The sequence below is a fragment of the Atlanticothrix silvestris CENA357 genome (assembly GCF_016056295.1).
In the GTDB taxonomy this organism is placed as follows: domain Bacteria; phylum Cyanobacteriota; class Cyanobacteriia; order Cyanobacteriales; family Nostocaceae; genus Atlanticothrix; species Atlanticothrix silvestris.
This window is the reverse complement of record NZ_JAECZB010000026.1, coordinates 1-52904: the sequence shown is the minus strand read 5'-3', so window position 1 is coordinate 52904 and position 52904 is coordinate 1. Positions and strand designations below refer to the sequence as shown.

Genomic DNA, 52904 nt, shown 5'->3' with positions numbered 1-52904 from the left:
GTGGGGCCCCCTTTGGGGATAAGGGGCAGGGTTAAAGGGTTGGTTTTTCATCCTTTACCCTTTTCCCCTCTTACTGCTCCCCTGCTCCCTAGCCCCTAGCCCCTAGCCCCTAATTTCTACGCTTCATCTAGCGCTGCAATTCCAGGCAATACTTTGCCTTCGAGTAACTCCAAGCTAGCGCCGCCGCCGGTGGAGATGTGGCTCATTTGATCGGCTAAACCGACCTTTTCCACAGCCGCCACCGAGTCGCCACCACCGATGATTGTGGTTGTGCCAGTTTTGCTAATTTCAGCTAGAGTATGAGCGATCGCTTCTGTACCTACTGCAAATTTATCAAACTCAAACACACCCATTGGCCCGTTCCAAATCACGGTTTTGCAATCAGCCAAAGCTTCTTGGAAAACTTTTACAGAATCAGGGCCAATATCCAAACCCATCCAACCATCAGGGATGCTTTCAATGCTAACGGTTTGAGCATTGGCATCGGGGGCAAAGTTATCTGCTACTACCACATCTGTGGGAAGCAATAAAGCAACACCACGTTCTTTAGCCTTAGCTTCCAAAGACTTGGCTAGTTCTAGTTTGTCTTCTTCTACCAAAGACTTACCAACATTCAAACCACGGGCTTTGTAGAAGGTAAAAATCATTCCACCGCCGATAATTAGCTTGTCGCACTTCTCTAGCAACGTTTCAATCACGCCAATTTTACTGGAAACTTTGGAACCGCCAATAATTGCCGCCAAAGGACGTTGGGGATTTTCGATCGCGTTTTGCAGATACTGCAATTCTTTTTCGATCAAATATCCACCAACAGAGGGACTTAAGTAGTGAGTAACGCCTTCAGTGGAAGCATGGGCGCGGTGTGCAGTACCGAACGCATCATTTACATAAAAATCAGCATTGGCTGCTAATTTTTGGGCAAATTCTGAGTCGTTTTTCTCCTCTTCTTTATAAAAGCGGACATTTTCTAGTAATAGCACTTGGCCATTTTGCAACGCTCCCACTTTGGCAGCAGTCTCATCGCCAATGCAATCATCAGTTTTAATGACTTCTTGCCCCAACAATTCAGAAAGACGCTTAGCAACCGGGGTCAGGCGCAATTTGTCATCCACACCCTTGGGACGACCAAAATGGCTGGCTAGAATGACCTTAGCTCCCTTCTGCGTTAAATCTTGGATAGTTGGCAAAGCGGCACGAATCCGAGTGTCGTCTGTGATCTTGCCTTGGTCATCCAAAGGCACGTTAAAGTCAACCCGGACTAGGGCGCGTTTACCAGAGATATCACTTGCAGATAAATTTGCTAAAGTTTTTTTGGACACAGATAGACCCTCCTGATTGCCTTTTTGTTATTGTTTTGAAAGTAGAACCATCAAGATTTTACCGGAGTCAGGGGTGCCCAGGTGAGAGAGATGTTCAAGACAGTGTTATTTCCAATTGATCAAAGCCGAGAAGCGCGGGAAGCTGCTGACGTAGTTGCCAACATCGTGCAAAAATACAGCAGCCGCTTGGTGCTGCTGTCTGTAGTGGAAGAACCCTCCCCAGAAGCACCTAGTGGAGATCCAATGGTGTCACCAGAGGTAGTTGCCAAACTGTTGGAAAATGCCCGAACCTTATTTTCTCAGCAAGATATTCAAGCTGAGATTTTAGAAAGGCAAGGTAAACCCGCATTTACTATCTGTGATGTCGCCGACGAAATCGGGGCAGATTTAATTATTATGGGTTGTCGGGGATTAGGTTTGACTGAAGAGGGCGCTACTGATAGCGTTACGACTCGCGTGATTAACCTTTCTCCTTGCCCAGTATTGATTGTGCCGTGAAAAAATTTTGGGGTGCGTTACTTTTAGTTAACGCACTTCTTAAAACTTCACAACAACTTTGCCGCAGTTTTGACCAGTGAGGAGGTATTCGACAGCAGTAGGAATAGATTCTAATCCGTGGAAGTGGGTTGGATCAACGGCAACTTTGAGTTTGTCAGTGTAGAACAGATTTAATAAGCGATCGCGTGCCTCTGTCATATATTCTTGATAATGTGGCATGAGAAAACCTCGCACCGACGCAGCTTTCCACATTAGTTGATGATAAATCCGAGGTTGCGTCACCTGTTCTATATTTTTCGCGTATTCAGAAATATGCCCAATAGTTACTAAACGCCCGCGAATTGCTAAATTATCTAAGCAGTTGTCAAATACTTGTTTACCCACACACTCAAAAATTAAATCAATTCCCTTGGGATACTCTTGCTGTAAAACTTCCGGGAGATTTTCTGTGCGATAGTTGATGATGCGATCGCACCCCAATTCCTCTAACATTTGCATCTTTTCCTTGGTGCTACAAGTCCCAATGACATGATTATTTGCTAACTTTGCCAATTGCACCGCAATATGACCAGTTCCTCCGGCGGCGGCTGTCACTAAAACCACTTCATTACTTTTCATTTCCCCGGCTTGTTCGAGTGCCACTAAAGCTGATACACCTGTAGGCATTAATGTGAGTAATTCTGGTGTTGCTTCCCGCACCTCCAGGGCTAAGTTGGCATCGATAACTTGATATTCTCGATAACCACCACGGGCTGTAGTTATGACAGCATCACCGATTTGAAAATCTTCGACATTTTCACCGATAGCGACAACTTCGCCTACCGCTTCCACGCCCAAATCAAAGGGAGGAGTTAAGTTAATATATGGAATCTCACCACGACAAAGTAAGGTGTCAAAGCCACCGTTAATGCCAGCAAATTTGTTTTCAATTAAAAGTTGGTCAGCAGCAGGTTGAGGAATAGGAATTTCAACAATTTCAACAGCAGATTTAAAATCTTGGCTAAGTTGTTTTGCTACTAATTTTTTATAACGGTTCTCATTCATTTCCTAATCCTAGCTTCACTTCTAACATGCTAGCGTAATCATTAAATAGGACGCTCATAAGGTTCGCTATACTGTCGATACCCAACTCGCTTGAACGCAGAAATCATCCGTACGTTACTTACAGAGGTATCACAGAATATTCGCCAAACTCTTACGTTTTGTAATATACGTGTTCCTTGTGACAAAAGATCGTTTGCAAAACCAAGCCCTCGATACTCTGGCAAAACTCCGATGTCGTAGATTGTCCCTTCTTCTAAGCCCTCTTTGGTGCATTCTTCAAATATAACCGGAAGCACAAACCCTACAATGTCCCCATTTTCGTTAATCCCAAACTGCCACCAGTCATCTTGATACGAGAAGCCATCATTGGCTGAATTTAAAAGTTTTTCAGCCGCCTCATAAGGCTCATGTTCTGAAACTTGTTTCTGATGACTTGCATCCATTGATGAAGTCATTACACACGCAACGACTTTTATTAATGGATTGTCAGGCATTGTGTTGACTGACTTAAAAGTCAACCGCTGTGGAACTTCAATCAACGGTTTAGGTTCTTCCCAAACAAAAGGCACTTTTAGATAAGTTTGCTGACTCATAAGCAATATCAAAAAAAATCTGTGAGTTTTGATTATTGTGCTACACAATAATACATAAAAAATACATAGTTAAAAAACTGCCATTAAGCTAAAGTATAAAGTCCAAACTTCTTTCGTAGTTCCTCTATGGTTTGGGCCTTATTAGTCTTTGCTTTAACACGTTGTAAAGCATCTAAAATTCGTGCTGCATTCTCAGGCGACTGGAACAAGTATGCTGTCTCTAAAATGCTATTAAGTTCCGCAGTAGGAATTACAGATACGCTTTCAGCACCTTCACGATTAATAACTATAGGTTCACGGCTTTTGATTGCTTCGTCATAAATTTTGCCAAAATTTTTACAAGCTTCAGTATAGTTTGTCTGGATAGGCATTTTTTGTTACTCAATTTATTTATTCTTCCATAATTTTATTTTTGAAATAACTGCGATCGCCATGTTTTTCTATAGAATAAGGGTAAAAAATACAAAGCGATCGTAGTTATTAAATTGAGACTAAATATTAGTTTCAGCTTAAATTTCTTAAATGGAGAATAACCCTGTTCTGTCACTCTCGGAAAACAATAATCGAAGCAATATTCTGAAACTTTGATTGAGCCAAGCTTTGAGGCTTTATTTTCTAACAGTAACTAAAATTTATAGCCAAAACTTAGAAATTAAAGCCTCGAAAGGCTTTCAGCGATTGGGTTCTCCCAAAGTGATAAAAGAGGGATAAATTAGCTAAATCTTGCCGCAAACTTTGCCCAACATAAAACTTAATTAATGCATCAAGTGACATATCTCGATTAGCTGCAATTTTTTTGAGTGATTGTAATGTCTCTGTTGGTATCTCGATTGATACGGTTTCTGTAGCACGAGGTTTTAAGTCTAATTCGAGTTCATCATCAGGCTTGTTCATATAGGCTATTTTTATCCTGGTAAATTTACAAATACCTGCTCAACTAACTCCTTAGTTTTATCTTCCAAAAGCTGCCAATCCACTTCACCTAGTTCATCAAATAAACTAGTATCAATATTAACTACCTCATTTTCTGGGCTGTAATTAATAAAACATACTTGGTAACAAAGTTCCCATAAATCGATACTTACGTGTTGCCCTTGACGTTGCAAAACCAGATGATATCCTGGATGGGGCATTGGTAAACGGGCAAGAGTTTCTCTAATGACATCAGCCTGTTCTAATGTTGCAGTTTCCATTTCTTGCAACAGTTGAGTTACCAGTGCTTTGATTTCATCAGTGGTGTTAGCTGGCCAAATCATCACATCCTGGTAAGTTCCCGTCCAAGCAGATGTATCAAGACGCTTGCGGAGATTATCAATAACGCGAATGAAAGCGGGTTGCATGAGAAGTTCGGCCTGCTGCCATGCAACTGGGTTTGTTATTCTAGGTGGCATTGGTACTAAACAGGGGCACTAAAAAGAAAAATTAACAGTCTGTGTTTATTAAAAAGCTGCGTTTTTAGTCTAAATCTTTTCTCAAGATAGCGGATTTCATTGAAGAAAATTTGGAGATATTTATTACCAGCTGGAAAATTAGGTAATAACTCTGGGGAGGGAATATGATCGGCAAGCTATTAGACCATCGTTACCAAATAATTAGAGTTCTTGCCACGGGAGGATTTGGTCAAACCTACATTGCCCAAGATACTAGGCGGCCAGGTAATCCTATCTGCGTTGTCAAGCACCTCAAACCTACAAGTTCCGACCCCAGAGTCTTTGAAACTGCCAAGCGGCTGTTTAGCGGCGAAGCTGAAACATTAGAACAACTGGGCAACCATGACCAAATTCCTAGGCTGCTGGCTTATTTTGACGAAAATCAAGAATTTTATTTAGTTCAAGAATATATTGAAGGACATACTTTAACTGAAGAACTCACACTAGGTCAGCAGTGGACTGAAAGCCAAGTCATGCAACTGTTGCAAGAAGTTCTGAGCATCTTAGAATTTGTTCATCGTCAGGGTGTGATTCACCGCGACATTAAGCCAGATAATATTATTCGTCGCGTCTCTGACAATAAATTAGTTTTAGTAGATTTTGGAGCAGTCAAACAATTACGTTCACCACTGGTTACAGCTGGAGGACAACCCACTGCTACAGTAGCTATTGGCACGCCTGGGTATATGCCAACAGAACAAGGGCAAGGTAAACCTCGTCCCAACAGTGATATTTACTCTCTTGGCATCATTGCTATTCAAGCACTTACAGGAGTATCGGCAACCCAATTGCAAGAAAACCCTGAAACAGGCGAAATTCTCTGGCAGCATTTAACACACGTAAATTATCGATTGGCAGCAGTATTAACCAAGATGGTGCGTTATCACTTTAAAGACCGCTATCAAAGTGCAACAGAAGCATTGCAAGCATGTATCAATGCTATGAATCCGGTGTTGACAGCTTCTACACCTCAAGAACTCTCCAATAACCAAAACTACCAACCAAGCAAATCTCTCTCTCAAACATCTCGACAGCAAACCGTCGCAGTCGCACCAGCAAATCCTGCCACTATTAAACCTACTCATCAAAACTCTACTAAACCTGATCCGTGGCCGTTGTTGATTGGCATATTATTGGCGGGTGGTGCGGCTGCTTTGGCAGCAAATGTATTTCCAAATATTAAAAATTTTGCTACTAATTTTACGGGCAATGATACAGCCTCAGCCAACAAATGCTTGGCTGTGATTGAGGGTAATTCCAATATTCGTTCTGAACCTAGTGCTATTAACTCTGACAATATAGTTAGAACTGTTGGTGATAATACCAAGTTTGAAGTTACTGGCCAGCAAACAAAACTGGGATGGGTAGAAGTAAAACTTAACTCTGGTCGTTTGGCTTGGGCACACAAGGAAGTAATTAATAATAATGAACAATGGATGTATTGTCTGCGTGATCAAGGCATTGCAACTAAGACAATAGATGATAGTACCTTAATTGCTGCTCGACCAATTCCCCAGCCAAGACCAAAGTCTAGAAGTATAGTAACTCCATCGCCAGAACCGTTAGAGCCATTCACATCTGAGTCTGAAGCGCCAGCGCAATCACAGCAGCCTAGTGAGAATAGTGTCAAGATTGTAGAGAAAGCAAGACGAAAGTATAATTCAGGAGATTTAATCGGTGCGATCGCGCTGTTGAGGTCAATTCCGGCAAATGCTTCTTCTGGAATTAAAGAAACAGGTAAAATGATTACCCAATGGCAGCAAGATTGGTCTAAAGCAGATGCCCTATTTAATGATATTAATAAAGCGATAGATAATGGGCAATGGGATACAGTTTTGGATTATAAAAACCATCCTGAAAAGTTGCCTAATATTCAATACTGGCAAAACAAAATAGAACCATTGTTTAAAAAAGCTGCTGAAAATGCGGCAAAAAAAACACTTTCAAATCGTGAGCAGTCAGAGAATCAAAACAATTTTCAACAAGAATTGCCCAATACTGATAAATTAATTGATCAAGAAAATTATCAAGAAGAATTTATCGATACTAACCAACCAGATGCGAAAGTTAGTCCCAGTCCCACAGAGACTTCTCAAAGCGGTTTTTAATCTTGAGTTTACTTATCTTTGATTAGGGTGGCATAAATAATTAAAGATTTGTAACGGTAATTATAGCTTATAAGTAGGTCGGCACTAATATTTCAAATTATGTTAAAAAATTTAAATGTAGGGAGCCAGTTGCGTAGAAGGTGAGTCCATTGCTGCGGCGCAGGCAACTGGCGTTAGCGCAGCGGTAGCGAGCTTGCGTTCGCTTTTAGCGTCTCGTAGAGAGCGTCACCCGAAGGGGTCTCCCGACTTGAGCAAACTAGCGTTGTGTTGTCGCGCAGCGCAACGCACCCTACTGAACTGACACGACTAAAAGGTTACATTAACCTGAGTTCGACGAGTATTTTTTTAACCTCTCCCCCAGCCCCTTTCCTACGACTATGCATTGTAAACATCTTTCTGAACAGAAAATTGGACAAAAGCCAGAGATTGTGTATTGTCTATACGAAGACCCGGAAGCATCGCAAAGTCAGCAAATGAAACAATGGATCACAGCGAAGACAGTTATCTAAGGCGTGTTTTAAAATTGTGGTTATAGTTTAAAACACGCCCTACAGTATTTCAGATATGGCAAAGCAAGACGTTCTACTCACGGGGATACGCTGATTAAAGAAGTCTGTCGGCGGATTCGGGTAGCCCGTAACTATTTGGACGCTCACAACAATGCTGCCTGTCGAGGTGAGCGCGATCGCGTCTCATAGCTTTTGAGATGAAACTCTTATTGCAGGCTTCCCATCTACCAAAGTTAAGATCAGACAACACTTTCCGATTAAATCAGAATTCCAACAGTAAATTGGAACTCCGGAACACCAGGAAAACTCTCTAACCGTCTGTGGTAAGTCTTGAAAAGTAATATTTCTTTTAACGGAATTCACTGCCGAAAGAGCTTCTGCTAGGATAAATACAGAACCAATTTCACCTAACCTTCTGTTTTCTAGCGAAATAGTATTGCCACGTTCGAGTTGAGTGAGTTCAAATTCTGAGATATGTAGTCCTATAAGTTTAATGCCTTTCTCAACTTCGCCTGTTTCTAGACCTTGTTTTAATTGTGATAATTCAGATATAGTAGACATAGTTTTTAAGCCCGTAAAAAGAAAAAATAGGTTTATACGTTGGTTGGAAAAATATTACTGTTTTTGACATTAACACTCTCAAAATATCCTAATCGTATATGCTCTTTGCTATATATTCGAGCCTATCCACTCAAGACTTTATTAGCGTTGAAGCTTTCACATCCGTTATCAGCAACAAGATAGTTAGGGGTTTAGAATTACCCTAAAGGTTGTTTGAAAAGTGCTTGATTGTGACTTTGAACACTTATTTATCCCCCCTAACCCCCCTTAAATTAAAAAGGTGGGAACTGGAATCATAGTCCCCCTTAAAAAGGGGAGACACTGCGTTGGACTGGCTTCCCGGCTTAAAGCAAGTGTCGTGGATTTAAGGGGAGCTAAAAGTATTTAATACATTACTAAGGACTTTTAAAACATTCTTTAAGATGAGTATGTCAAATGACTCACCAATGAGGTAGCCTTTGGTCTTATATTTACACTATTGTTTTGAGTCCAGCGACCAAAGAATGTGCTTAGGGCAGTTATTTCGTGCATTAATTCCTTAAATCCTTCCAATGTAAGTGATTGAGGCCCATCTGAGAATGCTTTGGCTGGGTTGGGGTGAACTTCAATCATGAGAGAATCTGCACCAGCAGCTATTGATGCCATTGCCATAGTTGGCACAAATTCGGATTTGCCAGTAGCATGGCTAGGATCAATCATGATAGGTAAGTGAGTTAGGGTTCGCAAAACTGGTATTGCAGATATATCAAGAGTATTTCTAGTAAACTGTCGGTCAAAGGTGCGAATTCCTCGCTCACACAGTATGACGTTGGGATTACCTGCTGCTAGAATATACTCCGCTGACATTAACCAATCTTCAATAGTGGCTGACAGTCCACGCTTCAGCAGCACTGGCTTAGTGGTAGCTCCTAGTTTTTTAAGAAGTGAAAAATTCTGCATATTTCGAGCCCCAATTTGCAGCACATCTGCTACTTCGATGAGCTTGTCTAAATCATCAGCGTCCATGATTTCTGTAATGATCCCTAAACCCGTCACTTCTTTAGCTTTTGCTAACAACGCTAGGGCACTTTCACCATGTCCTTGGAAAGCATAAGGAGATGTACGGGGTTTATATGCTCCGCCACGTAGAAATTGCGCTCCGCATCTTTTCACTACCTGTGCTGCTTCTACGATCATTTCTTCGTTTTCTACGGAACAAGGCCCAGCAACTACAACTAAAGGATGGTTTTGTCCAAAAATTACAGAGCCATTAGGTGTTGGTACTACAACTTCACTATGTTCCCCATAGCGAAATTCTAAAGAAGCACGTTTGAAAGGCTTTTTAACCCTAATCACCTGCTCTATAAAAGGGTTTAAATTTTGAATCTGGCGCGGATCAATTTCTGAGGTATCGCCTACTAAACCAATTACTACTTTGTGATGACCTAGACAAATTTCTGGTGTAAGTTGATGGCGGCGTATTTCTTCGTTTATTTGTTCGATTTCCGCAGATGGGGCAAAGGGTTTCATTACAATAATCACTAGTTCACATACTCCCTAAATATTGGAAAATTTGATAATTTTTAGCGAAAACTTTTATCTAGCTTCACTGATTTACTGCTAAATATTAATCAGTTAAATACTCTATATTTATGCAATTTAAAAAAAGTTATTTTGAAGATATAGATGTATATTAGATCTCTTACAAAAGTATTGATTTTAGACTTTTTCTCTGCATCTCTGCGCCTCTGCGTGAAGCAATTCATCCCGCATTTATGCAACGTCGACTTTTTTAACGTCGCAGCAGCATACTTGCGATCGCCTTGATCGCAAGTATGCTGAAATTCTTGTTATTTCTAGGATTTATGCAAGGATGGCGAAAAATTTACATTTTTCTGTGTAGTAAGGGCCTGAAGCCGTTATTTTGAGGACTAAAGCCTTTACGGTTTTAAAGTTAAAGTTTTGAGATGTTTGCTATACCATGCCAGAGTGCGTCGAATAGCCTCACGCAAAGGGGTAGCATGGTTGCCAAACGCTTGGACGTACTTATCATGATTTACAACAAAAGGTTCATCAAATTCATACATCATCTCGACGGCTTCACGAGCTTCTGGGATAAAAATACCACCCAGTCGCATCATAAACTTACCCATCTTACTTATTTTTGGTGGGTGTCCAGCTTCTTCAAAAGCTATGGTGATAAACTGGCGAGTAGTGATAGTTTCAGCATTCGGAATATGCCAAATTTGACCCAATGCATTATCATGTTCGCCTAACACTACCAACGCCTTGCCAAAGTCATCGATAAAAGTATACGTATGGGGCAGATCAATTTCACCGACTGCTGATGCAGGCTTCCCAGTCAGTATAGGAGAAAAAACGCGATCGCCCATTGCAGAACCAAGCACTTCTGGGCCATAAAAGTCCGATGCTCGACCAATAGCCACTCGTACAATACCACGGCGGTGTGCATCCAAAAGTGCCTCTGTCATCTGGCCACGGACACGGCCTTTACGGGTGGTTGCCGCATTCGGCAGATCTTCTCGCAACACACCGTTTACAGGGCCATACATATAGAGATTATCTCCTACAACAAGCTTTGCACCGTTGGCAGCTGCCCCTTCTACAATGCTTGCTTGCAAGGATGGGAAAAATTCTGGCCATTGGGTGTAACCTGGCTGCGCGCATTGGTAAACAACTGTCGCCCCAGTAGTAACCAGACGTGTATTGTCAGGATTATAAGCATCGCTGGCGATGATTTCAACATTAGAGGGTACATCTGCTTTACCGCTGCGGTTGACCATTCGCACCCGTTTGTTGCGGACAAGTAGTTCACGCATGACGGATTTTGCTAGTGGGCCAGTACCAAAAATTACATGGAGTTCGTCTGTTGTATTCATGAATTGGCTTTATATAAGGATGATGCGAAGTTTAAGTATTCTTATGTGTTAATAACATCACACCTGCAACTAAAAACCAGAGTTGCAGCATGGTTACAGATACACTGATAAATGCTCCCAGATCTACTCCAAATAGTTCTACTAGTTGAGTTGCTAAAAATAAAGCAGCGATAATCCCGAATAGTCCGAGCCAACGTGGTAGTGTTCTTGAGCGCAACAAGTAAATAGAGATTATCGTTAACCACAATACAGTAAATAGGCTAACACCTAGTACTTCACCTACAGATCCAGCGTAGTCATTGAGGGTTTTATAGACAACAGCGATCGCTTCTCGCGTTTGTCCAGAGGTTGAAGGATCAGTATAGACTTGTGCTAAGGCTGGCATCGGTACTAACCAACGAATAATGCCGAGACAACGAGTCACTGACGATGCGATTCCGAAACCTGTTGCGACTTGGAGCCATACGGAGTTTGTTTCTCCATTGCTAATCACACGAGCAGTTAATAAGGCCACTACCCAAAAAAGTAGCGAATAAAGAAGGTAGATGAGATAACCAATTCTCACTGGTTCAGCTTTTTCGATGAGCAATGGCAACATCACACTAGCAGGTTCACCAAGGCTAGCGGGCCAGTTGATTGCTGCACCAAGAATAAAAACTGGTACAAACAGCAGCAGACTTTCAACAATTAATACCAAACCAGTAGTTCGGTAAAGTGCTTTTATGGACATAAAAGAATTCATTTTTGACATAATTCTATGGGGCGAGTTCTACGAATTTCATGAATGATGAAAACACATTCTTGGGTAGATAAAACCAAGGTAGTTGTGTAGATGTTGCAATGCCACATCTACACTTTGAGAAATTGGTATTATGTTGGTTGCCAAAACTATAGCAGTTGCCGCTTAGGTTAGAACATAAATTAATCATAAAACCTATACAGCAAGAGGCTTTTAAGCCTGTTTTCTGCTATAATTAAGGAGAATTAATGTCAGAATTGCATTTACTATCCATGCTGGCTATGTTGTTTTTTAAGCCGCGAAACAGCAACTAAAACTCCAAACATAAATACTGCCCATGAAATAGAAGATTCTGGTACTGTTTTCAGAGCAACTGCGCGGATTTGCATCGGGTATGGCAGCAGCAATATATCATATCCATTGCCGCTGGCAAAATTAATGTCCAGTTCTCCAAAATTTTCGTTAACTATCTGGACTGCACCGCCAGCAACGCTAACATCATCTAAAAAAGCTTCAGCTAAACCTGCCAGCAATGGATTTAAACCAGATGCTTTTGTTGCTGCAACTGGGTCAGTAAAACTACTTTCAAAATCATCATCAAATGATGTTGTAGAACCATAATCGATAATTGAATAAAAATCAGAATATCCAAAATCGAGTAATTTAGTCGCACCGCTATACAAAGCTATTTCCACATCATCGGGATTAGCTTTATAAATTCTTTCCTCAAGAGGCGTATTGGGATCAGCGTACCAATCTTTACCAAAAAGATCTGAGCCTAAATTCCAAGTTTTGCTAAAATCGCGATCGCTCTTTTGACCAAATACAAAGCCAATATCATTTAGGGGAATGCTGTTATTTGTTAGATAGCTGCTAAAGGTAGGGAAGTTATTAGTGCTAATTAAAGTTGTCATTCTAGTAGCACCGCTAGCAGGTTCTTCAGGGCTTCCTTGCCTACCAGTACCGTAGTAAGGGGCATTATTGAAAACTGGAAAGTCTCGACGTGAGTTCAAACCAATCTCCCTATGACCGTGATCTGGAGCCGTAGGATCTGGATTAAAAAAAGGTGTAAACCCTTGGTTTTCAGTCGGTAATCCATTTAACCCCAAAAAACTATTAGATGCGATTGGTCGTGATGTAATAAATTGCAGTTGGTTGTAGTCAAAGTTGAAGTTTGCGGCTTGAGCAGGTGCAGTTGCAGATAAGGCAACGGAGGTGGTAAGTCCAAGAAGTGTAGAAAGTTGGTAAGTACGCATATTTAGGGTTTTAACGAAGCTTTATTGACATTTTCAGCATCATATCACTGGTGTGATATGTAATACACGAAGAAAGGGGTTAGGGGCTAGAGGCTAGAGTAATGTACCTCATCCAGAAGCAAGGCTATAAACAAGAGGGTAAAAGGGTAAGGGATAAAACATCTTTCCCTTTTACCCAACCAAGGGAACTTGGCAAACTAGTAGTCTCAGGCAGATTGATCGCTTGTGGTCAGCGTGTAGTACGTTAAGAGTGATTTGTCACGTCTACACCATTGCCTACTAAAGATATAACTGCTAGCATATCTGCCATTAGTTCCAAGTAGCGATCGCCAAGTTTGCGAATGGTTGCAGGTACATGGAAATTACGAGAGTATTGGATTTCTAAATGAACAACACCATCGGTGATGGAAAAGAAAAACTCTAGTAACGCTGTACGTTTCTGGTCGGGAGAGGACAACCGACTATCTCTGTCTTCCTCAATAAACTCAAACAATTCCAATGAGGGAGCAGTCCGATTTCCTAAGTAATTGGCTCTGACTGGTGTGAGATTATTGTCAGGATAAATATGTTTAGGAAGTTGCTCAGATATCCAATCGAAAGTTACACCATTCATAGGCAACTCGTTAAATTTATCCTGGATTTGCTTGGTGGTTTTCTCCCACTTGCTTGAATGTCCTACATTGACCCCGACAGGGAAATTCATCGCAAAATTACCAACACTATTTAAAAATGTGGGGTTGTTATCTATATTTCTGCCGTGGCTGCGATGGCTAACTACTACCCAAGACTGTCCACTCCACTCAGCCATTAACCGATATAGGGTAGAAAGTAAAAGTGTGTAGACATTGCATTTGTAATGCTGTTTGGCTTCACGTAACAGAATGTTACTACTGTTTTTGGAGAGGGTGAATTTTTCGCTGGCGGCAGAAGCTTCTAAATTAGCTCCTTTTTGATGGTCAAAGGGAACCTGGAAGGTATATTCCTGAGAAGGAAACTGAGATTTCCAATAATCTACATGACTTGCCAAAGCTCCCTGTTTTTCTGCTTGCAGAAGCACACGCACATAGTCTGCATAAGAAGGTGTCAGAGGTAAATCCTTAAAACTTAGAGTTCGCTTCCCCAGCAACTCGCTGTAGGTCAACCATAATAGATTAAAAATCACCCCAGTACTCAGCAAATCACCAATGATATGATGCCCAACGAGCGATATATCGTAGCAAGATTCATTGACCTTGATCGCTATGACTTTCATTAGCGGCCATTGATCGATTTGAAACTGTTGAGCTATTTCTTGTATCCGGTGGTGGATTTCACTATCTCGTTGTGCAGATGTGAGATGACTACCATCGTAGAATTCAGTGGTCAACTTTTGCTCTGGGGAAATTAACTGTTGATACCATTGTTGATCTTGTTGAACAAACACAGTCCGCAAAGCAGGATGATGTTCGAGTACAACATTGAGAGCTTGGTCAAATATCTCTGCATCCAATGGTTGATGGAACAGAAAACGCGTGTACCCATTCCATTGGTATGGAGGTTCAAAGTATTTCACTAACCAACGTTGAGCAGGCCCTAGAGGTAAGTATTCCTGGGATACTGTTTGTTTGTTGTTTTCTGGCTTTGGCTGTTCTTGGGTAATAGAAGCCAGAATAGCTTTGCGGTCTAGCTTACCATTGTGCGTCTTTGGTAGACTGGTTAGCCATTCCCATCGGTGAGGAATCATGTAATCAGGTAAGCGTTGAGCCAGAAATTCCTTAATTTGTTGATTGTCTACTTTGGAACCAGCCAAGCAAGCTATTAACCGTTTTTGCCCATTTTCATAATCTACAGCTAAAACGGCAGCTTCGTTAATCGCTGGATGGCTATTGAGAACACTTTCTATTTCACCTAGTTCTACACGGAAACCACGTATTTTAACTTGGTGGTCAATGCGTCCATGATACTCAAAACTACCATCGGGCAATTCTATAGCCAAATCGCCAGTTTTATATAAATGTTTCCCTGGAACGTGAGAAAAGGGATTAACACGAAATGCATCATCTGTGCGTTGTTGATCTTTGAGATAACCTTTAGCCAGTTGAACACCACCAATCCATAGTTCTCCCATTTGTCCTGGTGCTACGGGCTGCATCTGTTCATCCAAGATTAAGATATACACATTATCTATAGCTTTACCTATAGGAATGCAAGTTTCTTGTTCACCAGGACGTTGACGAATAATATGTGCTGTGACATCAATAGAAGCCTCAGTGGGGCCGTAAAGATTAGCTAATCCAACACTCATTCCATATCTATCAATCCAACGTTGTACAAAAGGTACAGGTAAAGCTTCGCCGCTAAAGACTAACCAACGCAAATCGGGAAAAGTCCATGATTCTGTTTCTAAAGCATTACAAAATTCTCCAAATAAGGAAGGAACAAAATGCATGACATTGATTTGGTTGTCTTTAATCCACTGTGCTAAAAGCCAAGGATTTTTGACTGTTTCTGTTTCCACAGAATAAACAGTAGCTCCCACCATCAAAGGCCAGAATATTTCCCATACTGATATATCAAAACAGCAGGATGTTTTTTGAGCAACGCGATCGCCATAACGCAATTGAAAAGCATTCTGCATCCAAACCAGGCGATTCATGTAACCTTGATGGTTGAGCATCACCCCTTTGGGTTTACCTGTAGAACCAGAGGTGTACAATACTGTCATCAAGTCATCAGGGGTGTTAACATTAGCAGGAGCTATGTCTGACCAACGCGTCCAAGTCTTTTTATTTAACTGTGTCCAAGCTTTACCTTGCTCAAAAATCCCCTCATCTAAGAACATCAAAGTATGTAAAGGTAACTCCTCGCTCAAGCATTCTGCTAACTTGTTTTTCAAGCGATTTTCTGTTAACAAAATTCCGATTTCAGCATGTTCAAGGATGTATTTAATCCGTTCATGAGGATAAATAGGATCTAAAGGAACATAAGTCCCGCCAGCTTTGAGAATACCAAGAATACCCACAAACATCAAAGGCCCGCGTCGTGTCATGATCCCCACAAATACGCCTGGTTTAACTCCCTGAGCTTGCAAATAATTAGCAACTTGATTGGAAAGACGGTTTAATTCTTCGTAGGTAATTTGAGTTTCCCCATCTGTGACTGCGATCGCGTTGGGTGTACGCTGGGCTTGCTCGATAATTTCTAGATAAGGGATTTCTAGAGGTTGTGGATTTTTGACAACTGATTGTTTCTTACCAAGTACAACAGCCATTTCTTGCAGACTTCGACAAGAAAGTAATCCTTGACGATTTACCTTTCCTAGCCGCTTTTCTAACCTAGTAACAATGCGGATTAGTTCTAGAGAATCCATCCCCAATTCTGTTTCTAAATCCTTAGACATATCATTGTCTGTAATTTGGGAATGGCAAACTTCTGTGGCTATTTCTTGCAGAATTTGTGCAATATTTACATCTGGTTGTGTATTTTGGAGTGGCTGCGTTAGTTGCTGGGATTGAATTTTTAATGAGGCTAATTCCTTAATTTGGGCAATGTATTCTTGCATCAAGTCATCAATCACAGACTCAGGGAAAAAGTTACTATCGTAGCTAGCGAACAAATGTAAACAATCATCAAATATTTCTTGTAAGATATCAATTGTTCCAGCAGCGTTAATACCACCTGCGCGATAATCAAGTACATCTATTGGCCCGTACTTGTTTTTGATATTAGTCTGCCCTGTAAATGGACAATATAAATTTGATTTCAGTATCCGCCGATACATAGGTAACATCCGTTCAGGGATTTTGCCATTTTCTAAAACAATATTGTCTCGGAAAGCGATCGCCATTTGGCGAGTTTGGGCACGGTCATAACCGTTAGCCAACCCTTGTTGAATTTCTTGATGAACGCGGTTTAACAGCCGTTGCCAATCTTCATGGGGTGCTGGTAAATCAAGGCTGATGGACAAATTCTGAGCAAAACTACCCACCACATCAGTAGCATCTATTCCTGGATAAACCCGTCCACTGGTAGGAACTTGAACCATAATTGGTTCGTTTTTAGACTTCTCAAATTTGGAAACAGCCCGCACAAACGCGCTCACTAGTAGAGAATTAAGCGGTAATCGCCACTCACGAGTTTGGGCAATTAATTGATTAGTGATAGCCTTTCCTAATGAATATCGTTGGTTTTGGAATTTTGGACATAGGGATGTAATTTCATTGCCTGTTGGGTTCCACAAATAAGAATCTTTACCTCGCCGATTTACATACTCAACAAGAGCTTTGTCTTCTTCTGGGTCTTGCCAGGCATTAATTGATTGCACCAATTCACTGTAATCTTTGACAGTTGTCGGCGGCTGTAAATTAGGTTGCTCGCCGCAGACATGGGCGCGGTAAATTTCCATAAATTCGCGTAAGATGACATGGCATCCCAGCGCGTCAGAAATCAAATGTTCGTTAGCTAAAACAAGTTGATAGACTGAATCTTCTAGCCGAAAAACAAAAAATCGATGTAGTGGCCACTCTGTCATTTGCCATTCATAATTGAGGCAGCGATGCAATTCATCATTAATTAGCTGTTCTTGAGCATTACTATTAAGATGTCTGATATCAGTGACGGGTATCTCAGGGGGAGTAGGGTTTTCGAGAACTACCATTTCGTAGTCTTTGAATCTGGTAGCATCAGGAGGAATTAAAAAGCGCGATCGCAGCATTGGATGCCGAGCTAACAAGTCTTTCCAAGATTGCCAAGCAACGTTAGAGTTAAAATCACCCTGTAAACGTAGAGTAGAAAATAAGCTAATAGAATTTATTACCCAATGACCTAGTAAATGAAAATACTGTCCAGAAAGAATCTCAACTTTCTCTGTTTTCTGCTCATTTTGATTGATAATACTTTCAGATTGTGGGGGTATACCTTGATTAAAATCAGAATTGTCTACTTGGGGAGCTAAACACTTATCGGCTATTTGAACAACATCTCCTAAAGTTTGCAATTGCATCAAATTTTGCAAAGGCAATACTTCCATAAATTTGGGTTGGAGTTCTGGCGGAATTAATTGTAATAAGCCATTCATTAGTTCCATCATCTTGATGGAATCTAAGCCTAAATTACCCTCTAAGAACATATCTCGTTCTAATTCTTCTGCATCATGTCCGGTAATCTTGGCAACTAGTGAAAAAATTTGCAGTTCTAAACTATTAGTACTCATTGCATCCTCTAAAAAAAATTAACGTTTGTACGAGAGATATGGTGTAGATAATTGGTCTTATTAAACGCAATAAATTGCGTCTCTACATGAGGCTTTTTGGCTTAACAAAACGGGTATGTATTATGTTCAATGCCTGACCTAACTAAATAGGTATTATTTGTAAGTTTATTTATTCATACAAAATTCAATTTGAATGGATAAAAATTGCGAGAAAAATTAATTTTTACTCTTGTTATGTTACTTATCGCCTTGATTTTGGCTATTTATGCAAAAAAAAAGTTAGGAGCAATAAAACAAAGGGTTCGCTTTCTTTGTTTTCTGCGTCCTAACTGAATCTGCAAGTTTTATACCGTAAGCAATGGCTTAAGCCTATTTACCAAACTTCTCCAAGTCCTGAGTCAGCTTGGCGTAACTTAACTGACGTTGGCTGTCTGTAAGTAGCGGTAATTTTGCAACTGGTAACAGTCTTTGAGCTACTGCAACCGGATGCTTAGGCTCATGGCTATTGTCAAAAATCTTCAAATCCTGAGTCAGCTTGGTGTAACTTAAATGACGTTGGCTGTCTGTGAGTAGTGGTAATTTTTCAACTGGTAACAGTCTTTGAGCTACCGCAACCGGATGGCTGGGTTCTTGGCTATTGTCAAAAACCTTCAAATCCTGAGTCAGCTTGGCGTAACTTAACTGACGTTGGCTGTCTGTGAGCAGTGGTAATTTTTCAACTGGTAACAGTCTTTGAGCTACCGCAACCGGATGGGTATCCAAAACCTTTACATCTGAATGATGCTGGCTGTCTGGAGGTAGTGGCAATAATTTAGGAGCAGGTATTGAGGGTTCTTGATTTTCCTGACTGCTATCAACTAATGATACTCTGTAGGTTTTACGCTCGAAGGGATAAGTAGGCAGCAGCACTCGACGTAGACCTTGAGGAAATAGCGGTATGCTATTAAATCTCACTCCTGCTACATAAGTCTTTGCCAGACTGGTTAACAGACGTTCTACTACTGGTTGTTGTTTGTCTAAATATATCCAAACTCCCAGTTCATCCAAACTTGCTAATTGTTCTTTGAGAGCGAATGAATATCCCAAGTGTAGGTAAACACTTTCTTTAGAGATGACATCTTGACACGCATCTGCATTCAACTGCTCAGATACTTGCACCAGCGCTACTAGTTGAGCCGCTGAAATTGTGTCAGAATACCTGAAAATTCCTTGTGAAGTGACTAATGAGCAAGTCCAAGTTGATGGTAGCTGTTCTTTTGCGAACACATCATTAGAAATGAAACCTTTTTGTCCTTCTATTTGTAGCATCAAAGCGATCGCTTGCTCTAATGTCAACATTCCCCGCAGTGTCGCTCCCGCTAGGATACCGATTTTTTCTACTAATAAATTAGTGGGTTGTAGTTCCAAAGACATCAATAAGCGTCCCCAAGCGTACTGCACCGCAAATATATGTGCCTGTTCGCTCATCTCATTACATACTGCGCGCACACTATTGTAAGCTGCTTGGAATTGGGGAAAACGTTTTCCTAAAGTTTCCACCTCTGCGGGAGCAATGGCACTGGTTCCATCCAAGACTAAGTGAAATGGTGTTGTGCGCTGCGGGTTGGCTCGACCTGTATATATATCTGTTAGTGTTTGTCCTAAACAAATAACTTCCAGTTGATTGAGCAGATGTTGGCGGTCATTAACTACCAAAGCAGCTTTGTAAGGTAATTCTCTTTGGGCATTGTTCTGAGTAAAGCAGATTTGAGAAGATTCTTGTTCAGGATGATTAATGATATGTTCGTGTAGTTGTCTAGCTACTTCTTGAAGTGCTTGTTGATTGCGTGCAGTCAGAACTAACAAATTAGGAGCAGAACTTTTGACTTCAGTTGGCAAATTAGCTGTGGCTGGGGATTCCTCAAGAATAACGTGACAATTAGTTCCACCAAATCCAAATCCGTTCACACCTGCACGTAATGGATTCTCATTCTGCGACCAGGGTATACTCTTACCTGCCACAGAAAAAGGTGTGTCAGCAAAGTTGATATGGGGATTAGGCTGCTCAAAACCTACAGTTTGAGGAATCTTACCGTGCTGCATGGCCAGTACCACTTTGATGAGGCTGACAATCCCGGAAGCGGAAAGTAAATGACCAATGGAGGATTTCACAGAACCAATAGTACAGAATCCTCGCTCATCAGTAAAGCTACGGAAAGCTTGTGTCATACCTTCTACCTCTACAGGATCTCCCAGGAGAGTACCCGTACCGTGGGTTTCAATGTAGGAGATAGTTCGAGGGTCTACACCACAACTCTTGTAAGCCTGCCGGACGGCTTCCGCTTGACCTTTGGGGTTGGGAGCAGTTATTCCTTGGGAATGACCATCATTATTAACAGCCGAACCTTTAATTACAGCATGAATCAAATCCCCGTCTGCCAAAGCCTGTTTTAGAGGTTTGATAATTAACACACCTGCACCTTCTCCTAAAACGATGCCGTTGGCACGGCGGTCAAAGGGATAGCAGGTTCCACTTAAAGAAAGAGCCTGTGCTTTCCGTAAAAAAGTGAAGGGGCTAGGACTGAGATTTAAATTGACCCCGCCGACTATTGCCATACCAGTTTGACCAGAACGCAAACTTTCACAAGCAATATGTAATGCCACCAAGGAAGAAGAACAAGCAGTACTAACTGCCATACTTGGCCCCTTGAGATTCAGGCAATGGCTGACTCGTGCCGCCAGTTCGTTGACCTCGTTACCAGCAGCCGATTCAGGGAGAATTTCACTCGGTTGCAGTACTTGTGAGAGCGTCTTGAGCAAGTGCTGGCGGTCTTGGGAAGTGAGATGATCAAACCAGGGACTCTCTTGCAAACGCTGATGTAATTCTTCATAATACTGATAATTGGTGAAGTGTTCAATGTAAGTATTCTGTCCACAACCAACAAACACGCCGATATTGTCTGGGCGATATTTTCCGCCGTAGCCTGCCTGTTGCAAGGCTTGCATAGAAAGCTCCAAGAACAACCGCTGTTGTGGGTCCATCGCGGTAGCTTCCTTGGGAGAGATGCCAAAAAACATCGGGTCAAAGTCGAAGGGACGGTCTACAAAACATCCACGTTTGGATATTTTTGGTTGAGGAGCATTGCCTTTGGCTTCAAAGTAGTGTTGGTTGAACCAACGGTCATCAGGCACATCTTGAATGACTGAGCGTCCTGCATCGAGTAAATCCCAGTATTGTTCTAAATTATCAGCTCCTGGTATCTTACAAGCCATGCCGATTATGGCGATGTCTTGCTCTGGAACATCTGGGTATTTTTCCTCGGTTTCGACATTTGGGGTAACTAATTTTTCTGCTTCCAGGCTAGATGTTTCTTCTGGGGTGGGGATATTCTTAACAGAATAACCGTACTTGCTTTGTAAATAATCTACAAGGTCGTCTGGTGTTTGATATTCAAACAGCAAAGTCGGAAATAACTCTTCACCAATCGCTGTACCTAGATGTTGAACAACTTCTACAGTTCCAACTGAATCTAGCCCCATTTCTTGAAAAGTTTTGTGCCCTTCCACCTGTTCTTCAGGAATACGTAAATGTTGCAGTAAAACTTCTCGGACAAGTTGTCGCAAATTACGAGATTTAGTTTGTTGTGGACTCGTGGCGGATTTTGGTGCTACCTCTGGGGTGACTTGAGCAATTAAGTCAATAATGTGAATTACCGCCGAAGTATCCAAAGATAAAGCTTTGATAAAAGCATTGGCAGCTGGCTCTGGTTCTAGAGGATTTAGACCTTTGGATTTTACCATTAATAAAGTTGATGCCCCTAAAAGAGCGCCCATGCCGCGATCGCTCCACAGAGAATAATTCAAAGCTAAGGAGCGTCCCTGACCACCCTGTTGTGTCCGGTAGACAGCATAACTATCAAGGAACGTATTGGCTGCTGCATAATCGCCCATCCCAGTTCCCCATTCGGCTTTAGAAGCGGAAACCGAGGACAACAACACAAAGTATTTTAGAGGTTCGTTGCGTGTGACAGCATCTAAAATAATGGTTCCTTGAACCTTCGGCGCTAAAACTTTGGCGACTGCCGCAGGTTGTTTTTGCAGTAATTTAAATGTGCTGTGGTCAACTGCACCCGCTGCATGAATGACTCCATGCAAGTTACCAAAGCGAGATTTGATGTTCTCGATTAATTGCTTCATCCCCAAGGCATCTGTCACATCCACAGCCTGATACATGACTGTGGCTTTGAGTTGCTCTAATTGCTGAATTGCCTGGATACGTTGCTGAGTCTGGGAATCATGACTAGGAGATTGCCATTCTTGTCTGGAGGGAAGTGGATGACGACCGGTTAGCACCAAATTGATTGGTACCTGTCGAACCAAAGCTAAGGCTATTTCTGTCCCCACAGCACTTGTACCACCAGTAATTAACCAAGTTTCTCCTGGTAACAAAGGCAGAGAATCATTGTCTGTGGGTACATTAATTTTTTCCAGGGTGCGGCTCAACCGTTGACCGTCGCGGATAGCAACAATACCTTCACCAGTAGATGCAGCTTTCATTTCCTGGAACAAAATATCGGCTAATTTTTCTGGCAGATAGACATCTTGGTTAAAATCTACAACTTTTGTTTTAATAGTAGGATTTTCTTGTGCCACCACCTGTGCCAGTACACCTGCCATAGATTGATGTACACACTGAAGGGAATCATTTGGAGATATTGAATAAGCACCTTGAGTCACCACTAAGAAATTGAAGGGAGAAACTGGGTAATGTTTGACTAGTGCCTGTGCCAAAAACAAAAGACTGTAAACGCGTTCATTCAGCAGGCGGTCATTTTCTAGTAATTGTTCTGGCGGTGCAGCCCACAAACTGTAGTTCCAAAGATGAACGGCGGCTGTAACTGTAACACCATCGGCTTTGATATTTTTTATTAGCTGTTCGTAGTCTTCAACAGATGCCGGATTAATAGTAAAGTTTCGTCCTGTTTGGTTGAAGCTTTCACCTGGTGTGACAAAGTATGTAGTGTAGTTTTTAGAGTCAAACAGCCTTTCTAAATTTTCTCCTACTTGGTGGCGATCGCTAAAGATCAAAATTGCCCCTGAAGGAATATCTTGGGATTGGCTTGACACCTCTGAAGACCATTGCCAACTATGAAACCAGTTTGGTGGTACGGAAAGCGGAATTTTTGGCAAAGTGTTGACTTGGGAAATAACTGGCTTCTGGATTTGAACCTGTTCACTCTTAACGGGACTTGTGTTTTCTACCCAGTAGCGTTGACGTTGAAATGGGTAAGTTGGTAGGGCAATGCGGTGGCGCTGATAATCTTGGTCAAATGCAGTCCAATTGATTTTTATACCCCGGACGTACAACTCACTTAAGCTAGAAAGTAATTGTGTCCAGTCTGGTTGTCCTTTTTTCAAAGAAGTTAGCCAAGTGCCTGTACCTTCTGGCAAGCACCTTTTACCCATACCTACCAATGTAGAACTCGGCCCCATTTCCACAAAGATTTCATATCCTTGTTCATGCAGCGTCTTGATACCGGCATAAAATCTGACTCCTTCCCTCAGATGCTGTCGCCAGTAAGTTGCATTGGGAATTTCTTGGTATTTAAGTATTTGCCCGTTCAAATTAGAAATGAGGGGAATGCGTGGCGCTTGAAATTGCACCGAGCTAGCTATCTGCTCAAACGGCTCAAGGATACTGGCCATTAAAGGGGAGTGGAAAGCATGAGAAACCTGCAAAGGTTGGGCGTTAATTCCTTGAGATGCCAATTCTTTCAGCACTGCTTGCACAGCTTCTCTGGCTCCAGAAATGACAATATTTTCTGGGCCATTAATCCCCGCAATTGCTACTTGCCCGGCATAAGGCGCTAAAATATCATTTATCCGCGCTTCATTGGTGAACACCGCCGCCATCATGCCGTTTTGCGGTAGTGATTGAATTAAACGCCCGCGTTCGGCAATCAATTTCAGCCCATCTTCCAAGCTGAACACTCCAGCAACGCAAGCGGCTACATATTCGCCAACACTGTGACCCATAACTGCATCTGGCACAATTCCCCAAGATTTCCACAATTCAGCTAGGGAGTACTCTAAAGCAAACAGTGCTGGTTGAGTATATGCTGTTTCATTTAACGGGGAAGCAACATCAGATGTAGGGAAAAGTACTGATAACAAAGGTTGTTCAAGATAAGGACGCAGAATTTCGTCACATCGGTCTAAAGTCTTGCGGAAGGTCGGCTGGGTTTCGTAGAGTTGCCGTCCCATTTCCACATACTGAGAACCTTGCCCAGTAAACATGAACACAACTTTAGAACGCTTATTCTGTACCTGACCACTGATTAGTTTGCTGGTGTTCTTTTGGCTAGAGAAAGCTGTTAGTTGCTCTTGCAAATCTGCGTTAGATGCAGCAACCACAGCAAGACGGTGTTCAAAATGCGATCGCCCGGTGTTAGCTGTGAAACAAATATCTGCTAAAGATGCTTCTAGATGGGATGTTAAAAAAGATTCATAGCGGCTAGCAAGTGCCAGTAGTGCTGCCTCAGTTTTTGCCGATAAACTCAGCAAGTGAAGCGGACGCTCGGTTTTTTGCGGTTCTAATTTAATTTCTGGTGCTTCTTCGATAATCAAATGAGCATTAGTACCACTCATCCCAAAGGAACTGACCCCAGCCAAGCGCTTTTGTGTTGATTTCGGCCACTGAGTTGGCACAGTTGGCACAGCAACCGAGAGTTTGTCCCAAGGAATATGAGGGCTGGGCTGTTGTAAATGCAGATGTGGAGGTATCTCTGCGTGTTGCAGAGCCAGCACCACTTTCATTAAACTGGCAACTCCCGCAGCTGATTCTAAATGACCCAACTGAGTTTTCACTGAACCAATCAGCAAAGGTTGCTCTGGAGAACGTCCTTGACACAGCACAGAGCCTAAAGCTCTCACCTCAATGGGATCTCCCAAAGATGTGCCTGTACCGTGGGTTTCTACATAACTGATTTGTTCTGGTGCTACCTTAGCGTTTTTAAGTGCCTGATTAATTAATTTCTCCTGAGCTAGCCCATTCGGTACTGTTAGACCACTGCTAGCACCATCATGATTGACTGCCGAACCGCGAACCACAGCCAAGATATTATCATTATTAGCGATCGCATCCGATAAACGCTTGAGTACGACTATTCCACATCCTTCTCCACGTACATAACCATCAGCTTTGGCATCAAAGGTCTTGCAACGACCATCTGGAGCCAGCGCCCTCATTCTACTCAAACCAATAGAGGCTTCCGGGGCTAATATCAAGTTGACACCACCAGCTAAAGCCATATTGCACTCACCTGAGCGCAAGCTCTGACACGCTAGGTGAACCGCTAGCAATGAAGAAGAACAAGCTGTGTCTAACTGCATCACAGGCCCTTGCAAGCCCAAGACATAGGCTAGGCGACCAATGGCAATACTCCGAGCGTTTCCTAAACTGCTGTAAGCATCAATGCGGTGATGATCTCCAGAATATAGGTTAAATCGGGAATAATCTTCCATAAAGAGTCCCATAAAGACCCCTGTCTGGCTGCCGTTTAATTCCTCTGGGGATTGTCCAGCGTTTTCGATTGCTTCCCAGCCTACTTCTAAAAGTAGCCGATGTTGGGGATCCATGCTGGCTGCTTCTAAAGGGGAAAGTCCAAAGAAATGAGGATCAAATTGATCTACTTGTTTAATGAAACCGCCATAGCGTGTGTAAATTTTACCCAGAGTATTGGGATTTGCATTATAGTATTCATCCACGTCCCATCTGTCAGCAGGAACTTCAGTGATAGCATCTATCCCATTGTGGAGTAATTCCCAGAATTTCTCAGGGTAGTCGGCTTCCCCAGGAAAGCGACAGTTCATGCCAATAATGGCGATTGGTTCTGTTTTGGCGTTCTCCACTGCGTCCAACTTGGCACGCATTTCTTTTAAGGCTAAAACTGAACGTTGTAAGGGAGATAATTGGTTGATGTCTGAAGTGTTACTCATTTTAAGAAATTGCGTAATTAATAGATCAAGAAATTGAGCCTGAAACCAGGCTCATTTAGCTGTGTAAAGTAAATAAATGAATGTCTTTTGTAGACTTATCGGAGTTAATGAGGCGATTTACGCAAATTCACAAATTATTACTTCAGATTATGTCTGCTTAATTAGGGGTTACTGAATCCAGATATGAATTTATCTCACGCAGAGTCGCAGAGTCGCAGAGAGGATTAGGAGTTTGAGATGCTCATAAATCAAATTTCATTCCTATTATTCTGGGCATCTATGCAAAAATCTTAAAACTCTCTTTCCCTCTGTCTCCTTAATTCAGACACCCAGCAAAGCCTCTAATTCTTGGTCAACTAATGCTGCTAATTCATCTTCGGAATATTGCTGAATATCGATTAACAAATCAGTTTGATTTTCAGTCTCTATTTGAGACTCCACCTCAATTGGCTCTGCTATGTTCAAGGTAATTACTTTGTTGAGCAGATAGTCAGCCAAGGATTCGATGGTGGGATATTCAAAGGTCAAAGTCGAAGGCAGAGAATTGCCTAAGCTGGTTTCGAGTCGGTTCTTTAGTTCGATGGACATGAGAGAGTCCATTCCCATATCGAAAAAGCCTTGCTGAGGATTTGGTTGATAGGATGCTTCAAACCTGAGAACTTGGGCAACCTCAGTTTGAATGTAAGCAATCAAAACATTTTCGCGATCGCTAGCAATAGTTTCCTCTAATTGACGCAAAAGTTCAAGTTGTTTGGCTGGTTGTGCAGAATTTGTTTGCTGCTGAGTTTTAGGAGCCAAATCAGAGATTAAGGGCGCTGCACCTCCAGGCGGGAATTGTTGGAGGAATTTCGCCCAGTTGACTGACATCACACCAACTTGGGTTGCATCTTGCCTCAATAAATCTCCCAGCAGTTGCAATCCCAGTTCTGAAGACATGGTAGCAAAACCACTCTCAGCTATACGCTGTTGGCTGCGACTATCTAAATCTGCTGCCATTCCCGCTTCTGCCCAAGGGCCCCAGTTAATGCTCAAACCGGGTAAACCTAAATTTCGACGATAATGAACCAAGGCATCCATAAAGGCATTAGCTGCTGCATAGTTACCTTGGCTGGGTGAACCGAGCAATGAAGCCACCGAGGAGAAGCAGACAAAGAAATCTAAAGGTAAGTCTTTGGTCAATATGTGTAGATTCCATGCTCCTGACACCTTCGGCGCTAAAACTTTCGCAAAGCGGCTCCAGTTTTGTTGCATTAATACCCCATCATCTAAGACACCAGCCGCGTGAAAAATACCCCGCAGCGGTGGATAACTTGTTTGGATTCCCTCTAAAACCTGAGCCACATCTCCAGAATTAGACACATCTGCTGTGACAACTAGAACTTTTGCCCCTGCTTGCTCTAGTTGATTGATAGCTGCTTGAGCAGTGCCTGCAACTCCCCGCCTGCCAGTTAAAACTAAGTTTTTGGCTCCTTGTGCTACCATCCACTGAGCAACTTGCAGCCCCAACGCTCCTAGACCACCTGTAATTAAATAAGTACCGTCTTCATGAACCGCAAGCTGATTCACTGGGGTTTGAGCTTGGCGACGCACCAATCTGGATACTTTCCGTACTCCTTGACGTAAAGCAACTTCGTCTTCTTGGTCTGGGAACAACAACTCTGTAAATAAATCTTCAACTTCGTTCCCATTGTCTGCCGGATCTAAATCCAATCGCACACATGATAATTCGGAATGTTCCAAGGCAATAACGCGTCCCAATCCCCACAAAGCAGCCTGAGTTATGGCTAGGGATTCTGACATTGGTTCTACTGGCTGGGCACCTTTGGTAACTAACCACAGGCGAGGAGACTTAGACCAAGTTGATTTTGCCAAGGCTTGAACTAAATGCAGTACACTACCACAGCCAGTAACTTGGGTATCTTGGAAATCAGCGATGCTTTCATTCTCTAGCCCCCACAGGTATACTATCCCACGGCAAGCAGGTTGATCTTGAATTAATCTCTGAAAATCTTGTGGTTCTGACGGATTAATATAGTAATGTTCTGCATCTACTTGATATCCTGAACCAGGGGAAACTAAAATAGTGCGATCGCCACGTTCTCGGAGTTGTTTTGCTAACTTAACCCCCGTTCCTTGCTTGTCAGCAAATATCAGCCAACTCCCTAATTCCTGTGCCTGTGCCAACTGATAATTTTGCTCACGAGGCTTTGCTTTCCAAGCTACTTCATACAGCCAGTCGCCTAAATCTTTTTGTAGACTTTGCAGCAGAGTTGCACGACGAACTTTTCTCACTTCAAAGCCGATGATTTCAGCAATTAACTGTCCATTTTGGTCGAACAGATGTACGTTACCAATTAAGCTTTGATTATTAGACGTTTGTGTTTTCTGAGCATGACACCATAGCTGACTACCAAAAGAAGAACGGCCATAAAACCTAAAGCTGCCTATGCTAAATGGAATATACATGTAATCGTTCTGAACTTGCTCGGCAGGATTAACATCCCAGCAAACATTTAGCAATTGCAAACATGAATCAATTAATCCAGGATAAAGCTGATAGTTATCGAGTTCATCTGGTAACTGGGGAAGTTTCATTTGACACACAGCTTCTCCGTTTTGATGCCAGATATTTTCTAGCCATTGAAATGAAGTTCCCCAACTGTAGCCAACTTCTTGAAAACTAGAGTAAAATTGCGTTCCCGATAAAACTTGAGAACATCTAGCCTTGACTTCTGCCACATCTACGAAATTGGGTACTGGCGAGAACAGCCGGACTTTTCCCGTTCCATTTTTTTTCCAAGAGTTAACCTCGTTTTCTGCTTCTCCACCTAAGAAACTGATGATTTGGAAGGAAGTTTCTTCAGTTGTTTTGGGTGTTAAAACTAACTGAACCGTTGTACTACCATCATCTGGGCAAACAAGAGTATTTTGAAACAACAAATCTTCGATGATGCAAGATTCATTGGGGAAAGCCTCCTTAACTGCGGATAGAATCATCGAGATATAAGATGCACCAGGAACTATTCTGACTTCATTTAGTTGATGATCCTCTAGGTAAGCAGGTGAATTGGAACTAAATTGAGTTTCAAAGCGAATTTCTGGAGAAAATGGTAATTTAAGCCGTTGACCGAGTACAGGGTGGAGGTTTTTGCTGTCTTTGGCTGGTAAAGTTTGTTGGCGGTGGGATGTCTCAACCCAATAGCGTTGTCGCTGGAAGGGATAATTGGGCAGCACTAGCCGACGGCGTGGATAATCTTGATCAAAACCAGACCAGTTGATTGATGCCCCACGTAAGTATAATTCTTGCAAGCTCTGAAGTAGTTGTTGCCAGTCTGACTGTCCTGGGCGTAAACTAGGGAGCCAAACTCCTATTTTTTCTGGGATACATTTACGACCCATTCCTAGTAAAGTTGGTTTTGGCCCGACTTCTAGAAAAATTTCGCAACCCTGCTGTTCCAGGGTTTCCATACCAGCAGCAAATCTGACAGATTGGCGCAAATGTCTTAACCAGTATTCAGCATTGGCGATTTCTGTGGTAACAAGTGTGCCGGTAACATTAGAAATCAGTTTGATATTAGGAGATGAAAAGCTAACTTCTGAGGCAATTCGCTCAAATTCTGCCAACACTGGTTCCATTAAGGGAGAGTGGAAGGCATGAGAGACGTTTAATTTTACACTATTAACGCCTTCGCTTTGGAGAGTAGACACCGCAGCTGCTACTGCTTGATGCTGTCCAGAAATCACTACACTCTCTGGGCCATTAATGGCAGCAATCGAGACTTGATTTGCATAAGGTTGAATAGCTGCCAATACTCGTACTTCTGAGGCGAATACATTGACCATTGCGCCATCTTGAGGTGAAGCTTGCATAAGGCGAGCGCGGGCAGCAACTAATTTTAAACCATCTTCCAGGCTAAAAACTCCAGCGATGCAAGCGGCAACATACTCACCCAAACTATGTCCCATGACTACTGTTGGTTCTATGCCCCAAGACTTCCATAATTGGAAGAGTGCATACTCTAGAGCAAATAAAGCCGGTTGGGTGTAGGCGGTATCATTGAGAGAACTAGTCCCAGATTCAGGATAGAGAACCGACAGTAAAGGTTGTTCCAAATAAGGGCGAAGAATTTCATCACATCGATCTAAAGTTTGGCGGAAGGTCGGTTGGGTTTCGTAGAGTTGTCGCCCCATACCTATATACTGAGAACCCTGTCCAGTAAACAGAAAGGCGATTTTAGGGCGTTTTTTGTTGTGTAATTGTCCACTTAATGCTGGAGTTTTACCAGCTGCAAAAGCTGCCAGTTGTTGACGTAAGTGTACAGTAGATTCAGCCACAACAGCTAGCCGATAATCAAAATGCGATCGCCCGGTATTCGCGCTGAAACAAATATCTGCCAGATTTACTTTGGCATCACCTCCCAAGAAGGATTCATAGCGGCTGACAAGTGACTGTAGTGCTGATTCAGTTTTGGCCGATAAACTCAAAAAGTGAAGCGGACGCTCAGTTTTTGGCTGTACTGATTTAATCTCCGGTACTGCTTCCAGAATCAGATGGACATTTGTACCACTCATACCAAAGGAACTGACCCCAGCTAGTCGTCGTCCATCTGTCCCTAATGGCCATTGTGTGGGCTGAGTTGGAACCACAACCGGCAGTTTTTCCCAAGATATATAGGGGTTAGGCTGTTGCAAATGTAAATGTGGCGGTATCTCTGCGTGCTGGAGAGCTAGCACAACTTTCATTAACCCGGCAACTCCGGCGGCTGATTCCAAATGACCAACCTGAGTTTTTACCGAACCTATCGCTAAAGCATTATCTTGGGAACGACCTTGACCTAAGACTGCACCCAAGGCTAACACTTCGATGGGATCTCCCAAAGGTGTACCAGTCCCATGAGTTTCCACATATTGAATCTGATGGGCTTGGACGTTGGCATTTTCTAAGGCTTTGCGAAGTAGTTTTTCTTGAGCCGAACCATTGGGGGCTGTCAGACCATTACTAGAGCCGTCATGATTGTATGCCGAACCCCGAATCAAGGCCAAGATAGGATCGCCATCAGCTAGAGCATCAGATAAACGCTTAAGTACTACTATCCCACACCCTTCTCCACGCCCGTAACCATCGGCACTGGCATCAAAAGTTTTACAGCGACCATCGGTAGATAAGGCTTTCAATTTACACAGACCAATAGAAGGGTCTGGTGAAAGAATCAGGTTGACACCGCCAGCTAAAGCCATATTGCATTCTTGAGAACGTAGACTTTGGCAAGCTAAATGCACCCCTAACAGCGAAGATGAGCAAGCTGTATCTAACTGCATCGTAGATCCTTGCAGACCCAAGACGTAAGCTAAACGCCCCGCAGCCATACTTCTGAGAATACTTAAAGTATTGTAGGCATCAATTTGAGTGCGATCGCCATAAAAACTCTGTTGTGCATAATCATCCATAGACAGCCCGACAAATACCCCTGTTAAGCTACCATTTAACTGTTCTGGTGCTTGTCCAGCATTTTCTAAAGCCTCCCAGCTTACTTCTAAAAGTAGCCTCTGCTGAGGGTCGAGGCTAACTGCTTCGCGGGGAGAGATGCCAAAGAACTGAGCATCAAACTTATCCACTTCATTCAAAAAACCGCCGTACTGGGTGTACATTTTCCCCAACATATCCGGGTCTGGATGATAGAACTCATCCACTGGCCATCTTTGTGCAGGAATTTTGCTAATGGCATCTACGCCATTATGTAATAAGTTCCAGTAATCATCTGGGTTATTGACACCGCCAGGAAGACGGCAAGACATCCCAATAATTGCAATTGGTTCTTTCTGCAATTGCTCAACAGTGTCAACTTCAGACCGCATCCGCCGCAATTCTAAAATTGCATTTTCTAATAACAAGCGATAATTTGTGTTTTCTGAATTAGGATTCATACTAATTTCCTTTGTTTAAGCGTAGCAATTTCTCTGGTAAGTAAGTCAGCTATTTCCGCGTCTGAGAGTTCTTTTAAATCTGAAGATTCGGCAAGTTCTTCACTGTTTGCTGGCAATTCAACAGACACAATTTCTGTATGCAAATTAGATTCTTGCTTTGTCTTGGCTAACTCAGTCGGTTGGGGAATTTGTTGATTGGCTAGGTGAAGTGCTAAAGATTCGATAGTGGAGAAGTTCCAAACTATTGTTGCTTCTAGGGAATATCCCAACCATTCGCTCAATTCTTGGGCTAACTTGACAGCCCTGACTGAATCCAATCCATAATCAGCAAATGATTTACTTGGGTCAATTGATTTGGCTTCTACTGTCAGTTTTCTAACTAGCCAATCCATAATCCAGTTTTCAATCAATTCGGCAGTTTGGTAAGAAACATTTACCGATTCAGATGTCTTTGTTTCTGCTTTTAGTGTTTTGTTGTTGATAACAGGTGAAGCAGAATTTTCTTGCCTTAGTAGCCGCTTGAGTATTTTGCCAGTCGGATTTTTGGGGATAGAAGTGACAAATTCTATAGTGCTAGGAACTTTATATTTCGCTAATTTTTGGTAACAGAACGCAATTAGTTCATCTTCTGTAATTACTTGGTCTGGCTTGAGTACAACACTAGCCTTAACTTGTTCACCGAGTACTGAATCTGGGACACCGTAGACAGCTACCTCTGCAACACCTGGATGTTGGTAAATGACATTTTCAACTTCTGCTGGGTATACTTTTAATCCACCGTTGTTGATCATATCCTTGAGGCGATCAACGATGTAAAAGTAGCCTAATTCATCTATTTGACCAATATCACCTGTGTGAAACCATCCATTTTTAATAGCTTTGGCAGTTTCAGCCGGGCGATTCCAGTAACCTAGCATGACGTTTGCACCGCGAATGACGATTTCGCCAAGTTCACCTGGTGCAACTTCGCAACCATCATCGAGGCTCACAATTTTCATCTCGACATTTTCAATTGGTGAACCAATGGAACCTAGTTTGTACCTCAGTTCGTGGTTATAGCTAGCTAATGGTGATGTTTCTGTGAGACCATATCCTTGGTTGATGACTTTACCAAACTTGTCTTGCCATCGTTTGGCAATTTCTACAGGTAAGCCTGCTGCGGCTGAAAAATAGAAACGCACTGAATCCAAATCGCGGATGGATGCTTTATCGCATAAAAGAATAAAAGTAGTAGGAACACCAAAAAAGATTGTAATATTAAAATCGCTTATAGATGTTAGTACTGTTTCTGGGTCAAACGATCGCTGTAAAATGATAGTTGCACAAGTATTAAGTCCACTATTGAGAACTGCGTTTTGTCCAAAGCAATGGAACATCGGCAAAAACAGTAAAATTTGATCATTAGGGCGCATTTCGCAACAGTGATTCATTGAGTACATGTTAGAAATCACATTGCCATGAGAAAGAGTCGCGCCTTTAGGAAAACCTGTCGTACCAGAAGTATAAAGAATCGCCGCCGGATCATCACGTTCCATTTCCACGGCACGGGCGCTAGGTGAAGCGTTAGCCATTAAGTCACTCAATGGCATAGCGCCAACTGCTTTACCCTCCGCAATTAAAATATGCTTCAGGTGCGGTAAGTCCTGCTTGGGCAATTTTTCTCGTATTGTTTCTGTTGTTATAAGTACCTTTGCTCCAGAGTCATTGAGAATAAACTTTAATTCATCACTTTGCAGACTTGGGTTAATAGAAACAGCGATCGCACCAATTTTGAGAATACCAAGATAGGCAATTACAAACTCAGGAATGTTTGGTAATAATAATCCTATGCGATCGCCACGCTCAATTCCTAACCCCAGTAAAGCATTGGCAAAGCGATTTGCCATTTCGTTTAGTTGTTTGTACGTGAAATATAATCCTTCAAAAATTAGCGCTGGTTTGTTAGGAAAAAGACAGCAACCACGCTCTACATTTTGGGCAATATTCATAAAAGTTGTTGCAAAATTTGAGTTGTAGTTCTTGTTATACTTATCGCCTTGGTGTGGAGAATTTATGCAATAAGTGTGTTAATAAATCTCCTATTATTTGGCGTTGTCAAATAATAGGAGATTTGTACTTTTGGAAATTGATTAATGCAAGCAGGGTAAGATATCTTGAACTGCTTGCACAATTAAACCGCCAGCAGCGATATCAGCAGAAATCCGGGCAATATGCTCATCAAGACCTTGCTCATTATCGTTCCAAATATATGGGCGATCTGAAGTTGGCGGCTGCCCAACTACTTGGCGGACTGCCGAATACAACTGCACAGTTGCGGGTGATAGGCAGGTACGTGCATCGTATTGACCAGTCTTTTTATATGTGCGGAGATCAACGGCTTGGACTCCAAACATCAGTGCGATCGCCATATAATTCTGGAATATATCTACAGAACGGCGGGCTAGAGTTGCTGAAGTGTATCCTTGGCTGTTGATGTTTTGGTTAAATTGTTCAGCATGGGTAGGAAAGCGATCGGCTATGGAATTTCCATAGAAGGTCAACAGTGGCATAATTGAGTTTCCGCATATTTGCAGTCCCTTGAGTCCCATATTGACTTTACGTTCTTGGTTGCCAACTAAAGATGGTGGCAGCCCATTGCTAAACTCCGGTGAGGCGAGGAGGGCGATTTGCACATCCAGATGTTTAGCCAATAGCCCAATGTAGTAACGCAGGTGATCCATTCCCACGCCCACGTATTGTCCGAGAAAATTACCGCCATGATAACTAGCTTGGTTATTGACATCAATCAGTGGGTTGTCAGTGACTGAATTGATTTCGATTTCAATTTGTTTGGCAACCTGTGAAATTCCATCAACGATTGGCCCCAAATACTGGGGAAGGCATCGGAGTGAGTAACGATCCTGGATTAATTCTTGATCACGATAATCATGTTTACCATCTAACTCATCACGGACTATGTGAGAATCTGCCAGCAAAGAAACCATCTGATCTGCTGCCCATAATTGACCAGTATGTGGTTTGGAATTATGGATAAATGGGTGGAATGATTGATTTGTTCCGTTTAAAGCTTGGATATCTAGCGCATGTACGCCCATTGCGATCGCAGTTAGCACTTGAGCATCATATACGCAGTTTGCAGCAATACCTGTCATGACTGAAGTGCCGTTCATCATTGCCAAACCTTCTTTCGGCAACAATGTCAATGGTGATAAATTCAGCTGACGTAGGGCTGTTGGGGCATCCATTTCTTTGCCGTTGAAGTCAACCTTAAAGCTGGGGTCTAAGCCTATCAGCGAACCAGTAATGTAGGATAGTGGGACTAAATCACCGCTAGCACCAATTGAGCCAAACTCATATACATAAGGTGTCACACCAGCATTGAGAAAAGTCTCCATGCGCTTGATAAGTTCCAACCTGATGCCAGATGCACCATGCATGTGAGAGTTTGCACGCAAGAGCATAGCTGCGCGCACATCCGCCAAGGGCAATTTGTTACCTGCACCTGTTTTAAGGAACCAAACTAAGTTGGTTTGGAGTTCGGATGCTTGTTCACGGGATATTGCCACATTGGCCATACCACCAAAGCCAGATGTCACTCCGTAAATTGGTTCCCCAGATTCAACAGCATTATTAATGTAGTCACAAGATGCCTGAATACCTTGCAAAACTTCAGCATTATCAGTTAAGGACACTAAAGTACCATTACGTGCGACGCTCGCAACATCATTTATTGTGAGTTTACGATTACCTACAATTACATTTGAAACCGAAGTTCCAGTGAAAGGCAATTGTCTAGAAAATGTTTTGTTTTGTGGTTGAGATAGTGTCTTCATACGGGGATTATCTTTAATTCGTAGTAGGTATTGCGATTAACTTTACTTCTAGTTTCTGCTGATAGTATTTGACATAGCATTTCAGCAAATACAAATTGAGATTTAGCTGGCATCAGTTCTGTAGTGAAGCAGCAATTCTCTACGATTAAAACTTTCAAGGCTAAATTTTAAAAAAATATCACGTAATAATTATCCAAATAAACAGATCTTAATTTCAATTTGTTTGTTTATTAATAGATAAAGATTTAGGCTATTGTGGTATTTTCAACAGTGCAAAATGAAAGTTTTAACCGATTGTTCTTGATTTGAACTGTTATATATTTATCAGAAGTGACTACAAGGTTTATGCAACTATTCTATAAATTTGACTTTATTCATTTTTGCATCTTGCAAGTACATATACCGAAAGCCTTGCTTAGAAAAGGTTTCATCTATTTTGCTTTCGATAAAACTAGTACAATATGATGTAAATAATGCAACCATTTAAAATGGATTAAAAGCTTATATAAAAAGCTTTTAACCCATTTTAAATAATTGGATATTTTTTACTCGAAAGTTTGTAACCACGTAGCTCAACCAGGTAATGCCGAATCCGAAAATTATGTAACAAACTCGGTGCTAATAGGCAGTAACAACCCTGTTCCACTTTCGCTTCACGTAAAACAAAAACATTGCAAAGATCATTATTGTTAAGCTAAATATGTAACTCTCACCAAAAACTTTCATGGCTATGGATGAAGCAATTGGCCCTGCGGTACATCCGAAACTATATACAGCTGTGAATAAAGCACTTCCAGAAGATAGTTCATTTCTAGAAAGTTTTTCTCCAATTAATGCCATTGCTAAAGGTAGAATTGGGCTTATACTAGCTCCAGCAATAAATGCAAATATCTGAGTAGCAATGGAGTTTTGAATCAATGAAAGAGACAAAAATGAAAGTAGTACAATAGACACACTACTAAAAAGAATTTTTAGTCTGCCGAATCGGTCTGCTAGGTGAGTCACTGGAACAGTAGAGAGCAAACCGCCAACTACAAATACAGCAAATGTATAGCCTATTTGTTCTATATTGTAGTTTTGGCGTAGCAAATAAACGGGATATAAAGAAACTAGTGTAGATTCGCCAAAACCATAGGCAAATGCGCCCTGAAGAGGAAGTTTAAGCTTGCGGAAAATCCCGGAACGTGAAGATTTTTGGAAAACAACAGCTTTGTCGGGTAAAGCTATCCAGACTACAATTACACCGCTAAAAATTAAAGCACTACCCAAAGAAAATGAAAGTTTAGGGGAAACATTATAGAAAGCAGAACCCATTACTGGGCCGATACCAAATCCAAAAGTAAAAGCTAGAGCATTCAAACCATTGACGATCGCTCGATTACCTTCATGACAAAAGTGATTCAATGCAGTGTTACCACTGACTAAATATAAACAACAAGCAACGCCCATAATACTACGTATGATAAACCATACAGGCATTGATGTAGTCATAGTAAACAAAGGAGCGCTAAAACCCATCAATGCCAAGCCAAGCATCATAGTTTTACGAAGCCCCAATTTGGGTAATATTTTTACAACAAATGGTGTTCCCAGAGCTATGACTAGAAAATACACCGTAGAATTTGCTCCTATCCATAAATCATCAACTTGATGTTGCGCCATGAACGTTGAGATGAAAGGATTAAATAGACCTATAGAAATACCAGACAAAAAAGCTATGATATACAAAGCTGGTAATCCAGTAGAGAAAGGAGAATTTGATTTTGTGGAAGTTAATTCTGTCATAAAATCTCAGGATAATGTAGAAATTGCGTGGTTTTAGCGCATGGTATAACTACAGTGCAGCAATTTTCTTATTGCAAAAGATGAATAGCCATTTTTGCAATAAATTGATTTTGTACACTTTATTTCAATAGAGTTAGCTATTTAGTAAACTGTATTTGTGTGTATCAAGTGTTTAATTATTGTTGATAGCTAACACGTGATCTAGATGTTGAGATAATGACTGCAAAAATAGTGATTTAGAATTCTGCAAAAAGAAATGATCACCAGGAAACATTTGCAGGTTGAAGGAACTACAAGTCTGCTCACGCCAAGCTTCTAAAGCATCAACCTTAATTGCTTTATCCTGCAAACCTCCAAATACAGAGATTGGGCAGTCGAGTGGCATTTGATTTTTGTAAACGTATGTTTCTAGCATCGTAAAATCTGCTCGCAAACAAGGCATGAAAAGTTGCAAAAGTTGTTTGTTTTGTAAAATTGTCTGTGGTATTGCATTGTAGCGATCGCAAAGTTCTGCCAAGAATTTAGCTTCAGGCATTTTGTGGATAAATGGCCTCAGAATTGGTTTTTGGGGAGCAGGACAACAACAAGCAAATAGGTGAACAGGGCTAAGATTATATTCATAACGGAGTAGACGCGCTATTTCAAAGCCAAGTGTTGCACCCATGCTATGACCAAAAAAAGCAAATGGGATATTTAAATAAGGTCTAATTGTTGATGCTAAAGTTTGAACAAGAGGTAAAAAACTGGTATATAAAGGTTCTTCTAATCGACGACCTCTTCCAGGAAGTTGGACTAAATAAACCTCTACATCCTTTGGTAAATTATTTGTCCATGTGCTGTATGTTGAGGTTGTACCCCCCGCACATGGAAAACAAAATAGGCGAAGTTGAGCTTTGGGATTCGGCTGTGGGCAACTAATCCAAGGGTCATAAGTTAATCTTGCTGTCATAAATTTATGTGTGTAATGTAAAAATTTCTCTCACAAATGCTGACACTATTTATTTGTGAAACCACGCCAAATCTGTTTCAAAAATAAGGTCGTAGTATAGCGGTTTTCAATTGCATAGAATACAGACCATTCGTAGGGGCACAGCATTGCTGTGCCCTATTGGGCATTACTGGAAATATTGTCATCATCTTAATTAACGTGAGTTCGACAAGTCTTATTTGACCTCTCCCCCAACCCCTCTCCGAAACGGAAAGGGAGGCTGGGAGGGAGAGCTTCATCGAACTCAAGTTTAATTAATAAAAAACATTGATTTTAAGCTTTTAGCAATTCACATTAGACAGCGATCGCTAATAATAAAATCATTAAAATTTAATACCTTAAAAATTATTAAACATTCTTAATTCCTTACATTAATGAGTAACAGCTTACAACTTAAAAGCTAATTTTTTTGTTTGCTCTTATTAGACTTATCGCTTTTTTATAAGATATTTATGCAAAAAATTAAAATACTTGGCAAATGGAATGAGGCTAATGGCAAAAAAAGAAGTGGAAATCCTTGATAATACTGGATTTGGGCTGTATCAAATTCCCAAAAAAATCACTTTGTACGAGATATAATTACGTAAGTACACTTAAACATATTTTTACAATAGTGCTTTTTTATGCTACATAGATACATAATAGAGCTAGATATGAGTAAAAATAGAGAACTCATCTTTAAGGAGGCTTAATGACGACTAGACGTATTACCAGTGCTGTAAATTTAATAGCAGCCAAATTCTCACGACGAAATGCGCTTTTGTGGCTTGGGGGTAGTGGGCTAGGTACCGCCCTTGTGGTGGGAGGAACACAACAACAAGCGAGCGCTCAAAATCACGAAGAGTTGAAATTGGTGAACCCACCAACGTTATATAATGCAACCCAAAATGGCTATAGTCATATAGCTGTTACACCAGCCAGGACAAGAACCGTCTATATATCTGGTCAATTTGGTTCCGATTTACAAGGAAATCTTGTCTCCAATGACTTTGAAGAGCAGTTAGTACGGGCTTTTCAGAACCTCCGTTTTGCCTTAGAAGCCGTTGGAGCGAGACCCCAAGATGTAGCAAAAACTACTGTTCTTATAGTGGATTATAACCAAACTAAATTGATTCCGCTAGGACGCGAAATTGGGAATTTATGGGGGAATAAACCACCAGCAAATACCCTTATTCCTGTTCCTAGGCTTGCACTAGACGGCATGTTATTTGAAATTGACGCTTATGCCGCGATTCCAGAAAAACCGGATAGAGGAATGGCTCCAACATATCCTTTTTAATCACTAGACCTGTTGCATGTATCCAATAATGCCCTAAGACTAGAAGTCTGAACAGCATTTGCTACCCTGCGGTTTGCAGAAATTAAAGAGGACAGTAACGCACGTACCCAAAGCGATCTGATCGCTTTGGGTACGCTTTCCCTTGGTTGTTATGATGTGAGTATCATTACTCCATAAATCAACAGACAGAACATAGGGCAGCAATGCAACAACTCTTTTTTCATGACAGAGATAGCTTTAAAGCGCAAGCCCTATTTCTTGGTAAGGAAATTAACCTAAAGACATTGGACAATTACGTCTGTTTGGCAACTATGCCACTAATGGTTACAGTAGGTGAACACGGCTGTGCAGTGCTACTGAGCTATGGTGCAGTTGTCCTGTTTAATCTTGAGCCTGTAGAAAAGGTAGCCTTTTTGACCGAATTCTCCTCTCAAGTTAGCGAATCTTTTGCCAACCCAGAGACGGAAGAAGTAGAAATTCAGCTCAACGTGATACAAACTGAGCGAGTCAAGGAAGGAAAAATTCTGCTGCATGAATTTAGTATTGAACGCTTGCAGATAGTAGCTGATATACTCGCTAAGAGTGTTGTGTTGTCTCATTACGAAATTAGTATAGCCACTGTATTTGATCAAATTGAACCGTTTGCAGCTAGCCTTCAGCGCAAAAACAGGAGTAGAAGCCAAAGTCGAGAATTACTACGTCAACTAGGCACTAGTTTGTTAGTTCAGCATAAGATTGTGGGTCGAGTAGAAATTATCGATAAGCCAGAGTTGCTTTGGGAATCCCCACAGCTAGAAAATTTATATTTACGTTTGGAAGATGAATACGAAATCCGTGAGCGTCACAACGCCCTAGAACGCAAGCTAGAGCTAATTTCTCGAACCGCGCAAACAGTTCTGGAGTTCATGCAGCATAGCAGCAGCCAACGAGTAGAGTGGTATGTGGTGATTTTGATTGTGGTAGAGGTGCTGCTGTCACTATACGACATCATTTTCAAACGCTAATGGAAATCTTAGCAGCACTCTTGAGTCTGGCGATCGCTTTGCTACAAATATCAGTTTTATCGATAATCCTGACTTTGAATATCATTCAGACGGGCAGCATCACAAATACCATATTCAGGACGAGTGAAGCGATTTAACTGAGCCTCATAAAAGTCTCTATTAGCTTGTAAATGCTCAGGGTTAGGGTCATCTAAAGGATGACAAAGCGCAGTCCGTAATGCTTGAATAACAGCAGAGGTGACATTGTACATTGACCGTTGAAAACTAATTCCCAACTGAATCAACATGTCTTCTTCGCCTCGACAATAATTCTTGTAATAATCAACAAGATATTCTGGTAAAAAATGCAACATATCTTGCATTAATAATGTGGGTGGAATACCCGCAGTACCTACTGGGAAAACATCTGCATAGAGAATCCCATAGTGGAAGTCTTTTTGGTCTGTTGGTACTTGGCTTGCTTGGGCATTGTACGATTTTGTACCTCTAAAGGGAGCTGTACGATAAAACACAGCTTCTACATAAGGTAATGCAGCTTCATAAAGCCAGACAAAGCCTTTAGATTTGGGGACGATTTCATAACATTCACCACGAATATAAACATGATGATAAATAGGACGACTTGCAACTGCAAAAATTCCATTTACTAGAAAATCCATTGCTTCTGGGACAGTGGTAATTTTTCCTTCATCATACAAATCTGACATTTCAAAGAATACAGGAGCCATAACTTCCCAGAATAGTCCCAAATTAGAATAGTAGGACATCTGACGGCACTGTTCTATAAACATATCTGGGAATAGTTTATAAAGTGCCAACATCATGGGGTTGCCTTGGAAGTAAGCTTTAATTGCCCTATCTGCGTTGGCTTTATATTCTTCGCTGTCTAAGTAAGGGTCAAATTTTCCACCCATTCCTCTATGCCAAAGCATTGCCCGCATACAGGCTTCAGCAAACTCCATGTTGATGCGGTCATGAAATAAGTGATGCAATAACTTGGGCATTTTAAAGGTTTCACCCTTTTCCATAAATGCCAAAAGTTCTGGATGGGCGGTCGCTTCACCACGCCAAACTCTTAATTCTGCATCATCACCGGCGTAGTGATTATGCCGTTCTAAATATTCTTGAGGTAAGAAGTATTTAAAGAAAGGAAACGGATCTAAAAATACTCGTTCAGCAATATATAATAAGTCGCGCCAGTAGAAATCCATCGGCACAGCATAAGCTTTATAAAGACCGATAATTTGCATTAAGTTTTCTGGGGTATCTGGCAACATCGAACCACCAGCTTCTAGGCGATGAATTATATCAGCAAATTCATGGTGCGAAGGAGGTAGTTTAGTGGTAGGGTTTTCTGGAGTTTGTACCATATTTATTCCTGGATTTTTATTTAAGTTTCTAGTAATTGCTGACGTAACTTGAAAGCATGAAAAATGCTCAAAACATCATGTGTCCAAACGGGTAATATCAGCGTCATTAAAATTTCTTCCAGGCTATGAATAGTACCGACAATACAAGTCAGCCATAAAGTTATGCCTGCATAATCAAAACCGAAAAGGGAAATAATAGCAATAAACAGAGTAATTCCCCAGAGTTTGGCTGAGTAGGTGTGATAGCTAGCAGGTTTACCGTATTTTACTAAATTTATTACCCACCAAATCAGCTGAGCTATCACAACCATTAACAATGGTGTTGGATAAGCCATTAAAATATCTTGATACCCCAGCCATGCACTTATAAAGATAGAGCTAAATAGGCAGACATCAGCCCAGCTATCAGCCTGACGTAAATTGGCAGTGCTAACACCCAGTTTCCGGGCAATGATGCCATCCAATATATCTGAAAGAAAAGCCAGCACAAACCCAACGATAAACCAAACACTGGTTTTGCCATCCCAAGCATCCCACAGCAGGAAAGGAGAGATTAAAAAGCGAAATAGTATCAGACTACTGGGAATTAATTTGAAACTCATCTTTGCTCCTGCATTCAGGCGTAACCCTCTTGTTTAAGTAAGTCGGCGCAAATATTTAGCATTTGTTTATAGTAGCGCTTTAGCGCTAAAGCGCTACTACGAGCCAAATACAGAGGTTTTACTTCTCGTTACATAGTTTGGTTTTTTCTCACCGACTTACTTACTATTTCAAAACAACTTGAGAAACTATGGTTGTTTCCCTAGGGGTAATTGTTGCCACCATTGCTGTTGTTGTGGGTTCACTCCAGCGTACTAACCAAGTGGGTTGTATACCCAAAAAGATAATCAAAACTGCCAAGACTAAAGCAGGGATTTTTTCAGACCATAAAACTTTGGGGTAGTAAGCTGAATTACTATCCAGCTTGCCAAAACAGGTGCGGTTGAGGAGAATAACGAAATACACTGCTGTTAACCCACTAGATGCTACACATAAAAGTGTTGGCAAAGGAAAGGCTGAGAAACTACCTTGAAACACGATAAATTCCGCCACAAATCCTGTTAAACCGGGAATCCCGGCGCTAGCCATCCCACTAAGCACTAGTAGAGCGCTAATTAAAGGTAAACCGCGAATCGGACTCATTAAGCCATTGAGTTTTTCTAATTCACGGGTGCCAACTTTCGCTTCTATCACCCCGACTAGATGAAAGAGAATTGCCAGAATTAAACCGTGGCTGAACATTTGAGCTACTGCACCTACCAGTGCTAAAGCCGTGCTAGAAGCGCTAGCGAGCAATACATAACCCATGTGACCAATGGAACTGTATGCTACCATGCGTTTGATATCTTTTTGAGCGATCGCAATTACTGACCCATAAATCGCACTAATCGCCCCCCAAATTGCTAAGTTTGGTGCAACTACACTCCAAGCATCAGGAAACATACCTAAGCCAAATCGCAATAGTCCATAAGTTCCCAACTTCGCTAACACACCACCCAATAAAATGGCAATGGGTGCGGAAGCTTCAACATAAGCATCCGGTAGCCAAGTATGGAAAGGAACTAAGGGTATTTTAATCCCGAAGCCTAAGATGATTCCCATCAGCAGAACGAATTGCAAACCTGCCGAGAGAGTTTGTGTAGATATGGCATCAAAGGCAAAGCTGGTAGAACCAGTTAGGAATACCATGCCTAGGAAGGTTGCCAAAATCAAAGCGCCGGAAACAGCAGTATAAATTAAGAACTTGATGCCGGCATAAGACCGTTTTTCGCCTCCCCAAATGGAAATTAATAAATAGAAGGGGATTAATTCCAGTTCGTAAAATAGGAAGAATAACAACAAGTTTTCCGCTAAAAAAGCCCCAGCAACGCCACCACTAACGAATAAAATTAAAGAATAAAAAAGTCGTGGGCGTTCGGTTTCTTTGTCAGTGCTGTAAATAGCAATCCAGGTAAGTAAACTATTGAGGATCAACATCAAAATTGATAAACCATCAACACCTAGTTGATAACTCAAACCTAATGTTTCATTCCAAGGAAGATACTCTGTAAATTGCATTCCTGGATTGCTGATATCAAATTTCAACAAAATAAACAAATTCCAGAGTAAAACTATGCCTGCTACGGTTAAACATACTAACCGAATGCGGCTCGCTGGGATGGCTTTACCGGGTAAAAACCCGATAACTATAGCACTTAAAATTGGGATCCAAATTAAAACACTGAGCATAGCTATTTGACAATCTAAGGCGGTGAATATTTTTCTTGGTGATTTAAAAAATTAGACTTAAAAACTGTAATCCCCAGAATGGCCAAGTTATCCATGCACATAAAGCACCTACTCCTAAAAGCACGGTAAAGGCATAAAACTGGGTCTGTCCATTAGTACTGTATTTCAAACCTTCGCCACCTAGCAGCGAAAATAATCCCAGCAAATTCACGATGCCATCAACTACAAAGCGGTCAATCATATCAGCAAATTTGGAAAGTTGGGCAACGCTGAAAATGATTGTCATGCGATAGAGTTTGGGTGTGTAGAAGTCGTAAGCTAACAAGTCTTGCAAAGGTTTCCAAGGTAGGCGGACTGGCTTGGGAATGTTGCCTAAATAAATAATGGCGCTAATGCTGCAACCAAAGATACTCGACCAAATGAGTAATAGTGCCACATCTTTATTGAGATCTGCCCAATTGGGTAGTAATGATAAGCTTTGTAATACCAAAGGCAAATGCAGAACAAAGCCAAGTAATATCATCATGGGTAGTACCATAGGCCAATGAACTTCAGGCGATCGCTCACTCATTTGTTTGGCTTTACCACCGAAAATTAAGCAAAATTCTCTAGTTAAACTAACGGCTGTTAAGGCGTTGATTGCGATGATAATTCCCACCAACCAGGGGGAAGTTCCCCACAGTCCATCAGCTAATTTCAGCAAAGCCCAAAAGCTACCTAAAGGGGGAAAAGCAATTAACCCCAATATGCCAACAATGAAAGCTAACCCAGACATGGGGCGACGTGTCCATAAGCCGCCAAGTAGAGTTACATCTTGGGTGATGCCATTCCAGATAATACCGCCGGTACTCATTACTAATAATGCAGCTGCTACAGCGTGGGTGAGTACCAACAATAAGGCTGCATCATCTTGTTGTGCACCTACAGCAATGAACACTAAGCCCATGTAAGCACTAACAGAATAAGATAAGCAGCGTTTAATATCAATTTGAGCGATCGCAATTAAAGATGCGCCTATAGCAGTCACTGCACCAATGGCTACAATAAATGACGAAACTACAGGCGATAAAGTTAATACAGGTTGTAATTTAATTAGTACCCACGCACCACTAGCAACTACTACCGAGTTCCGCAAAATTGTACTAGGAACAGGGCCTTCCATCGCTTCATCTAACCACAAATGCAAAGGAAATTGAGCGCATTTACCCATCGGCCCGGCAACTAGTGCTAAACCTACTAATGTTATCATCGTCGGATCAACTTGAGTATTAGCTGCCCAATCTGCTAGTTCTGTATAATTCCAAGTTCCTGATAAAGTCCATAATCCTAAGACTCCCATCAGCAAAAATAAGTCTCCTACCCGCTTGGTTAAGAAAGCATCCCTTGCACCAGTTACTACCAAAGGTTGACTAAACCATAAACCCACTAATAAATAGGTTCCTAATGTTAGAACTTCCAAAATTACATAACTGAAAAACAGATTATTGCACAAAGCTAAAGCACATAATCCCGCTTCAAATAATCCCAATAAAGAATAGAATCTTCCCCAGCCCCAATCCATTTCCATGTAACCTATCGCGAAAATTTGCGCTAGGAAATTTAAGCCAGTTATGATCACCATTGCACCTACACTTACCGAAGAAATATCTAAGGTAATAGTGAGGTTTAAACCTGCGGTAGATAGCCAAGGAATAAATACTTCGTGGGGTGGTTGATTCAAGGTTAATTGTAAAGCTAAGACACTATGAGCTAATGCCAAAAATGTCATTACTAAATTTACATAACCTGCTGGCCTTGGCCCTGTTCTGCGAATGATGCCCGGCGACCAGGGAATTGCCAAAATTCCACCTATTAAGGCATAGCAAGGAACTAGCCAAACAGTCTCAAGTAGAAACTGAGCCATAAAATTAACCTCTAGATTTGTAACAGAAATTGGCCAAGCCGGGAATTAACTTAAACTTGCTCCCAGTCAGCCAATGATTGTAGATAAAGAACCTTTATTTTTGCTTAATATTATTTTCAGCTTACCGTTATATTTCCCAAAAAGGAATTACTTGGCAAAATAAATACATGATATTTATTCTAATTAATTCTTATATAATCAATCCCTACAAGTTTAATCATAGAATTTAATCTATGGATTAGATTTGGTTTAACGTGAGTTCGACAAGTCTTATTTGACCTCTCCCCCAACCCCTCTCCGGTACGGCTACGGTGTACACACAAGTTTACCTAGAGCGAGTTTCCAGCCAAAAAAGGTAGATTCAAACTGCTCAAGCTCGCGAACCAAAGTATTAATACCGGGAGGTTTCTGAGACTTGTAACCAGACCAACCACCAAGTCGAGCAATAATCCAAGTTGCCCAAGCAAGAGCTACGGTGTACACACAAGTACTCTCCATATAGGTTTCAGCGTTTAAAGCAGCTATAAACTGTCATTACGAGCGAAGCGAAGTAATCGCAAAAATTGTTGGGTTAATGGGATTGCTTCGTCGTTCCTCCTCGCAATGACCGCGCTTTGAGAGATTTATCGCATAGTTCAAAACCCAGTTTTAGGTAGGATTTTAAGACTTCTGTGTACACCGTAGTTCCGTTTCGGAGAGGGAGCAGGGCTGATTCATTCGATCTCTTAGAGATTTTGTCAAGAGTATGAATCAGAAATTTGCTTGAGTGGGAAAAAGAAAAACTACCACCTCAACCAGCAAATTTAAGTGCGTTCACCATTTTCTTGCCCAATCAGATTTTTTAGTCACCTGTTTTTTTTGCTTGAAACGCTTGTAAATCAGCGCCTTTTAGGGAATGAAACAGCCCTGCGGAGAGGGAGTGAGTGAGAGTAGCGAATTATATTCGCCCAAAACTTTTCAAACATCCTCGTTATAAGACTCAAGTATTATAGAAAGTTAATAGTTATCATCAATAACCTCAGATGTATTGCAAGCATTCGTTAATTTGATGAACAATCATAAACTTTTACTTATAGGATCAATCTAATATTTATTTAAGAATTGGAGTTAAAAACTAACCAATTTTACTTTAAAACCTGTACACTAAGTTTCAACGAATTGAGTGATCTCCAAACAACGCCCTAAAGCCGAACTAATTTAACCAACAGATTTTATATCCAGTTAGTCCTATTAGCCTTTTTAAATTGGCAATTGCCTGGATTTAACTTGATTTTATTTAAAAAAGATCGAAATGATCTGTAGATTGTCCCAAGCGAAATTATATTCTGCTTGCGTCAATTGTCATGCCTAATAAGAAACGAAATTCATTTTTGAGGAGATATTATGTCAGACTTTTTCAATCAAATTTCCCGCCGTAAATTTATTTTAACAGTTGGAACGTCTGCTGGTGCTGTATTGTTAAAAGGCTGTTTAGGAAATCCCCCAGAAAATCTAAGTGGTGGTAGTTCGCAAGCAATAACAACTACTCAACCTGTTGCCAATTTGACTCCTGAACAAACACCAGAAACTACAACAGTGAATTTGGGATATATCCCGATTGTAGAAGCAGCACCTCTAATTATTGCGAAAGAAAAAGGCTTTTTTGCTAAGTATGGCATGACGAAAGTCGAGCTTGCTAAACAAGCTTCTTGGGGTGCAGCACGAGATAATGTCGAAATTGGTTCAGCTGGTGGTGGTATTGATGGTGGTCAATGGCAGATGCCAATGCCACATTTAATTACAGAAGGTTTAATTACCAAAGGTAATCAAAAAATTCCCATGTATGTTTTGGCGCAATTAGTTACACATGGGAATGGAATTGCGATCGCCAACAAACACCAAGGTAGTGGTATAGGTTTACAATTAGCGGGAGCCAAGTCTTTATTCTCCAAACTCAAAGCTTCGCCCACACCCTTCACCGCCGCCCAAACCTTCCCCGCCGTTAACCAAGATTTCTGGATTCGCTATTGGTTAGCAGCTGGTGGTATTGACCCTGATGCAGACGTGAAATTACTCACAGTTCCATCAGCGCAAACCGTCGCCAACATGAAAACGGGTACAATGGATGGCTTTAGCACTGGCGATCCTTGGCCTTTCCGCATCGTTAAAGACAAAATTGGCTTCATGGCTGCATTAACAGCAGAAATTTGGAAAAATCACCCCGAAGAATATCTAGCCATGAGGGCTGACTGGGTTGACCAAAATCCCAAAGCTACGAAAGCACTGTTAAAAGGCATTATGGAAGCTCAACAATGGTGCGATAACTTTGATAATCGTAAAGAAATGGCTAACATTTTGGCACAACGGGCTTATTTTAATGTGCCAGTTGATGTTTTGATTGACCCATTTATGGGTAAATACGATATGGGTGAAGGTCGCAGAATTGATGACAGATCGATGGCAGCTTTGTATTGGAAAGATGAAAAAGGTAGCGTTTCTTATCCTTATAAGAGCCATGATTTGTGGTTTATCACCGAAAGCGTGCGCTGGGGATTTTTGCCCAAAGATTACATCGTGAATAATGCTGCCAAAGCTAAAGCATTAATCGATAAAGTTAACCGCGAAGATATTTGGAAAGAAGCTGCAAAAGAAGCAGGAATAGCAACTGCTGATATTCCCACAAATACATCCCGTGGTGTAGAAGAATTCTTTGATGGCGCAAAATTTGACCCTCAAAACCCAGAAGCATATCTCAAGAGTCTGCAAATCAAGAAAGTTAGTGTTTAGTCATTGAAGACACAATTTATCGCATCTGTACAAGATTCATCAGTTAGGAAAAACAAGTTATGACAGTCGCTCAACGAAGACCAGCAACCCCTAAATTAGATAATAGCTTTATATCTCGATTTCAAAAACAGTTTTCTGAAGCTGTTCCACCGATTATTGCGATCGCAATTTTTCTAGTTATCTGGCAACTATTTTCTTGGACTCCTGGCGCAACATTACCAGGGCCAATTAAGGTTATACAAGATACTTGGATTTTGATTTTGTATCCCTTTTATGACAAAGGCGGCATTGATAAAGGATTATTTTGGCAGATTTGGGCTAGTCTACAACGGGTTGCTATTGGTTACTCTTTGGCTGCCGTGGTTGGTATTGCTTTAGGCATTGCGATCGGTATTAATAAAACCATGTCTAAAGCTTTAGATCCTCTGTTTCAGTTATTGCGAACTGTACCACCATTGGCTTGGGTTCCTATTTCCTTGGCAGCTTTAAGACAAAACGAACCCGCCGCACTGTTCGTGATTTTTATTACCGCAATTTGGCCGATTCTAATTAACACGGCTGTAGGTGTCAAAGAAATCCCCCAAGACTATAACAACGTTGCTAAAGTTCTCCAACTTTCCAAGAAAGACTATTTCTTTAACATCCTCATTCCTGCTGCCTTACCCTACATTTTTACAGGTTTGAGAATTGCGATTGGTTTAGCTTGGTTGGCAATTATCGCTGCCGAAATTGTGATGTCAGGTATTGTAGGCATAGGTTTCTTCATCTGGGATGCTTACCAAAACAATTACATCAGCGAAATTATCTTGGCACTAGTCTACATTGGTGGAGTGGGTTTGTTACTAGACAAATTCATGGGTTGGTTACAAAACAAGATTTTACCCACAGAACAAAAGTAGTTCAAAGTGAGGAGCTTTAAGTTATTGGCTCCTCATTCCATCTTTCATAGCTTATTTTGATAGCTGATACGAAATTATTCCGTCTTAGCTGTGTTTATTAGACTTATTGCCAAAATTTGACTTTGTAAATCTTATCAGGCACGAGAAATTGTGTCTTTACACGAGGCTTTTTGGCTTAAATGAATGGTATTACTAATGATAAACATTGATTAATTACAATGATTATTCAATCCGATAAGTTATAAAAATTATTAATCAATAGCTTCAGAAATTGGCATTTTACTAATTGAACTTTTCAAGTAAACATAAGAAGTAAGAAGACTCGCTCCACATAACATCTTTTTGGATAAAACTAATGGTCGCACTCACACAGCCTACTCAAGTTATACCCAACCCAGGACGTTTGACAATTGAAATTGTAGAAATTGCTCCTCAAACAACTGCTATTCGTTGCTTAGATTGGGACAGAGAGCGTTTTGATATCGAGTTTGGTTTACGGAATGGAACAACTTATAATTCTTTTTTAATTCAGGGTGAAAAAGTAGCTTTAGTTGATACTTCCCATCGCAAGTTTGAACAGCTATATCTGGAAATACTTACAGGATTAATTGACCCAAATAAGATAGACTACTTGATTATTAGTCATACCGAACCAGACCATAGTGGCTTAGTTAAAGATATTTTGCAATTAGCTCCTTCTATTACCATTGTTGGTGCTAAGGTAGCTATAAAATTTTTAGAAGATATGGTTCACCAGCCTTTTAAATCAATGCTGGTAAAAAGTGGAGAACGCTTAGATTTGGGTAATGGACACGAATTAGAGTTTGTTTCTGCACCTAACTTACATTGGCCTGACACAATCTTTACTTATGACCATAAAACTAGTATTCTTTACACCTGTGATGTGTTTGGAATGCATTACTGTGATGATCATACTTACGATGAAAATTTCACGGCAATAGAAGAAGATTTTGAATATTACTATGAGTGCCTCATGGGGCCGAATGCGCGGTCTGTGTTGGCAGCTTTAAAGCGAATTGAAAAATTAGAAATAAAAACAGTTGGCACAGGGCATGGGCCTTTACTACAGCACTATATTCCAGAATGGATTGGACGCTATCAAAATTGGAGTTTAGAGCAAGCCAAAACAGAGACATTAGTGGCTTTATTTTATGTTGAAGATTACGGTTATAGCGAAAGTTTAGTAAGAGCGATCGCACACGGCATTGCCAAAACAGGTACGGCGGTAGAATTAGTAGATATTAATAGTGCCGAGCCTCAAGAAGTCCGAGAGTTAGTTGCCCAAGCCGCTGGTTTAGTGATTGGAATGCCTCCGCAATCTTCGCTGATAGCTCAAGCTGCTTTAAACACTATCTTAGCTGCTGCTCACAATAAGCAAGCAATTGGCTTACTAGAGTCGGGAGGAGGAGAAGATGAACCCGTTTATCCCTTACGCAATAAGTTTCAAGAACTGGGATTAACTGAAGCCTTTCCCCCGATTTTAGTTAAAGACATTCCTAGCAAAGTTACAGAACAACTTTGTGATGAAGCAGGTACAGATATGGGGCAATGGTTGAATCGCGATCGCACCATTAAACAAATCAAATCTATTAATAGCGAGTTAGAAAAATCTTTAGGGCGAATTAGCACAGGATTGTATATTATCACCGCCAAAAAAGGAGAAATTCAAAGTGCAATGCTGGCTTCTTGGGTAACACAAGCAAGTCTTAACCCCTTAGGAGTAGCGATCGCAGTCGCCAAAGACAGAGCAATTGAATCTTTGATGCACGTTGGCGATCGCTTTGTTTTAAACGTCTTAGAAGAAGACAGATATCAAGGATTAATGAAACATTTCCTCAAGCGTTTCGCTCCTGGTGCAGATCGCTTTGCTGGAGTCAAAACATATCCTGCTGCTACAAATGAGTCTCCTATTTTAGCTGAAGCTCTGGCTTATATGGAATGTGAAATCACTAACCGTATGGATTGTGGAGATCATTGGGTGATTTATAGCACCGTCCAAACTGGACGAGTTGCTCAGGTAAATGCACTAACCGCCGTCCATCACCGCAAAATTGGCAATCATTATTAAATTGGTCAGTGGTCAGTTGTTAGTTGTTAGTTGCTCACTTCCTTACCAATCTCCTCACATACAGCCATGCATAAGCCTGCTGAAAATACGCCAATTTCTATGTACGAAATAAATCGGGGGCGCGTCGTGCGAACCTTGGAATTTATTCAAGATGTGATTGTGATTTGTTTGTGTATCGGTTTATTTAGTTTCATGGTGCTTCAGGTGAGAGATATGTTTCTCTCCTTGCTTCCGCCTCTAGATTTTAATGCTGTTACCGCCGATATTCTCTTTTTACTGATTTTAGTTGAATTATTTCGATTGCTGATTATTTACCTCCAAGAACATCGAGTGTCTATTGGGGTAGCTGTAGAAGTTTCCATTGTTTCCGCGTTGCGAGAAGTCATTGTCAAAGGCGTTCTAGAAACAAGTTGGAGTCAAGTTTTAGCAACTTGTGCCTTTTTATTAGTGCTAGGAGTACTATTAATCCTCCGAGTTTGGCTACCTCCTACCTTTGATGGCATTGATCCAGAACAAGCAATATCTAAACGCTATAAAAATCGAGTCAAATCAGAATTAGTCGAAGCCAATGGGCAATTAGGGAGTAGATAAAGAAGAAACAGAGCACAGGAGAAGCAACAAGAGATGGAAAAAGTTAAAGGATGAAGAAACAAACCCTTTAACCCTGCCCCTTATCCCCAAAGGGGGCCCC

At 41.3% G+C, this 52904-nt stretch carries 30 protein-coding genes and 1 pseudogene; 8 read left to right on the top strand and 23 right to left on the bottom strand.

The features are described from left to right. Nucleotides 1–116 precede the first annotated feature (116 nt). Nucleotides 117–1319, bottom strand: a complete 1203-nt coding sequence (locus I8751_RS12625) for a phosphoglycerate kinase (protein ID WP_214439506.1) — start codon at nucleotides 1317–1319, stop codon at nucleotides 117–119. 90 nt (nucleotides 1320–1409) lie between these two features. Here I8751_RS12625 and I8751_RS12620 point away from each other — a divergent pair, with 90 nt between their 5' ends. Beyond that, entirely contained in the window at nucleotides 1410–1817 is a 408-nt protein-coding gene (locus tag I8751_RS12620; protein WP_214439505.1) for a universal stress protein, read from the top strand. A gap of 39 nt (nucleotides 1818–1856) precedes the next feature. Here the strand turns inward: I8751_RS12620 and I8751_RS12615 are convergent, their stop codons facing one another. The 5 genes from I8751_RS12615 to I8751_RS12595 all read right to left on the bottom strand — a co-directional run bounded on the left by I8751_RS12615 (nucleotide 1857) and on the right by I8751_RS12595 (nucleotide 4845). Continuing rightward, a complete protein-coding gene (locus tag I8751_RS12615; protein WP_214439504.1) occupies nucleotides 1857–2861 on the bottom strand; it encodes a quinone oxidoreductase family protein in 1005 nt (334 codons plus the stop codon). A gap of 41 nt (nucleotides 2862–2902) precedes the next feature. Further along, nucleotides 2903–3454, bottom strand: coding sequence for a GNAT family N-acetyltransferase (locus I8751_RS12610; RefSeq protein ID WP_214439503.1), 552 nt, complete (start codon nucleotides 3452–3454; stop codon nucleotides 2903–2905). 83 nt (nucleotides 3455–3537) lie between these two features. Beyond that, a complete protein-coding gene (locus I8751_RS12605; protein ID WP_214439502.1) occupies nucleotides 3538–3825 on the bottom strand; it encodes a type II toxin-antitoxin system Phd/YefM family antitoxin in 288 nt (95 codons plus the stop codon). A 274-nt stretch (nucleotides 3826–4099) separates the two neighbouring features. Then, nucleotides 4100–4348, bottom strand: a complete 249-nt coding sequence (locus I8751_RS12600) for a hypothetical protein (RefSeq protein WP_214439501.1) — start codon at nucleotides 4346–4348, stop codon at nucleotides 4100–4102. Between the two features lie 11 nt (nucleotides 4349–4359). Further along, the gene (locus I8751_RS12595) at nucleotides 4360–4845 is read right to left on the bottom strand and encodes a hypothetical protein (protein WP_214439500.1); all 486 of its coding nucleotides are present in this window, start codon (nucleotides 4843–4845) and stop codon (nucleotides 4360–4362) included. Nucleotides 4846–5009: 164 nt separating this feature from the next. On the opposite strand from I8751_RS12595, the gene I8751_RS12590 reads away from it, so the two are divergent. Continuing rightward, nucleotides 5010–6992, top strand: coding sequence for a serine/threonine protein kinase (locus I8751_RS12590; RefSeq protein ID WP_214439499.1), 1983 nt, complete (start codon nucleotides 5010–5012; stop codon nucleotides 6990–6992). 692 nt (nucleotides 6993–7684) lie between these two features. On the opposite strand, the gene I8751_RS12585 is transcribed toward I8751_RS12590, so the two are convergent. The 12 genes from I8751_RS12585 to I8751_RS12530 form a co-directional block, all read right to left on the bottom strand. Next, on the bottom strand, nucleotides 7685–8062 hold the full coding sequence (locus I8751_RS12585) for a hypothetical protein (RefSeq protein WP_214439498.1): 378 nt from the start codon (nucleotides 8060–8062) through the stop codon (nucleotides 7685–7687). Nucleotides 8063–8479: 417 nt separating this feature from the next. Further along, on the bottom strand, nucleotides 8480–9583 hold the full coding sequence (gene aroF / locus I8751_RS12580) for a 3-deoxy-7-phosphoheptulonate synthase (RefSeq protein WP_214439497.1): 1104 nt from the start codon (nucleotides 9581–9583) through the stop codon (nucleotides 8480–8482). Between the two features lie 398 nt (nucleotides 9584–9981). Beyond that, nucleotides 9982–10941: an SDR family oxidoreductase gene (locus I8751_RS12575; protein WP_214439496.1), complete on the bottom strand. Its 960-nt coding sequence runs from the start codon at nucleotides 10939–10941 to the stop codon at nucleotides 9982–9984. Nucleotides 10942–10972: 31 nt separating this feature from the next. Then, entirely contained in the window at nucleotides 10973–11671 is a 699-nt protein-coding gene (locus I8751_RS12570; RefSeq protein WP_214439495.1) for a DUF4386 family protein, read from the bottom strand. Nucleotides 11672–11946: 275 nt separating this feature from the next. After that, nucleotides 11947–12936 (bottom strand): hypothetical protein, encoded by a 990-nt coding sequence (locus I8751_RS12565; protein ID WP_214439494.1) that lies wholly within the window; start codon nucleotides 12934–12936, stop codon nucleotides 11947–11949. A 244-nt stretch (nucleotides 12937–13180) separates the two neighbouring features. Further along, on the bottom strand, nucleotides 13181–18127 hold the full coding sequence (locus I8751_RS12560; RefSeq protein WP_214439493.1) for a non-ribosomal peptide synthetase: 4947 nt from the start codon (nucleotides 18125–18127) through the stop codon (nucleotides 13181–13183). A gap of 369 nt (nucleotides 18128–18496) precedes the next feature. Next, nucleotides 18497–26104, bottom strand: a complete 7608-nt coding sequence (locus I8751_RS12555) for a type I polyketide synthase (protein WP_214439492.1) — start codon at nucleotides 26102–26104, stop codon at nucleotides 18497–18499. Between the two features lie 321 nt (nucleotides 26105–26425). Continuing rightward, entirely contained in the window at nucleotides 26426–32029 is a 5604-nt protein-coding gene (locus tag I8751_RS12550; protein ID WP_214439491.1) for a type I polyketide synthase, read from the bottom strand. Continuing rightward, nucleotides 32026–34017: a long-chain-fatty-acid--CoA ligase gene (locus I8751_RS12545; protein ID WP_214439490.1), complete on the bottom strand. Its 1992-nt coding sequence runs from the start codon at nucleotides 34015–34017 to the stop codon at nucleotides 32026–32028. The genes I8751_RS12550 and I8751_RS12545 overlap by 4 nt, the downstream gene beginning before the upstream one ends. A 141-nt stretch (nucleotides 34018–34158) precedes the next feature. Next, on the bottom strand, nucleotides 34159–35862 hold the full coding sequence (locus I8751_RS12540; RefSeq protein ID WP_214439489.1) for an HAL/PAL/TAL family ammonia-lyase: 1704 nt from the start codon (nucleotides 35860–35862) through the stop codon (nucleotides 34159–34161). A gap of 618 nt (nucleotides 35863–36480) precedes the next feature. Beyond that, nucleotides 36481–37647: an MFS transporter gene (locus tag I8751_RS12535; RefSeq protein ID WP_214439488.1), complete on the bottom strand. Its 1167-nt coding sequence runs from the start codon at nucleotides 37645–37647 to the stop codon at nucleotides 36481–36483. Nucleotides 37648–37819: 172 nt separating this feature from the next. Continuing rightward, a complete protein-coding gene (locus I8751_RS12530) occupies nucleotides 37820–38596 on the bottom strand; it encodes a thioesterase II family protein (RefSeq protein ID WP_214439487.1) in 777 nt (258 codons plus the stop codon). A gap of 730 nt (nucleotides 38597–39326) precedes the next feature. On the opposite strand from I8751_RS12530, the gene I8751_RS12525 reads away from it, so the two are divergent. Continuing rightward, entirely contained in the window at nucleotides 39327–39914 is a 588-nt protein-coding gene (locus I8751_RS12525) for a Rid family hydrolase (protein ID WP_214439486.1), read from the top strand. A gap of 203 nt (nucleotides 39915–40117) precedes the next feature. Continuing rightward, the gene (locus I8751_RS12520; RefSeq protein ID WP_214439485.1) at nucleotides 40118–40918 is read left to right on the top strand and encodes an RMD1 family protein; all 801 of its coding nucleotides are present in this window, start codon (nucleotides 40118–40120) and stop codon (nucleotides 40916–40918) included. 56 nt (nucleotides 40919–40974) lie between these two features. Here the strand turns inward: I8751_RS12520 and I8751_RS12515 are convergent, their stop codons facing one another. The 5 genes and pseudogenes from I8751_RS12515 to I8751_RS12495 all read right to left on the bottom strand — a co-directional run. Continuing rightward, entirely contained in the window at nucleotides 40975–42288 is a 1314-nt protein-coding gene (locus I8751_RS12515; RefSeq protein ID WP_214439484.1) for a CO2 hydration protein, read from the bottom strand. 20 nt (nucleotides 42289–42308) lie between these two features. Then, entirely contained in the window at nucleotides 42309–42890 is a 582-nt protein-coding gene (locus tag I8751_RS12510) for a CDP-alcohol phosphatidyltransferase family protein (protein ID WP_214439483.1), read from the bottom strand. A gap of 163 nt (nucleotides 42891–43053) precedes the next feature. After that, complete coding sequence (locus I8751_RS12505; RefSeq protein ID WP_214439482.1) at nucleotides 43054–44556, bottom strand: NADH-quinone oxidoreductase subunit M; 1503 nt, start codon at nucleotides 44554–44556, stop codon at nucleotides 43054–43056. A gap of 43 nt (nucleotides 44557–44599) precedes the next feature. Next, nucleotides 44600–46459: an NAD(P)H-quinone oxidoreductase subunit F gene (locus tag I8751_RS12500; RefSeq protein WP_214439481.1), complete on the bottom strand. Its 1860-nt coding sequence runs from the start codon at nucleotides 46457–46459 to the stop codon at nucleotides 44600–44602. Between the two features lie 306 nt (nucleotides 46460–46765). Then, nucleotides 46766–46927: pseudogene (locus I8751_RS12495) on the bottom strand (IS4-like element ISSysp3 family transposase); the annotation flags it as partial. A gap of 915 nt (nucleotides 46928–47842) precedes the next feature. On the opposite strand from I8751_RS12495, the gene I8751_RS12490 reads away from it, so the two are divergent. From I8751_RS12490 to I8751_RS12475, 4 genes are all read left to right on the top strand, one after another. Further along, nucleotides 47843–49225, top strand: a complete 1383-nt coding sequence (locus I8751_RS12490) for a CmpA/NrtA family ABC transporter substrate-binding protein (RefSeq protein ID WP_214439480.1) — start codon at nucleotides 47843–47845, stop codon at nucleotides 49223–49225. A gap of 59 nt (nucleotides 49226–49284) precedes the next feature. After that, nucleotides 49285–50124 (top strand): nitrate ABC transporter permease, encoded by an 840-nt coding sequence (gene ntrB / locus I8751_RS12485; protein WP_214439479.1) that lies wholly within the window; start codon nucleotides 49285–49287, stop codon nucleotides 50122–50124. A gap of 355 nt (nucleotides 50125–50479) precedes the next feature. Next, nucleotides 50480–52213, top strand: coding sequence for a diflavin flavoprotein (locus I8751_RS12480; protein ID WP_214439478.1), 1734 nt, complete (start codon nucleotides 50480–50482; stop codon nucleotides 52211–52213). Between the two features lie 66 nt (nucleotides 52214–52279). Then, nucleotides 52280–52804 carry a phosphate-starvation-inducible PsiE family protein gene (locus I8751_RS12475; RefSeq protein ID WP_214439477.1) on the top strand — a complete coding sequence of 175 codons (525 nt, stop codon included), beginning with the start codon at nucleotides 52280–52282 and terminating at the stop codon, nucleotides 52802–52804. The last annotated feature ends 100 nt before the right edge of the window (nucleotides 52805–52904 follow it).

Excerpts from the sequence above, each read along its gene's own strand:
- I8751_RS12525 (WP_214439486.1), top strand. The coding sequence starts at position 39,327 with ATGACGACTAGACGTATTACCAGTGCTGTAAATTTAATAGCAGCCAAA.
- I8751_RS12515 (WP_214439484.1), bottom strand. The coding sequence starts at position 42,288 with ATGGTACAAACTCCAGAAAACCCTACCACTAAACTACCTCCTTCGCAC.
- I8751_RS12490 (WP_214439480.1), top strand. The coding sequence starts at position 47,843 with ATGTCAGACTTTTTCAATCAAATTTCCCGCCGTAAATTTATTTTAACA.
- I8751_RS12565 (WP_214439494.1), bottom strand. The coding sequence starts at position 12,936 with ATGCGTACTTACCAACTTTCTACACTTCTTGGACTTACCACCTCCGTT.
- I8751_RS12555 (WP_214439492.1), bottom strand. The coding sequence starts at position 26,104 with ATGAGTAACACTTCAGACATCAACCAATTATCTCCCTTACAACGTTCA.
- I8751_RS12585 (WP_214439498.1), bottom strand. The coding sequence starts at position 8,062 with ATGTCTACTATATCTGAATTATCACAATTAAAACAAGGTCTAGAAACA.
- I8751_RS12610 (WP_214439503.1), bottom strand. The coding sequence starts at position 3,454 with ATGAGTCAGCAAACTTATCTAAAAGTGCCTTTTGTTTGGGAAGAACCT.
- I8751_RS12605 (WP_214439502.1), bottom strand. The coding sequence starts at position 3,825 with ATGCCTATCCAGACAAACTATACTGAAGCTTGTAAAAATTTTGGCAAA.
- I8751_RS12615 (WP_214439504.1), bottom strand. The coding sequence starts at position 2,861 with ATGAATGAGAACCGTTATAAAAAATTAGTAGCAAAACAACTTAGCCAA.
- ntrB (WP_214439479.1), top strand. The coding sequence starts at position 49,285 with ATGACAGTCGCTCAACGAAGACCAGCAACCCCTAAATTAGATAATAGC.
- I8751_RS12535 (WP_214439488.1), bottom strand. The coding sequence starts at position 37,647 with ATGACAGAATTAACTTCCACAAAATCAAATTCTCCTTTCTCTACTGGA.
- I8751_RS12520 (WP_214439485.1), top strand. The coding sequence starts at position 40,118 with ATGCAACAACTCTTTTTTCATGACAGAGATAGCTTTAAAGCGCAAGCC.
- I8751_RS12480 (WP_214439478.1), top strand. The coding sequence starts at position 50,480 with ATGGTCGCACTCACACAGCCTACTCAAGTTATACCCAACCCAGGACGT.
- I8751_RS12475 (WP_214439477.1), top strand. The coding sequence starts at position 52,280 with ATGCATAAGCCTGCTGAAAATACGCCAATTTCTATGTACGAAATAAAT.
- I8751_RS12505 (WP_214439482.1), bottom strand. The coding sequence starts at position 44,556 with ATGCTCAGTGTTTTAATTTGGATCCCAATTTTAAGTGCTATAGTTATC.
- I8751_RS12530 (WP_214439487.1), bottom strand. The coding sequence starts at position 38,596 with ATGACAGCAAGATTAACTTATGACCCTTGGATTAGTTGCCCACAGCCG.
- I8751_RS12570 (WP_214439495.1), bottom strand. The coding sequence starts at position 11,671 with ATGTCCATAAAAGCACTTTACCGAACTACTGGTTTGGTATTAATTGTT.
- I8751_RS12590 (WP_214439499.1), top strand. The coding sequence starts at position 5,010 with ATGATCGGCAAGCTATTAGACCATCGTTACCAAATAATTAGAGTTCTT.
- I8751_RS12545 (WP_214439490.1), bottom strand. The coding sequence starts at position 34,017 with ATGAATATTGCCCAAAATGTAGAGCGTGGTTGCTGTCTTTTTCCTAAC.
- I8751_RS12600 (WP_214439501.1), bottom strand. The coding sequence starts at position 4,348 with ATGAACAAGCCTGATGATGAACTCGAATTAGACTTAAAACCTCGTGCT.
- I8751_RS12575 (WP_214439496.1), bottom strand. The coding sequence starts at position 10,941 with ATGAATACAACAGACGAACTCCATGTAATTTTTGGTACTGGCCCACTA.
- I8751_RS12510 (WP_214439483.1), bottom strand. The coding sequence starts at position 42,890 with ATGAGTTTCAAATTAATTCCCAGTAGTCTGATACTATTTCGCTTTTTA.
- I8751_RS12620 (WP_214439505.1), top strand. The coding sequence starts at position 1,410 with ATGTTCAAGACAGTGTTATTTCCAATTGATCAAAGCCGAGAAGCGCGG.
- I8751_RS12550 (WP_214439491.1), bottom strand. The coding sequence starts at position 32,029 with ATGAATCCTAATTCAGAAAACACAAATTATCGCTTGTTATTAGAAAAT.
- I8751_RS12500 (WP_214439481.1), bottom strand. The coding sequence starts at position 46,459 with ATGGCTCAGTTTCTACTTGAGACTGTTTGGCTAGTTCCTTGCTATGCC.
- I8751_RS12540 (WP_214439489.1), bottom strand. The coding sequence starts at position 35,862 with ATGAAGACACTATCTCAACCACAAAACAAAACATTTTCTAGACAATTG.
- I8751_RS12595 (WP_214439500.1), bottom strand. The coding sequence starts at position 4,845 with ATGCCACCTAGAATAACAAACCCAGTTGCATGGCAGCAGGCCGAACTT.
- I8751_RS12560 (WP_214439493.1), bottom strand. The coding sequence starts at position 18,127 with ATGAGTACTAATAGTTTAGAACTGCAAATTTTTTCACTAGTTGCCAAG.